53 protein-coding genes (1 of these 53 cut by a window edge) are annotated in these 57,671 nt (G+C 38.5%); 34 read left to right on the forward strand and 19 right to left on the reverse strand.

The features are described from left to right. The first annotated feature begins 249 nt into the window (after nt 1-249). The 11 genes from QWY86_RS06040 to QWY86_RS06090 all read left to right on the forward strand — a co-directional run bounded on the left by QWY86_RS06040 (nt 250) and on the right by QWY86_RS06090 (nt 9,435). Nucleotides 250-993, forward strand: coding sequence for a glycosyltransferase family 2 protein (locus QWY86_RS06040; RefSeq protein ID WP_290239804.1), 744 nt, complete (start codon nt 250-252; stop codon nt 991-993). Between the two features lie 49 nt (nt 994-1,042). Beyond that, nucleotides 1,043-1,354 carry a nucleotidyltransferase family protein gene (locus tag QWY86_RS06045; RefSeq protein ID WP_290239805.1) on the forward strand — a complete coding sequence of 104 codons (312 nt, stop codon included), beginning with the start codon at nt 1,043-1,045 and terminating at the stop codon, nt 1,352-1,354. Further along, entirely contained in the window at nt 1,341-1,676 is a 336-nt protein-coding gene (locus tag QWY86_RS06050; RefSeq protein WP_290239807.1) for a HepT-like ribonuclease domain-containing protein, read from the forward strand. Before QWY86_RS06045 ends, QWY86_RS06050 begins: the two co-directional genes overlap by 14 nt. Nucleotides 1,677-1,839: 163 nt before the next feature. Beyond that, nucleotides 1,840-2,949: an MraY family glycosyltransferase gene (locus tag QWY86_RS06055; protein ID WP_290239809.1), complete on the forward strand. Its 1,110-nt coding sequence runs from the start codon at nt 1,840-1,842 to the stop codon at nt 2,947-2,949. Nucleotides 2,950-3,036: 87 nt separating this feature from the next. After that, nucleotides 3,037-4,038, forward strand: a complete 1,002-nt coding sequence (gene gap / locus QWY86_RS06060) for a type I glyceraldehyde-3-phosphate dehydrogenase (protein WP_290239811.1) — start codon at nt 3,037-3,039, stop codon at nt 4,036-4,038. 103 nt (nt 4,039-4,141) lie between these two features. Continuing rightward, a complete protein-coding gene (locus QWY86_RS06065) occupies nt 4,142-4,582 on the forward strand; it encodes a GNAT family N-acetyltransferase (protein WP_290239813.1) in 441 nt (146 codons plus the stop codon). Nucleotides 4,583-4,585: 3 nt separating this feature from the next. After that, nucleotides 4,586-5,779 carry a phosphoglycerate kinase gene (locus tag QWY86_RS06070; RefSeq protein WP_290239814.1) on the forward strand — a complete coding sequence of 398 codons (1,194 nt, stop codon included), beginning with the start codon at nt 4,586-4,588 and terminating at the stop codon, nt 5,777-5,779. 707 nt (nt 5,780-6,486) lie between these two features. Then, nucleotides 6,487-7,056, forward strand: a complete 570-nt coding sequence (locus QWY86_RS06075) for a Crp/Fnr family transcriptional regulator (RefSeq protein WP_290239817.1) — start codon at nt 6,487-6,489, stop codon at nt 7,054-7,056. Nucleotides 7,057-7,133: 77 nt separating this feature from the next. Then, on the forward strand, nt 7,134-8,063 hold the full coding sequence (locus tag QWY86_RS06080; RefSeq protein ID WP_290239819.1) for an alpha/beta fold hydrolase: 930 nt from the start codon (nt 7,134-7,136) through the stop codon (nt 8,061-8,063). Nucleotides 8,064-8,071: 8 nt separating this feature from the next. Continuing rightward, the gene (locus tag QWY86_RS06085; RefSeq protein ID WP_290239822.1) at nt 8,072-8,968 is read left to right on the forward strand and encodes an SDR family NAD(P)-dependent oxidoreductase; all 897 of its coding nucleotides are present in this window, start codon (nt 8,072-8,074) and stop codon (nt 8,966-8,968) included. Nucleotides 8,969-9,279: 311 nt separating this feature from the next. Then, on the forward strand, nt 9,280-9,435 hold the full coding sequence (locus QWY86_RS06090) for a lmo0937 family membrane protein (protein ID WP_290239823.1): 156 nt from the start codon (nt 9,280-9,282) through the stop codon (nt 9,433-9,435). A 427-nt stretch (nt 9,436-9,862) separates the two neighbouring features. Here the strand turns inward: QWY86_RS06090 and QWY86_RS06095 are convergent, their stop codons facing one another. Further along, complete coding sequence (locus QWY86_RS06095; protein ID WP_290239825.1) at nt 9,863-10,312, reverse strand: GNAT family N-acetyltransferase; 450 nt, start codon at nt 10,310-10,312, stop codon at nt 9,863-9,865. A 360-nt stretch (nt 10,313-10,672) separates the two neighbouring features. Between QWY86_RS06095 and QWY86_RS06100 the strand changes: the two genes are divergently transcribed. Beyond that, nucleotides 10,673-11,845: a glycosyltransferase gene (locus QWY86_RS06100; RefSeq protein WP_290239828.1), complete on the forward strand. Its 1,173-nt coding sequence runs from the start codon at nt 10,673-10,675 to the stop codon at nt 11,843-11,845. 1 nt (nt 11,846) lies between these two features. Then, nucleotides 11,847-12,665 (forward strand): glycosyltransferase family 2 protein, encoded by an 819-nt coding sequence (locus tag QWY86_RS06105; protein WP_290239830.1) that lies wholly within the window; start codon nt 11,847-11,849, stop codon nt 12,663-12,665. Here the strand turns inward: QWY86_RS06105 and QWY86_RS06110 are convergent. From QWY86_RS06110 to QWY86_RS06135, 6 genes are all read right to left on the reverse strand, one after another. After that, nucleotides 12,662-13,711 (reverse strand): glycosyltransferase, encoded by a 1,050-nt coding sequence (locus tag QWY86_RS06110; protein ID WP_290239831.1) that lies wholly within the window; start codon nt 13,709-13,711, stop codon nt 12,662-12,664. The two genes, QWY86_RS06105 and QWY86_RS06110, sit on opposite strands and share 4 nt — an antisense overlap. 4 nt (nt 13,712-13,715) lie before the next feature. After that, on the reverse strand, nt 13,716-15,053 hold the full coding sequence (locus QWY86_RS06115; protein WP_290239833.1) for a bifunctional PIG-L family deacetylase/class I SAM-dependent methyltransferase: 1,338 nt from the start codon (nt 15,051-15,053) through the stop codon (nt 13,716-13,718). Next, nucleotides 15,028-16,176: an acyl-CoA dehydrogenase family protein gene (locus QWY86_RS06120; RefSeq protein ID WP_290239834.1), complete on the reverse strand. Its 1,149-nt coding sequence runs from the start codon at nt 16,174-16,176 to the stop codon at nt 15,028-15,030. The genes QWY86_RS06115 and QWY86_RS06120 overlap by 26 nt, the downstream gene beginning before the upstream one ends. Further along, the gene (locus QWY86_RS06125) at nt 16,176-17,270 is read right to left on the reverse strand and encodes a glycosyltransferase (RefSeq protein WP_290239835.1); all 1,095 of its coding nucleotides are present in this window, start codon (nt 17,268-17,270) and stop codon (nt 16,176-16,178) included. The genes QWY86_RS06120 and QWY86_RS06125 overlap by 1 nt, the downstream gene beginning before the upstream one ends. A gap of 102 nt (nt 17,271-17,372) precedes the next feature. After that, nucleotides 17,373-18,344, reverse strand: coding sequence for a beta-propeller domain-containing protein (locus QWY86_RS06130; protein WP_290239836.1), 972 nt, complete (start codon nt 18,342-18,344; stop codon nt 17,373-17,375). 1 nt (nt 18,345) lies between these two features. Beyond that, nucleotides 18,346-19,506: a PQQ-dependent sugar dehydrogenase gene (locus QWY86_RS06135; RefSeq protein ID WP_290239837.1), complete on the reverse strand. Its 1,161-nt coding sequence runs from the start codon at nt 19,504-19,506 to the stop codon at nt 18,346-18,348. Nucleotides 19,507-19,758: 252 nt separating this feature from the next. On the opposite strand from QWY86_RS06135, the gene QWY86_RS06140 reads away from it, so the two are divergent. Then, the gene (locus QWY86_RS06140; protein WP_290239838.1) at nt 19,759-20,427 is read left to right on the forward strand and encodes a DUF2490 domain-containing protein; all 669 of its coding nucleotides are present in this window, start codon (nt 19,759-19,761) and stop codon (nt 20,425-20,427) included. Nucleotides 20,428-21,556: 1,129 nt separating this feature from the next. Here QWY86_RS06140 and QWY86_RS06145 read toward each other — a convergent pair. The 3 genes from QWY86_RS06145 to QWY86_RS06150 all read right to left on the reverse strand — a co-directional run bounded on the left by QWY86_RS06145 (nt 21,557) and on the right by QWY86_RS06150 (nt 24,037). Next, on the reverse strand, nt 21,557-22,732 hold the full coding sequence (locus tag QWY86_RS06145) for a helix-turn-helix domain-containing protein (protein WP_290239839.1): 1,176 nt from the start codon (nt 22,730-22,732) through the stop codon (nt 21,557-21,559). Nucleotides 22,733-22,922: 190 nt separating this feature from the next. Next, nucleotides 22,923-23,090 (reverse strand): DoxX family protein, encoded by a 168-nt coding sequence (locus QWY86_RS20210; RefSeq protein WP_494338193.1) that lies wholly within the window; start codon nt 23,088-23,090, stop codon nt 22,923-22,925. A 713-nt stretch (nt 23,091-23,803) separates the two neighbouring features. Continuing rightward, the gene (locus QWY86_RS06150; RefSeq protein WP_290239840.1) at nt 23,804-24,037 is read right to left on the reverse strand and encodes a hypothetical protein; all 234 of its coding nucleotides are present in this window, start codon (nt 24,035-24,037) and stop codon (nt 23,804-23,806) included. A gap of 317 nt (nt 24,038-24,354) precedes the next feature. Here QWY86_RS06150 and QWY86_RS20105 point away from each other — a divergent pair, with 317 nt between their 5' ends. The 4 genes from QWY86_RS20105 to QWY86_RS06160 all read left to right on the forward strand — a co-directional run bounded on the left by QWY86_RS20105 (nt 24,355) and on the right by QWY86_RS06160 (nt 26,058). Further along, nucleotides 24,355-24,525, forward strand: a complete 171-nt coding sequence (locus QWY86_RS20105) for a DUF421 domain-containing protein (RefSeq protein ID WP_353958905.1) — start codon at nt 24,355-24,357, stop codon at nt 24,523-24,525. A 443-nt stretch (nt 24,526-24,968) separates the two neighbouring features. Further along, complete coding sequence (locus tag QWY86_RS06155) at nt 24,969-25,361, forward strand: LytR/AlgR family response regulator transcription factor (RefSeq protein WP_290239841.1); 393 nt, start codon at nt 24,969-24,971, stop codon at nt 25,359-25,361. 39 nt (nt 25,362-25,400) lie between these two features. Then, complete coding sequence (locus QWY86_RS20110; RefSeq protein ID WP_353958906.1) at nt 25,401-25,502, forward strand: DUF72 domain-containing protein; 102 nt, start codon at nt 25,401-25,403, stop codon at nt 25,500-25,502. A gap of 265 nt (nt 25,503-25,767) precedes the next feature. Next, nucleotides 25,768-26,058, forward strand: a complete 291-nt coding sequence (locus tag QWY86_RS06160) for a DUF72 domain-containing protein (protein ID WP_353958907.1) — start codon at nt 25,768-25,770, stop codon at nt 26,056-26,058. 26 nt (nt 26,059-26,084) lie between these two features. Here QWY86_RS06160 and QWY86_RS06165 read toward each other — a convergent pair whose 3' ends face one another. From QWY86_RS06165 to QWY86_RS06190, 6 genes are all read right to left on the reverse strand, one after another. Next, nucleotides 26,085-27,152 (reverse strand): DUF6588 family protein, encoded by a 1,068-nt coding sequence (locus QWY86_RS06165; protein WP_290239842.1) that lies wholly within the window; start codon nt 27,150-27,152, stop codon nt 26,085-26,087. Nucleotides 27,153-27,366: 214 nt separating this feature from the next. Next, nucleotides 27,367-28,440, reverse strand: a complete 1,074-nt coding sequence (locus QWY86_RS06170; RefSeq protein WP_290239844.1) for an AI-2E family transporter — start codon at nt 28,438-28,440, stop codon at nt 27,367-27,369. Between the two features lie 42 nt (nt 28,441-28,482). Beyond that, nucleotides 28,483-29,337, reverse strand: a complete 855-nt coding sequence (locus QWY86_RS06175) for an SDR family oxidoreductase (protein WP_290239846.1) — start codon at nt 29,335-29,337, stop codon at nt 28,483-28,485. A 74-nt stretch (nt 29,338-29,411) separates the two neighbouring features. Next, nucleotides 29,412-31,748 (reverse strand): mechanosensitive ion channel family protein, encoded by a 2,337-nt coding sequence (locus tag QWY86_RS06180; RefSeq protein ID WP_290239848.1) that lies wholly within the window; start codon nt 31,746-31,748, stop codon nt 29,412-29,414. Next, complete coding sequence (locus QWY86_RS06185) at nt 31,748-33,178, reverse strand: YihY/virulence factor BrkB family protein (RefSeq protein ID WP_290239849.1); 1,431 nt, start codon at nt 33,176-33,178, stop codon at nt 31,748-31,750. Before QWY86_RS06185 ends, QWY86_RS06180 begins: the two co-directional genes overlap by 1 nt. Beyond that, on the reverse strand, nt 33,159-33,524 hold the full coding sequence (locus tag QWY86_RS06190) for a hypothetical protein (RefSeq protein ID WP_290239851.1): 366 nt from the start codon (nt 33,522-33,524) through the stop codon (nt 33,159-33,161). Before QWY86_RS06190 ends, QWY86_RS06185 begins: the two co-directional genes overlap by 20 nt. A gap of 249 nt (nt 33,525-33,773) precedes the next feature. On the opposite strand from QWY86_RS06190, the gene QWY86_RS06195 reads away from it, so the two are divergent. From QWY86_RS06195 to QWY86_RS06205, 3 genes are all read left to right on the forward strand, one after another. Further along, a complete protein-coding gene (locus tag QWY86_RS06195) occupies nt 33,774-34,250 on the forward strand; it encodes a hypothetical protein (RefSeq protein ID WP_290239853.1) in 477 nt (158 codons plus the stop codon). 513 nt (nt 34,251-34,763) lie between these two features. Then, nucleotides 34,764-35,633 carry a hypothetical protein gene (locus tag QWY86_RS06200; RefSeq protein WP_290239854.1) on the forward strand — a complete coding sequence of 290 codons (870 nt, stop codon included), beginning with the start codon at nt 34,764-34,766 and terminating at the stop codon, nt 35,631-35,633. Continuing rightward, on the forward strand, nt 35,634-38,387 hold the full coding sequence (locus QWY86_RS06205; RefSeq protein WP_290239856.1) for a CHAT domain-containing protein: 2,754 nt from the start codon (nt 35,634-35,636) through the stop codon (nt 38,385-38,387). 13 nt (nt 38,388-38,400) lie between these two features. On the opposite strand, the gene QWY86_RS06210 is transcribed toward QWY86_RS06205, so the two are convergent. The 3 genes from QWY86_RS06210 to QWY86_RS06220 are packed head-to-tail and all read right to left on the reverse strand — an operon-like array spanning nt 38,401 to nt 40,540. Next, nucleotides 38,401-39,165, reverse strand: coding sequence for a hypothetical protein (locus QWY86_RS06210; protein WP_290239858.1), 765 nt, complete (start codon nt 39,163-39,165; stop codon nt 38,401-38,403). 60 nt (nt 39,166-39,225) lie between these two features. Then, complete coding sequence (locus QWY86_RS06215; protein WP_290239860.1) at nt 39,226-39,981, reverse strand: hypothetical protein; 756 nt, start codon at nt 39,979-39,981, stop codon at nt 39,226-39,228. Further along, nucleotides 39,974-40,540 carry an RNA polymerase sigma factor gene (locus QWY86_RS06220; protein WP_290239862.1) on the reverse strand — a complete coding sequence of 189 codons (567 nt, stop codon included), beginning with the start codon at nt 40,538-40,540 and terminating at the stop codon, nt 39,974-39,976. The genes QWY86_RS06215 and QWY86_RS06220 overlap by 8 nt, the downstream gene beginning before the upstream one ends. A gap of 1,193 nt (nt 40,541-41,733) precedes the next feature. On the opposite strand from QWY86_RS06220, the gene mraZ reads away from it, so the two are divergent. The 13 genes from mraZ to ftsZ all read left to right on the forward strand — a co-directional run. Continuing rightward, the gene (gene mraZ / locus QWY86_RS06225; protein WP_290239863.1) at nt 41,734-42,201 is read left to right on the forward strand and encodes a division/cell wall cluster transcriptional repressor MraZ; all 468 of its coding nucleotides are present in this window, start codon (nt 41,734-41,736) and stop codon (nt 42,199-42,201) included. Further along, complete coding sequence (gene rsmH, locus QWY86_RS06230) at nt 42,191-43,096, forward strand: 16S rRNA (cytosine(1402)-N(4))-methyltransferase RsmH (RefSeq protein ID WP_290239865.1); 906 nt, start codon at nt 42,191-42,193, stop codon at nt 43,094-43,096. The genes mraZ and rsmH overlap by 11 nt, the downstream gene beginning before the upstream one ends. Further along, the gene (locus QWY86_RS06235) at nt 43,093-43,530 is read left to right on the forward strand and encodes an FtsL-like putative cell division protein (RefSeq protein ID WP_290239867.1); all 438 of its coding nucleotides are present in this window, start codon (nt 43,093-43,095) and stop codon (nt 43,528-43,530) included. Before rsmH ends, QWY86_RS06235 begins: the two co-directional genes overlap by 4 nt. After that, a complete protein-coding gene (locus tag QWY86_RS06240) occupies nt 43,520-45,616 on the forward strand; it encodes a penicillin-binding protein (RefSeq protein WP_290239869.1) in 2,097 nt (698 codons plus the stop codon). Before QWY86_RS06235 ends, QWY86_RS06240 begins: the two co-directional genes overlap by 11 nt. Before the next feature lie 101 nt (nt 45,617-45,717). After that, nucleotides 45,718-47,175, forward strand: coding sequence for a UDP-N-acetylmuramoyl-L-alanyl-D-glutamate--2,6-diaminopimelate ligase (locus tag QWY86_RS06245; protein WP_290239871.1), 1,458 nt, complete (start codon nt 45,718-45,720; stop codon nt 47,173-47,175). Next, nucleotides 47,175-48,422: a phospho-N-acetylmuramoyl-pentapeptide-transferase gene (gene mraY, locus QWY86_RS06250; protein WP_290239873.1), complete on the forward strand. Its 1,248-nt coding sequence runs from the start codon at nt 47,175-47,177 to the stop codon at nt 48,420-48,422. The genes QWY86_RS06245 and mraY overlap by 1 nt, the downstream gene beginning before the upstream one ends. A 121-nt stretch (nt 48,423-48,543) precedes the next feature. Further along, nucleotides 48,544-49,932, forward strand: a complete 1,389-nt coding sequence (murD, locus tag QWY86_RS06255) for a UDP-N-acetylmuramoyl-L-alanine--D-glutamate ligase (RefSeq protein ID WP_290239875.1) — start codon at nt 48,544-48,546, stop codon at nt 49,930-49,932. A gap of 15 nt (nt 49,933-49,947) precedes the next feature. Further along, nucleotides 49,948-51,141: an FtsW/RodA/SpoVE family cell cycle protein gene (locus tag QWY86_RS06260; RefSeq protein WP_290239878.1), complete on the forward strand. Its 1,194-nt coding sequence runs from the start codon at nt 49,948-49,950 to the stop codon at nt 51,139-51,141. Nucleotides 51,142-51,243: 102 nt separating this feature from the next. Next, complete coding sequence (gene murG, locus QWY86_RS06265; RefSeq protein WP_290239880.1) at nt 51,244-52,347, forward strand: undecaprenyldiphospho-muramoylpentapeptide beta-N-acetylglucosaminyltransferase; 1,104 nt, start codon at nt 51,244-51,246, stop codon at nt 52,345-52,347. Between the two features lie 97 nt (nt 52,348-52,444). After that, nucleotides 52,445-53,800 carry a UDP-N-acetylmuramate--L-alanine ligase gene (gene murC, locus QWY86_RS06270; protein WP_290239882.1) on the forward strand — a complete coding sequence of 452 codons (1,356 nt, stop codon included), beginning with the start codon at nt 52,445-52,447 and terminating at the stop codon, nt 53,798-53,800. Beyond that, complete coding sequence (locus QWY86_RS06275; protein ID WP_290239884.1) at nt 53,793-54,920, forward strand: cell division protein FtsQ/DivIB; 1,128 nt, start codon at nt 53,793-53,795, stop codon at nt 54,918-54,920. The genes murC and QWY86_RS06275 overlap by 8 nt, the downstream gene beginning before the upstream one ends. 45 nt (nt 54,921-54,965) lie before the next feature. Next, nucleotides 54,966-56,324, forward strand: a complete 1,359-nt coding sequence (gene ftsA / locus QWY86_RS06280; protein ID WP_290239886.1) for a cell division protein FtsA — start codon at nt 54,966-54,968, stop codon at nt 56,322-56,324. Between the two features lie 128 nt (nt 56,325-56,452). Next, on the forward strand, nt 56,453-57,671 hold the 5' portion of the coding sequence (gene ftsZ, locus QWY86_RS06285; protein ID WP_290239888.1) for a cell division protein FtsZ. It continues 407 nt past the right edge of the window; the window shows 1,219 of its 1,626 coding nt (coding positions 1-1,219); it begins with the start codon at nt 56,453-56,455; its stop codon lies off the right edge, out of view.

Genomic DNA, 57,671 nt, shown 5'->3' on the forward strand with positions numbered 1-57,671 from the left:
GTATATTGCAATGAATTATCTTTGATTGGCCAACTGATCATTGATACCGAAATATGTAATAATTGCATGGTTCATTAAAGATACCGATTTACATTCAACTTCAATTACTCGACCTCAATCTAAACTGTGAATTATGGATGTTGAGCTGTTATTATTACTATCTCCCTATTGGTGATTGATATGCCTGTATTTTTTATCTTTACGGCAAATTTTGTAAGCAGAGAAAAAATTAAACAAATATAAGTTTAAATGAAGATATCTATCATAACTGTTGTATTTAATGGCGAAGCGTTTTTAGATAAATGCATAGAATCAGTAATAAATCAAAGTTATGCTGATATAGAATATATACTGATTGACGGTGCTTCTACCGATACTACAATTAGTATAATAAATAAATATAGAAAGAAAATCAGTAAATTGATTTCAGAACCCGACAACGGTCTATATCACGCCGTTAATAAAGGAATAAATTTAGCTTCTGGCGAAATCATTGGTTTGTTAAATGCTGATGATATGCTTGCAGATAATACCGTAATCACTCAAATTGTAAACTTATTTAAAGAAGATTCAGAACTAGAAGCGGCTTATGGTGATTTAAATTACATTCATCCAAATACTTTAAAAATTATAAGAAAATGGAAATCTAAACAGGCTGATAAAAGAGATTTAATAAATGGTTGGATGCCTGCCCATCCAACATTATATGTAAAAAAAAGCATCTTTAAAAAGTATGGAAACTATGCTTTAGATTTAGGCACAGCAGCCGATTACGATTTAATGCTTAGGTTATTATATGTACATAGTATAAAAGCTCAATACCTGCCAATACTTATGGTAAATATGCGCATTGGTGGATTGAGCAATGGAAGTTTGAAAGGAATTTTAATGGCGGCTAAGAATGATTTAACTGCGCTTAAAAGAAATAATCTGCCTTTTCCATTGCTGGCATTATTAAAAAAGAAATTTGCAAAAATTACCCAGTTTCTGTAAGTCTGCTTTTCTTGTTGTTACAGTTAAAATAATAAGGTAAATTTGTTTTATGACAAATATGGTTTCCAATAAACAAGCCCTTTTTTCTACTCTATTAGTCAACCGCAAAATGATTAAATCTTTTGGTGTGTCTAAACTTGGTGTTTTTGGCTCTTTCATAACTGGAAATCTAAAAACGAATAGTGATGTAGATTTTCTTGTCGAATTTCTTCCAGAAGAAAAGAGTTACGATAATTACTTGAATCTTTCATACTATCTTGAGGGACTACTCGGAAGAAAGGTGGAACTAGTTACACCGCAATCCCTAAGTAAACATATTGGGCCCTATATTTTAAATCAAACAGAATATGTTGCTATCTAATATTGAATTACTAAATCATATAATAGACGAAATATCATTTATCGAAGAAGCAACTAAAAATAAAGTTAAGAATGAGGTTATCTATGATCCTATATTGTCTCGTGCAATTATAAGAAGCCTGGAAATTATTGGCGAAGCATGCAGGAAGGTAGATCCTGATTTTAAGATTATTCATCCAAATATTGAATGGAGAAAAATGTCCGATACGAGGAATCGGCTAATTCATGATTATTTTGGAGTGGATTATGACATTGTATGGGATATTATAACTCAAAAATTGCCGGATTTAAATTTTGCTATTAGAGAGATAAACCGGATATAAAATTCCCTAGTTTTATATTTCTTTTGCTTAAAAGGAATTGAACAACTTTGAACCTTTTTTCTTTTAGAAAAGAGCTTAAATTTTTTGATATTTATCATGCTGGGCAGAAATGCTCACGACGATGATGATGCTTTTCCTATATTTGTAAAAACAAACAATCATTTTGTTAAAGATACTGCTGGAATCCAATCCCGAACTCTTCTACATCTCTATTGCTATTTTAGCAGCCTGTATGGTCATTTTCAGCATACCCTCGGTGATATATTCTTCCATTAAGTATAGTCTTTTCGATACCAATGATATGCATCGAAAAAACCACAATCGAAATATATCCAGGCTAGGTGGACTCGCTATCTTTGGAAGTTTTACAATTAGCGTTTTATTGTTTTCTGCAATTGTACAGTTTAAAGAAGCTAACTTCTTGATTACGTCCTGCATTATACTTGCTGCTCTGGGTTTAAAAGATGATGTCTATGGCAGCAATACCAGCACTAAATTTTTATTGCAATTAATTGTTGCAGTTATCCTGGTTTTCTTTGGAGGTTTCAGGTTAAGTAGTTTATATGGAGTATTGGGTATTGCGGATATGAATATGCTTCGGGGTGGGGTGTTTTCAGTTATCTTGATTATTTTTTTAAATAATGCATTTAACCTGATTGATGGTATAGATGGACTTGCAGGGTCGATAGGCATAATCGCGAATTTATTTTTCGGTGTGTTCTTTGCCTTAATGAATCAAGTGCCTTATGCTTTTATTGCCTTCGCGCTTGCTGGGGCTATAGCAGGTTTTATTAAATACAACTGGTATCCTGCAAAAATTTTCATGGGTGATACAGGAGCACTCATCATTGGCCTGGTAACAGCAGCATTGTCGATAAAATTTATTGAACTCAGTAAGTTTACCGGTGATTCAACACCTTTTGTTTTTTCAGCTCCAGCGATTGCAGTTTCCATTCTGATTGTGCCAATATATGATTCACTTAGAATTTTTTCGGTACGAACCATTAAAGGAAAATCACCTTTTACTGGAGACAGAAATCATATTCATCATCGGCTCGAAAGACTAGGATATAAACCTCCCCAAATTATTCTATTGACAGCAGGACTAAATATTTCGGTAATCACAATGGCCCTTCTCATGCAAGACTTGGGGAATTTCTTTTTGATTTTCTTTATAATCGGTCTTTGTATGATTTTTGATTTTGTGCTCTTTTACCGCCTGCGTAAAATGGATAATGCAAACCGCCGTAAAGAGTTATCGGAGAATTCGTAGTCTGTCAAATAATGCTAGTAGAATCGGGCATATTTATTCCTGTACAATCTGAAAATAAACATTAATTTTGCGCTCTAATTTGAGGTAATGAGAATAGCAATAAATGGCTTTGGTAGAATTGGCAGGACCTTTTTACGTTTAGCTTTGGAAGAAGGATTTGAAGTGGTGGCGATTAATGATTTATCCGAGCCGAAAACCATGGCACATCTTTTTAAATATGACTCTGTACATGGCTTATTTAAGGGAAACGTTGAAGCTCAAACAGATGCAATAGCAATTAACGGAATTTCCATTCCATTTTTTTCAATGAAGCACTGCATTCAGCTTCCCTGGGCAGCACTTAAAGTCGACATCGTAGTGGATTGTACAGGAAAAAACCTGACAAAGGAAGATGCGGAAGGTCATATTCATTCAGGGGCTAAGCAGGTCATTATCTCCGCTCCAGCGGCTGATGATATTCCAATGGTTGTACTTGGAGTAAATGATAAAAATATTGACTTGATGAGTCCGGTTTTATCTAATGCAAGTTGTACTACTAATAATATCGCTCCAATGATAAAAATCTTAAATGATAATTGGGGAGTGGAGGAAGGTTATATTACAACCGTTCATTCTATGACGGGCGATCAAAATCTGCATGATAGTAACCATAAAGATTTGCGTAGAGCCAGGGCAGCCTCTTCTTCGATTATACCAACAACCACAGGGGCGGCGAAAGCCATCACCCACATTTTTCCAGAACTGGAAGGAAGGTTAGGCGGTGCAGGTATACGCGTACCAGTCTTGAACGGCTCATTAACCGATTTCACCTGTATATTGAAGCAAAAAACAACAGTCGAAGAGATTAATAATGCTTTTAAAATGGCAGCTAGCAATGAATTATCAAACTTACTAGAATACACAGAAGATCCTATTGTGTCTGTTGATGTTATCGATAATCCGCATTCCTGTGTTTTTGATGCCCAGCTGACTTCAATTGTTGGAGACCTGGTTAAGGTGGTAGGCTGGTACGATAATGAATTTGGGTACAGCAGCCGGATTGTCGATTTGATAAAGAAAATCGAAGTTTTAAAAGCGACAGAAGGCTAACAATTTTGCTACTTGAAACAAACCAGAGTGAGAAAAAATTCATCTAAGGCAAAATTAACGGGAACGATTGCATAAATTTGAAAAGCTCTGAAATTAATAATTTATGGTAAAATTCATATCAGCCCAAGAAGTACTTCCGCTTCGAAGCATGATGCTTAGAAATGGAAAATCATTTGAGCATTGCATTTTTGATGGTGATGAAGCTTATGATACTTTTCACCTTGGCTATGAGCTTGATGGAGAAATCAGGTCTATTGCTAGCTTTATGCGTAACGATTTTTTTGAAAACCAGGGTGAGGGTTATCAGTTGAGAGGTATGGCTACGCATAGTGATTATAGCGGGAAAGGTTATGGCAAGGCACTGATTGATTTCGCAATCGAATACTTGAAAGAATACAAAACCAATTATCTGTGGTGCAATGCACGTTCGACGGCTGCACCGTTCTACGAAAAAATTGGTTTCACAAACGAATCACCAGAATTTGATATACCGGGAATTGGTTTCCATTATGAAATGAAATTAAACTTAAATCAAAATATATAAAACATGAGAACAATAGACCAGTTTAACTTTAAAGATAAAAAAGCATTGATAAGGGTAGACTTTAACGTGCCTTTGGATGATAACTTTAAAATTACTGATGATAAAAGAATGCGTGCTGCGCTTCCAACTATTCAAAAAATATTAAAAGATGGCGGATCAATAATCTTAATGTCGCATTTGGGTCGCCCTAAAGATGGCCCGACAGATAAATATTCTTTAAAGCACATCTTGGACGATTTATCTTCAATGCTGGATTTAGAAGTGAAATTTGCTGATGATTGTATTGGCGAAAGTGCCGTAAACCAGGCTCAAGATTTAGCTGCTGGTGAAGTATTGTTATTAGAAAACCTTCGTTTTTACAAAGAAGAAGAGAAGGGTGATAAAGCTTTTGCAGAAAAACTTGCTGCTTTAGGCGATGTTTATGTAAATGATGCTTTTGGTACTGCACACCGTGCACATGCTTCAACTGCAATTGTTGCTGAGTTTTTTCCAGATGCCAAATACTTTGGTTACTTGATGGCCTCTGAATTAGAAAATGTGGAGAAAGTGTTAAATCATCCCGAAAGACCATTCACTGCAATTATGGGCGGCGCTAAAGTATCTGATAAAATTCTTTTAATTGAAAAATTACTGGATAAAGTAGACAACCTGATTATTGGCGGTGGTATGGCTTATACTTTCGCAAAAGCGCAGGGTGGTGAAATCGGAACATCTCTACTTGAAGCGGATAAACAGGAACTCTCTTTAGAGTTAATTGAAAAAGCTAAAGCAAAGGGTGTGAATTTAATACTTCCCCTTGATACAGTGATTGCGGATAAGTTTGCAAATGACGCCGATAAAAAAGATGTAGATTCTGGCCAGATTCCTGCAGATTGGATGGGACTTGATATTGGTCCAAAATCCGTAACCTTATTCCAAGACGTAATTAAAAACTCTAAAACTTTGCTTTGGAACGGTCCGATGGGTGTTTTTGAGATGGAAAGCTTTCAGGTTGGTACTAAAGCTGTAGCAGATGCAGTGGTTTCGGCAACCAACGATAATGGAGCATTTTCATTGATTGGCGGTGGGGATTCTGCGGCGGCAATCGCTAAATTTGGCTTGGAAGATGAAGTAAGCTACGTTTCAACAGGTGGCGGTGCATTGCTTGAATATATGGAAGGCAAGGAATTGCCAGGCGTAAAAGCAATTAATGAATAAAAAATCAGAACTGTATAAATGGAAGGCTCGAATTAATTTCGGGCCTTTTATTTTCCAAAAAAGGTATATCACATCGGATATCCATTAAGGGTCCCGTTTTCGCCATTGGATTTATGTATATCTTTTAGCACAACTGCAAAGCTTAAAACAAGCATTATAAAAATAATCATTAACCAGTCAATCACCTTCAATTTTTTCATATTATCCAATCAATTAGGTTTATGAGTTGAGAATTTTGTAACCTCACTCAATAAGCAGGCCAGTCATTCGACCGTAAGTGTGTTTTTGATAAATAGAAATTAGCAACTATTGATTTTGGAAATTCCGTCAAATTTGCTGTGGCCGAAGACACGACCGGAGATTATAATACCAGTTCCGAATGAACAGACGGGTATAACTTTTGCACGCTTCCAACAAATAAAACTTCCTCAGCGGAGAGTGCCCCGATTAGGTGAAGTTCCAGCATACTACTTTTTATAAATTCTTTCAGCTCCATTGGTTGTATTAAGCCCTTATTTTTTGCCTTCATGTTAAAACCGCTATCTTTTCAAAGATTCCCCAACAGATTGGCTGCTTCTAGGATACTAAAGCCTTCAGATAGTACTAGCTTTTGAATGCATTTATGTTCTTTCGAACGGATAGCTTGTTTTTATTTAATTAAATTTGTGCGGCTCGGTATTGATTATACAGCGGAAAAAAAGATATAAATGGGAATTGAACAGTTCGTGAGATTTGTTAAGGGTATAGTGTCCATCGATGATTTGGACTTGCAATTGGTTCAATCAAAGTGCAGGCAAAAATTGATTCCAAAGGGTAAGCTATTATTAAAATGCGGTCAGGTTGCAAATCAGTATTACTTTATCGTATCTGGCGGACTGCGGTTTTACGATGCATCGGGTGAGCAGGAAAATACAACTTGGGTTTGTTTTAAAGATGAGTTTTTTACTGAAATATCCAGCCTTCACCCTCAAAAACCTACCCGTTTCAATATCGAGGCCATAGAGGAGACTGAGTTAATTGTTATTGATAAAAAAGATATGGATTTTCTTTATGCGCACTTAAGCAGTTGGGAAGAATTCGGGCGCAAAATCTGGGAGGCTACAACTGCCAGAATGGTTGATCAATTATTGAATTTCCAGACGTTGAATGCAGAAGAGCGTTATCTGCAATTTCTTAAAAGCGGTGAGCTGGTAAGGAAAATTCCGGTAAAACAACTTGCCGCTATATTGGGTATTACACCCAATGCATTGAGCCGAATCAGGAAAAATATCAAGTGATTCATTTTCTACCTTTTGGTAGTTTTACATGAGGTTCATTGCTGTAGATTTGATTGTATCAATTAAAAACAAATCAAATGACAACATCCATTGGAACAGCGCAACAAAAATTTTCAGACAACGAGCTTATTCAGGATTTCCTGGGATTTAGCAATCATTATGTCCAGGTTAATGGCGTCCGTTTACATTACATAGATGGAGGTTTTGGTGAAGTCATAATCTGCCTGCCGGGATGGCCACAGACCTGGTATTCTTACCGAAATATTGCAATTGAATTTTCGAAAACGCATCGCGTTATTGTTGTAGATATTAGGGGAATGGGCACTTCTGGTAAACCCGAAAGAGGTTATGATAAAAAGACGATGGCAGAAGACATCAACCAATTAATACGTTTGCTAGATTTAAAAAAAGTAACCATAATTGGTCACGATATTGGCGGAATGGTCGCGATGAGCCTGGCTTTCAATCACCCTGAAGTTGTTGGAAAATTGATTATAGCCGACGGGTTGCATCCTACCGAGGGCATATTGCAGATGCCGCTATTACCTGCACCAGGAAGTTTTGGTGAAAAAATGGATGCCAATATGCCATATGCTTGGTGGATGGGATTTAATCAAGTGAAAGGTTTACCTGAAAAAATTCTTGAAGGTCGCTTCCGGTTTCTGATAGATTACGTTTTTGATTATGTAATGATTGATGAAACCAAGATGAGTGAAAAGGAGCGCATGATCTATGCGGAAGCTTATGATGAGGCTGAGAGTATCAGAGCTTCCAATGCCTGGTATCAGGCATTTGGCCAGGATATAGAGGATTCTAAAAACTATCCGCAACTTCAAATGCCTGTTTTAGGAATCGGCAGCAATGTAAGCTCGCGGTTTATGGAGATGGCGATGCCTTATGTTTGCCAAAACAGCTATTTAGTCGCGCTTGCTAACGGCGGTCATTATATGTTTGAAGAAACCCCGGAGCAGGTGGTCGATGCCATTTATAATTTTTTAAAATCATAAATAAAACAATGAAGAAAAATATTTTGGTAGCAGGCGCTACTGGTCATCTGGGATCAATGATTTGTAAAGCTTTGATTGGTCAGGGCGCTAACGTGGTTGCCCTGGTAAGAAAAGAAAGTGATGCAGGGAGAATAGAATCGCTTGCTCAGAATGGTGCCACGGTGATTAAAGTAGATTTTAATAAGAATTCTGAAATCGCAAAAGCCTGTGAGGGAATAGACTGCGCGGTTTCTGCACTCGCAGGACTTGCCGAGGTGATAATTGATACTCAAAAGGCATTTTTGGATGGCGCCATAGCCGCTGGAGTTAAAAGATTTATTCCCTCTGATTTTTGTACGGATTATCGGCCATTAATACCGGGAGAGAACAGAAACTTTGATCTTCGGAGAAATTTTAAAGATTGTATCGATGAAAAGGACATCCAGGTCACTTCCATTTTTAACGGCGCCTTTGCTGATATTCTAAAATACAACACTCCGATTTTAAACCTTAAAAATAGAACGATAGCTTATTGGGGTGATAAAGCGGAGTGGAGACTTGATTTCACAACAATGGAAAACACCGCAGCCTTTACTGCTGCTGTAGCCCTAAAGGATGAAAGTCCAAGAGATTTGCACATAGCCAGTTTTCAAATCAGTCCGAAAATGTTGAAAGATAGTGTTAAGGCGATAAGTGGACAGGATTTTAACTTGCAAAAGCTGTCGGACTTGAATGAATTTTCAGGAAACATAAAAAAACAGCGGTCAGAAAATCCATCCGGTGAGCAGGAGTTATATGCCAAATGGCAGCAAGCACAATACATGTACTCGATGTTCACTACGCAACATCCAAAGCTAGATAATCAAAATTATGGTGAGATAAAATGGACTTCTGAGCTTGAATATTTAAATTCGTTTCTATTCTAAATAATCTGGAACCAGATTTATTTATGATTTTATTGTTTTGGTTTCGAAAACACTTTCTTTAACGGCCGAAAGTGTTTTTCCAGTATTTAGAAAATAAGTAGAAACTTTTAATTTTATTTGGTTGCTGAAAGAATCAATGTATTGTTCCTGATAGCATTGATTTTGAATATCGTTAGGTATAATGCGAAATGGATTAGTTGCTAGATTGCTCCCTTTACGATAACGGTTAACCCGAGTAAGATGGATAATTTAGCTAGGTGGCAATCCAAACAATTTGTTAAATGCATGGTTTGTGTAATAAAACTTATATCATGGGAAATATACTTTATTTAATTGCAGTTGTTTTGGTTGTAATCTGGCTAATTAGTTTTCTGGGAGGCTTTTATACCGGAGGAATTATTCATGCACTTTTGGTACTTGCAGTGATTGCAGTACTCTGGAGATTAATTGCCGGTCGCCGTGTTTAAAAGCTTATGTCTTTAAGGGCTTGTGCTGGTAATTAAAAAAATTAATTAATCGAAAAAAAGGCGATGCATCGCCTTTTTAAATCATAAACTACTTAACTTACGATCTAAGGCTATCAAAGGTGCCAGCTAAGCTGCCACTAATGTTATTACTTAATCAGAGCGAGGCACTGCCAGACTCATTTCCATGGAGCCTAGTATTGGAGAATGATAAAAGATTGCCATTATTCAGCGCACCGTTCAAACCACCAGAACTTGCGGAAGTGTTGCTGCTTAAGATACCACAACCTTTACATTTCGTTTAAATTCAATTCTTGCATTTTCATAATATTCAAGTTTTGTTTTGCCTATTCTGTTATAGATTTCCAGCTCATTCTGTTTCCGGGGTTTCCAGTCGTTTAGATAATCAACGTGGCGTTTACTGCAAATATTAATCGCGTTCACAATGCTGGCGAAGTTGCTTAGGGCCCTGCGGGAAGATGAATGCTGTTTTCTGTTTTTTCCAGCCCAGGCTCTGATAAAACTTGTCTGCCCCTGGCGCAGCACTAAGGGTTACAAAATGATATCCTGCTAATTGAGCATTGAGCTCGTTCACCAACCTTTTTCCGATGCCTCGACCTTGGTAAGCTGGGCAGACCACAATGTCTGCAAGCAATGCATAATACCTTCCATCAGAAATGGTTCTTCCAAATCCTATGAGGATTTCATCTTCATACACAAATAAGGTATTGCTGCTTAAACTAAACGCTTCACGTATTTCATGTGGTAGCCTAATTCTCCAATTGATTTGCTCGAATAGGATGACCACCCTTTGCCAATCAATTCCACTTAAATCAGGATTAAGGCTGAAGCGATACGGTAAATCATTATTAACATTCATATTTAATTTGTTTAACTGTTTTAGCTAATTGATATGGTGCCTCGAGATAAGCTACTCGACCGCTCGTGGGTATTTTGCACTCACAAATACAAATCCCATCTCACAAAGTTTTAAAAAAAGGTTTGAGAAAGATTTTAGAGGATAAATACCCAAAGCTTAGGTATAAATCGCTTTGTCTATCCTGAGGGCACTTAAGAGAAAATGCTATCATCGCCGGAAAGCACAGCTTCGCCCAACAGGCCGTTGCAAATTAGAAAAAGAAATCAAAACTATTGCCAATTCTCAGAGTTCTCTATAGGTTGCAGGCAATCATGATAATAGGCCAGCTTTACGAATTAATTAACTTTAGCATATTTTCAAATGTCTTTAACTCCAGAAACGAGTTATCTTTTTACTCAGGATATTCATTCAGCACTTAAGGCCAGTGTTATTGTTCCTGTAAGGAATGAATCTGAGGCCATTTACCGAACCTTGCTTGCACTGTATAACCAGTTTAATGATGAAGGCTGCCGGATGAATCAAAATTCCTATGAGGTGCTCGTACTTATCAATAATTGCACAGATAATACCCTGCTGGTCTGCGAATCCTTTAAGCAAAACCATCCTGAATTCAACTTATTTATCGAGTGTATCGACTTTCCCACCGAGCAAGCTCATGTGGGTTCAGCCAGAAGATTGCTTATGGATGCCGCCTGCAGGCGGCTGATGGCTGTAAGAGGAGAGAAGGGGATTATTATTTCTACCGATGGGGATAGTGAAGTAGACTCACTTTGGCTTTATCATACTTTACGCGAAGTTGAAAGCGGAGCGGACGTTGTGGGCGGCAGGATCCTTTCCTTTGATGTTCCACAAGGGGCGAGGCTCCATCATCTCAGAAACGTTGCCTACCGATACCTCAAAGCACGTCTTGAATCGGAAATTGACCCCTGTACAGAAAATCCATGGCCTCGTCACTTCCAATGTTACGGGCCAAGTCTGGCGGTTACCTGCAGAATGTATGAAATTGCTGGAAGAATTCCTGCTATTCCTTATCTGGAAGATGAAGAATTTCGTAAGGCTTTGAAACGGGTTGACGCTAAAATACGTAATTCGCCTAATGTAAAGGTGCAGACTTCTTCCCGTTTGGATGGAAGAGTAGCTTTCGGCTTTTCAGTGCAGTTACAACGCTGGGGAGAAATGGATAAATGGGATGAGGAGCAGGTGGAATCCTTAATGACATTAATTTACAAATACCAGCTCAAACACCGTTTAAGAGCCTGTTGGCAAAGACAACCCAAAGTTTTGCCTGGGATAATATTTACTCAATCTAATCTGGATGAGCAGGTATTGAGCAATCTCTGGGAAAAACACACTTATTTTGAATCTTTTTGGGAATCCCTTGAAGCTTGGCTAGATGAGGGTGGAGGTGAACTTATTAATATGCAGCCCATATCTGAGGCCATATTTTCGTTAAGAAATTACTTCTGTGATCGCCAAAAGTCCGTATTAAAGGCAGTTTCTGAGCCGTCAGTATCAAAAATTATTGCCGTTTGATATGACTAAAATATCTGTACTTACCCTGGTTAGCGGAAGAACGACAGCGCTGCTAAATCTTTTAAAGGGATTGAACATTAGTACCCTCGCGCCAGATGAGCTTATTGTAGTTTTCATGAACGAGCAGCCTAAGCCCCTTCCTGAAATGGCTTTTCCGGTGTTTTGTTTTGAAATAAATGCGGACGGACATCTCCCGCTGTCAGGTGCAAGAAATCTGGCCTGTTTAAAAGCTAGCGGAGATTTACTTATCTTCTTAGATGTGGACTGCATACCATCCAATGATCTCATTGCGAATTATCGAGCTGCCTGTTCAGCGGATTGCCTTTTGAGTGGTAAAGTCAGGTATTTAAAAAATATGAATGGGCAGCCTTTGCCATCATTAAATGATTTAATTGCTTTTAGTAAAGTAGATCCCATCCGAAAGCACTTAAAAGAAATAAGCTATGAATTATTCTGGTCATTGAACTTTGCCTGTTTAAAAACAACCTATCAGAACATCGGCGGATTTGATGAACTTTTCGAAGGCTATGGAGGGGAAGACACAGACTTCGCGTTCTCGGCAAAAGAAAAACAAATCCCTATAAAGCTAGTTGAGGCCCTTGCCTTCCACCAACATCACCAGAGCTACTCCCCACCCCTAAATCATCTTGATGATATCATTAGAAATGCGCAGTATTTTTTTAAAAAGTGGGGCAGCTGGCCAATGAGCGGCTGGCTGGAAAAATTCCAGCAGGCTGGTCTTATCTCTATAAAAGAAGGAAATATCAATAAACTTCGAAGTCCGTCCTTGGAGGAATTGAAAATGGCCAGAAAACCTTAAGCAATACCTAGCTCCTGCGCAGTATCAGAAATCGCAGCAGCGAACTTTTCTACCGCGTCTTCTGTAATTACCTCATCCCAGTCCACCGCTGTTTGGCATAAATTTGATAAAATCTGCGGCCAATTGACCTGGTAAATTTTTGAGGGATGAATGATTTCAACGCCACTGCGTAATTCTATCGAAGCCGCTTTCTCTTCCTGTTCAAAAAAAGGCCTGGGTTCTGGAATACCAACGAAGTTTTTGTTCAGGCTTGCAACTTCCATGACCGTATTATGTCCGGTATTGCCAATAACGATTGCGGCCTGGGAGAGTTCTTCGAAAGGATCGCTACAGTGTTGAAGGTAGCGAACATTTGAGCAATGTTCCCCTGAGGTAATCTGACCTAGGATATGAAAATCAAAACTTTTACACTGGCTTGCCAGGTAGCTAATAAATTCGGGGTTTATGGAACTGCCACCACTACCAATTAATATCACTATTCTGTTTTTTACAACAGCAGCGTTGGATTTTCGGCCGTCAAATCTTGAAAATCCACCTGTGAAAATTGTTTTTTCAAAAATCCAGTCCTCTTTTCCGACGTGAAGCGACTTTGAAAAAGGTGCTATCAGTCTTTGAGCACTTTCATAACCCATCAAATGCGCATCATCCGTCCTTTGACCATGTTGTCTGACAACGATGGTCGGTATGCCGCTTAACCGGGCAAGCAGGGTGACCTCAACAGATACATCCACCACTAAAATAATCGGGTAAAATTTTTTAAACGCTGCGGTCAAAATGGCAACACGTTCGGTGATGCCTGAGATAAGCAAGGGCGCGTAGTGTAGCATGCTTAAAGCTCGCTGATCCACCAAGGATGGTTGAGTTTGAACGGCAACATCCAATGGTAAATGCACCACCTCGACATTTGCAGGCAGGTTAGCCACTGCGTTAAGCCCACTGCCAAAGAGAATAACCTTATTATTCTTTAAGTGTTTTAAGATTTGCAGGGTCCTCATTAAATGACCCGAGCCGTGATGATGAATATAAAAAGCAATATTAACAGCCATAAGATTATCTTTTTTGGTAAACATCTAGTCGGTAATCTTGTGTTCTATCTGCCTTCAGGCTGATATAATTCAGCTGCTTAAAACAATCATGAACATCATCCCCGGTTAATGGGTAATCGACCACAAAATGCGTCCAGTGTACAAGAACTAAAACCCCACCGCTAAGCAAAGCATCATCAATTTTTTCAATTGCTTTTAACAAATCTTTTTTTAGTAAATAATAGCCAACTTCGCTTAAGATGATAAGGTCGTATTGGCCAGCCGGAAATTCTTGTGGTATTGCAGCCCTATAAAAGTCAACGTGCTTTTGATGCGCCATATTTCCCTTTGCTATCTTTAGAGCATTTTCGCTTAGGTCGATAGCGGTTAGATGTTTACATATTTTAGCAAGCTGCGCGGTAAAAACGCCAATTGAACAACCTATTTCAAGCGCCCGCTCATAAATCCTATCAGGTATAGAGGATAGTGTATGATCGTATTTGTCCTTTTCATAATTACTCGTGGTAAAGCTCCACGGATCATCACTGCTCAGATATAACGCGTCGAAATAATCCGCCGATAGTGACTGCTCAGGGTTAAGCTTTTGTCTTTCTAAAAAGAATTCATCCTCGATTGTAAAATTAGAAATCATTTCCTCACTCAGTCTAAATCCCATAGGGTCATCATCAATGAGCGCTGTAGTTTGAGAAGCATGTGCGTATATGCAGGCTTTTTTTAATTCAAGATACCTGCTGATGTTCACCAACTTCAGCTCTCCAGGATTTATTTTAGGAATATCTTCCGGGCTCGCATTCTGGTATAACCAAATGGGATATTCCCATATTCTTGGCCGATTGATCTTTGCTTTCTCAAGCGCCGCCATCAATAGCTGCCAGCTGGCTCTGTGGTCCCTGTGAGGATCGAGCTCATAGGGTACTAGGATCAAGTCAGGATTAAATGATAAAAGATCTGCTGTTAGTTTTTCTGCCAGCTCGCTAAAACCATTTTCACCCCTTGAGGGCATAGCAGAATCTTTAGCCCTATAACTCAAGAGATCAGCGTTATCGAATCCCAAAATATTCAGTGCATTTAAAAGCTCATCATGACGAACCTGTGTAAGGCGCGCTTGGGGAAATTTTACTGAATGAGTATGAGATTGACTTCCATCAGTTGTCAGGATAAACTTAAAAACTACGCCTTTAGCCTTTAGTATCGATACCAAGCCTGCACAGGCTAAAGATTCATCATCGGGATGAGGAATGATGAGCATACATTTATTCACCTGATTGAATACTTCATCAGTGGCTGGTATGGCCTGAGACCAAAATGCAGGTTTATTAAATCCCGAATCGCTCAAATTCATCTTCATTATTTATAAAAAAATCACTAATGTTTAACCGCGTCAGATCAGGAGCTGGCTGGCGAAGATAAAATGTCAAATCACGGTGTAATCTTTCCAGGCTACCAGGCCGCATCAGTCCCCTTGCGCCGACACATTTATTACTATCCTGAATGATTAGCAGGCAAATTTCTTCCACCATAACCCTGGCCATATTAGCCAGTGTCACTAAGGCGGCCCCATGCTCGGATTGGCCGTGCAATTTGTCAAATTCTTCCCCAGCACGGCTTATCCATAGTCTTCCGGAGATTAATTGAGTGCTTATCGATGATAACCGAAGGCGTTGTATGGGGTCTGCTGTTCTGGATAAGTTTTTTAAGAAGGAAAGGGTGTCGGCAGCAATCGCTTCTGCTCCTCCGAGTTGTACTGCAGCAAAGCGAATGGCGCCAGCGCTAAAATAAGGTTGTTTGAGGTAAATGCCTGGAGAGGAAAGCAAATCTTCGGCAGACACCGGGTATGCTGAAAAGTCAACTTTGTAACTACAGGAGGCTTTCATTCCAAGTGGCTGCCAGCTATTTTTATCTATTTTATGCTGATTCAAATTCGCCATCGGTAGCACCGCCATCTGCCAGCCATTTCGCTCTTGGGTATCAATGTTCCCCGTTACAATAGCCCTATTGACCACACCCGCGCCAGAACAAAAACTCTTTGAACCACGAAGCTCAAAACCCTGCCCGGTAGGGATGAAATGGATTCCGTCAGATTCCTGCGTATTCCAGACGGCAAATAAAAAGTTTTTTGTTCTAACCTCTTCAAACCAAATTCTTTTCTGATCCTGGTTTGCATAAAGGTGAATCAAATGAAGTGCATTGATATGGCCTTCAAATATTCTGCCTACAGAAAGGTTTGCCTTTCCAACATCCTTTAATATTTGTAATAGTGCTTTGGTATTGCCCAAATTAAAATCAAGCGGGGCGCCAGGCAACACAATGCTTAATAGACCGGCCTTAGCCAGTGTTTTAATGCTTTCTCTGATTTCTTCAGGGTGCGCTTCGCAAATCTCAGCTTGCTTAGCAATTTCATTGAGCGCCTGTTGATGTAGTTCATCTTGGTTAAATTTAGAGGATGGTTTATAAATTTCTTTCATTAAATAGTAAATATTTTAGTGCGGGACTTATCAGCCACAACATTAAGTAAATGTTCATAATGGGTTATCATTGTCTCAATATCAAACTGTTCGCTGGCGTACCTGCCTATTGTTTCCCGGTTAAGTTGTTGAGCCTCGAGGATTGCTTTAGCTAAGGCATCCGTGTCTGCAAAGTCAACCAAAATCCCGCAAGAGGGATTAATCAGCTCAGAGAGTGCTCCCATTCTAAACCCTGCTACTGGTGTACCTGTAGCCATGGCCTCTGCAATTACCAGTCCGAACGGCTCCTGCCAGGTTGGGGTCACAACACATACCTGAGCGTTAGCAATCAATTTCTGAAGTGCCTTTCGCTCGAGCAACCCTAGTAGTTCAATTTTTTCGTGCAATAAAGGTTCAATTTCATTTTTAAAGTATTTCTGATCTGCAATCCCGCCGGCAATTTTTAGTTTTATACCTGCTTTTTTGCAGGCATTGATGGCATATTGAAGTCCCTTATCTGGATGGATTCTTCCAAACCATACCGCATAGGGCTCCTGATGAGTTGAATGGGGTATTGCTGACCACTCACTTAAATCGATTCCGTTTGGTATCACCTCGCAATCCTGAATGAGCGCTGACCAATTTTTTGCATTAAACTGTGAAACAGTGGCATAGTTTACAACGGGATTTACGCGTTCAGCTTTTATAGCAAGTGAAAGTTCATAAAATGGGGGCGTATGCAAAACAGTCAGCATCGGCGTATCAATTAACGAAGCCATTGTTATGGGAATGTAATGTAGCGAATTATTAAATACCACGTCCAGCCCGTAGCTGTCGAGTTTCATCATCAATTCGAAATAAGCATGGTGTTCTGCTATATATTCAGAAGGAAGGTCCTTCCTTTTAATTCTCAAGCCCGAACTTTTATCATAATAGTCATCACTTAGTATCGGGTCAAGTGGTAAATTACTGTCGGAGGATGAACTGGCGAAGAGGGTAACTTGATGACCCCTTGAGCCTAGCAGTGAAGTTATCTGGTGAGTAAATACTTCAAGCCCCCCTGCAAACGGCGCAATGATAGGATGTTTGAGGTGGGCGATAATTCCAATTTTCATAAGTAAGTTATATTAGCATAGACATTGAAAAGCGCTATTAAGTTTTATAAAAAAAGAACAACTATTTTTCGATAGTTGCTCTTTTGATATTAGTAGTGTAGATTACTTAACAGGTTTATAAACTGCTTTCTGTATGGCAAAAGTTTTCACCGGGACCTGATTGCTATCGATTAACTGGTTGAACTGAGCGTTCATTATCCAAATGTCCTTTCCGTTTTGTGTTGCTGTGGATGGATAAGTAAAACGATCGGTTGAAAGTGTGGATGCGCTGACCTTGGCAGTTTTCCAATTATCAGTCGTAGTAAGTTGATAGATTTTGTCGCTGCCACCATTTACGACCATGTTCAGTGTGTTGTTATCGCTTAGTAAAAGTCCGTCTGCACCCATAAAAAATTGTTCTATGTCAATTTTTGTTATACTTTTAGGATTCTTAATGTCTATTTTAAAAAGCTGGCCTTTAGAGCTGTTGTCGACAATGAGAAACCCATCGGGATGAAAAACAATTCCATTCAGACCAACGCCTTCCGTTTTAAAAACATCATCTTTTGCAAACACAGTTGGCTTACCAGCGGCTGTAACCTTATATATCGCGCCAGCGAAGCTGTCAGTGATGTAGGCGTTGTTCTGTCCGTCAAAGGCGATATCATTTGCGAAATGTTTCCCCGGAATCAGGCCAGAGAGATCAATGTCCGAAAGCTTCTTGCCCGAAGAGAGGTCAATAGAGATGATTCTTGCCATTTTCATCCTGGTAACAGGACTTGTAAATTTACTGTAATTCGCATCCGCCACGCAGGCAAATAACCTTTTGCCATCTGGATGAATTTTGATGCCGTAAGTTGATTTTAATGTGGTGTCGCCATGAAGAATGCTATAGGCACCCTGTGGAGTTACTTTTCCAATATTGCCCAGTCTCGCTGAAGAAACATAGTAAAGGTTTGCTGCTTTGTCATAAGCAATCCCTTCAGGATAACTTTCCAGGGCATCAAAATTAATTCGTGGTGTTGGTTCGGCTTTCATTGCAGCAATACCCGCCAGGCTGGCAATGCTTATCGCGATGTATATTATCTTTTTCATCTTATTTCGTTCTTTTTACAAGGTAAATATTTCCTGAGGCATCATCTGATATGTAAATCATACCATCTTTGGTGACTGTTATCCCGGCCGGTCTTCCGAATCTGGAATCTCCCTGAAGGAAGCCGCTTAAGAAATCCTCTGCTTTAACCGCTTTGCCATTTTCGAAATGAATTCGTTGAACTTTAAAGCCAACGGGTTTTTCTGCATTCCATGATCCATGCCAAGCAACCAGTCCATCGCCAGCCCATTCCTTGGGAATATTTAATGCGCCCCTGAAGAAGCTAAACCCTATTGGCGCCATATGTGCTGTAAGCTCCATTACCGATGGCTCAGTTCCCTTAACCACTGCTTCTTTTGTATTTCCAGCGGGATCTTCCCGGCTCTTGTCTACTTCTCTTTTCCCATAAGCATATGGGAAGCCATAATCAGCGCCTTGTTTAATTTGATTGACTTCCTCAGGTGGCCATTCACTTCCCTTTGCATCACCTCCATTATCTATTCCCCACATTTCCTTAGTTTGGGGATGCCAGTCGAAGCCTATGGTGTTCCGCAGACCGCTGGCATAAAGCTTTCTGGTCCAATTTTTCGGGTCAACCTGAAGCATAACTGCAGTTTCCTTGTCACTTTCCTTACAGTCGTTACACAAAGAACCAACGGAGATGTATAGCATTCCATCAGGACCGAAGTCCATCGTGCGGTTTGGATGCTGCCCGCCATCGGGCAAGTCTTTAATTAAGGTTTCTTTCCCATATGTATTTAGGGTTCCGTCTGGTTTGACCGGGTATCTGCGAACTTCATTGCTGTTGCACAAGTACATCCAATTGTCCTTCATGGTAATTCCATGCACCCCTTTAAAGTCAGAGACGGCTGTAATTAAGTTGTCGAATTTTCCATCTTTGTTTTTATCCTCAAGCAAAAGCACATCGCCTCCATCTCTCCTGGTTACATATACATTTCCTTGAGGACTTGTATAAAGCATGCGTGGTTTTCCAAGACCTGACGCAGCAAGACTGACTTGCCAGCCCTCGGGAACTTTTAGCAAGCTGACCATTTCTGGTTTGAACTCTAGCACCTGAGCGTATTTAGTCACTGATAAAGATTTGGTCACCTCTTGAGGTGGGAGACCGCGTTGGGCATGCGCAGCCAGGGTAGCAGACATCATTAAGCCCAAAGCTGTTAAGCGTAAATTTTTGTTTTTCATATTCCGGTGTTTTCTTTTTTAACACTTTTTTTTCCGCGATAGTTTTGGTTATAATTTATAATTGAAATTGTGCTCATGAACAAGATCCTGGTTATCTATAGCTTAGATACACATTCACAACCCTAAACTACATTGCAATGCAATTAATTCAATAGTATATGAAACTTTTTCAACCAACACGTTGTTGGCCTTGAGCGTATGAAGTTTAAGAGCATGTTATTGATTTTTATTGGGTTTTGCGTTCAGCAGCAAGATTTGTTCGCTCAGCAAAGCCAATTCTGGCTTTTCTGGACCCATACTCAAAAGTTAAGCGAAAAGATTAATTTACTCATAGATGCACAAGGGCGGGCGAGCGTTAACTTAAGGGAGGTAAATACGTTGTTGCTTCGTGGAGCGCTGGCCTATAAACTTTCTGAGCAAAGCAGTATAGCTCTTGGTTATGCTCATAAAGCAGATTTTGAAGGCAAAAAAAATAGCGGCTATGAAAATCGCCTGTACCAGCAGTATGCCTATAATTTTAAGATAAACAAAATAGAGGTTGAAATTAGAGGCCGATTCGAGGAGCGATTTTTGAGTGACTCGGTTACCAATTTTGCCTTAAGGGCTAGGGGCTTTGTATCCGCCCAGATTCCAATAATTGCAGATAAGGACTTTTCATCGGGCCTATTTGCTGGCCTACAAAATGAACTTTTTGTAAATGTGCTAAATAAGCAATACGTTAACAATTATTTTTTTGATCAAAATAGACCATATCTTTCGCTGGGTTACCGGTTCAATAAAAAAGTGGAAACATCCATTGATTATGGTTTGATGAGCGATCAGGGTAAAGTGCATAGGTCAGTTATTTCTGTTTTTCGTTTATCGCTTACCACAGACTTTTAGTAAAGGTAAGCTTTAAATGTATCGACTTGGTTGTAGGGGCACAAGTAGGTTAGGTATCCTTTCAAAATGTGTTATACCTAAGACCGGCCGTATTCCTTGTGAAAAATTTAATTCATTTTATCTCAATATATTCAGATTAAATCTGCCTTGGCTGATTAAATTGATAAAAATTTAGTTTGATTAATGAGCAATCACCTTATCGAGATATGGCCAATGTTAATAAAGACAGTCTACGTAATTAATATGAAAATTACTGTAAGTTGTCCTTTGTGTTAATCAAGGTTTTAATTTTACTTTAAAAAGTCAGCGTGGCTGCTATTTGCAGCGGCTAAAGGAATCATGCAAAAATAGCCAGCTTATTTTCATTGATTCTACCAAGTATTGCCAACCATCTCGGCGTGGTTTTTTTTAATATTACAGGTATCCGTTCCAAGCCATGGCGAGTGCTTAATCATCAAATACATTCGCGCCTGACAAACCTAGCACAGACCAGTCGTATATAGTCACCTTTATTGCATCTCCATCATATCAAAAGGATGCTTGTAGATATCTCCATATGTTCATGAAGATCAGCAAACAAGACTATTCATAACACCTGAGTTAGGCTAGATGCTTTCGTTGCTGATTAGTTGATGTGCAGCTGTGCCAAAGCAGTTTGGAGTTCTTGTAAGTAAACAAGCTGGTGAGAGATTAGCAGTTTGGCTTTTTGACAGCGTGAGGTAGATAGGGGTACTAGCCCTATCATCACCCCTTATTAAGCTGGCAGTGTTAGCTGCATTTTAGAGCGCTTATTATGAAGCATTTTCGAATTCCTCGAACATTGCCTCCAGGGAGCTGTTGTCCTGAAAAACCGCACCGCTAAAAACGTTATTAGCTGTGGAAAGAATAGTCAAGGACTTCTTGTCACAATCAACAAATGTGCTAAGTTCTAAAAATTTTTCTGGTCTGATTTTAAAAACCATTAAGGATTTGCTCTTTGAATAAGGCATTGACGTTTGTTAGTTTAGTTTTCCATACACATCCGCCTTACTTATCAGTGGGGCAGTAGTGCTACAAAAATCTGCCTAATATTTATAAATTAGTAAATCTTTCCTTTTGATTATGTAATGATATTCAAAATCAATACAAATTAACCATTTTTGAGCGCTGAAAGGTAGGTTGAAGGACTCATACCCATAACTTTTTTGAAGGCGACAAAGAAGGTATTTCTTGAAGAAAATCCAGCCTCTAGGGCAATTGCTTCCAGCTTAAATTGTTTCCAATCACCCATATCGAGTCTTTGCTTTATGTATTGGATGCGTAGATTGTTGATGTAGGTATTAAAGTTTGATTCGTAGTAATTATTGAATAATTCTGATAGCTTATGATTTGGAACATCTATTTGGGAAGCAAGTACACTTAATGTTAAGCCAACTTGTTTGAAAGCTTGATTTTCGACAATATGCTGTTCTACTTGTTTTCTGAGTTTGTCATCAACCGGTTTATTTTTTCGCTTCTCAGCTTGGCTTACTCCTTGTTGAAAGGACACCACTGGCCTAGGCTCGCTGAGTTCATCAGGTTTAATTGAAATGCCAAAAATGAGTTCAGGATTCAGAAAGAAAGATAGGCTAAGTAGTAGTAAGGTAAGAGACAAAGCTAAAATGAGCGGACTTTTGTGCAGCATAAAATATGCGCTGTTAGCATTTTGAAGTATCGCCAAATTTAGTAGTAACATACCAATGAAGATTATAGTCAGCAAGCCCGAGAATAAGTAAGCCCACCTTATTATACTAACTTTCTTTCTATGCCTGGAGAAAATATAGGTAAATCGAAGTTGAAGGACCGAATATATAAGTCCTGAGAGCGGAAAGGTGAACCAGTGCCATGGTTCTACAATATATTTGTCTCCTGAAAAGGTGTAATGAAGGTCTACAGCGACCCGATTTACAACAGCCTGCTGTTGCGCTAGATTTAATAGATTATATGGCGCTACAGATATAAAGGCCGGTATTGTAATTAAAAAGTGTAGCAAATGACTTTTTTTAAACTTCGCAAATTTCGGATTTAACGCGCCCCTGAGGTATAAATAAAAGCATGGCCCGATGAAGTAATAAAGGGGCAAGCCTTTATTAAAAAGCATCGGGTAATACTTGATTTGACCAGAATTAGTCAACAAAAATATCAACGCATACCAAGCAGTACTGATGATGGCGACAGCGAGCAGGGCGTTGAGATATCTCTTTTCTCGTCCGTAAATCCATAGGAGGATAACCACGAGAGACAAAATAAAAATTGCGCCGATGACGGTCAGAAAAAAGGGATGCAAGCGAATATTTTAGTTAAAGGAGTTCAAAAATAATAATCTAATGTTTATAGAAAATTAATATTCCTATTTGCTCTTATTTTTTAATATTGCAGCTTTTTAATCACCAGTATATAAGCAATGGCTGAAAAGATAAACGGAACAACCTTTTACCGTCTGTATCCAAACCGGGAGCACCACGCTTATTTACGTATTATGTAATATTGCCAAGGAAAATGGCTACAAACATCAAGGCTGTAATAATGCCCAACCGTTTTTCGTATTGCTTTGGTATTAAGATTAGCGCATTACCTATGGCTATCTCTTCAATTCCTGAATAAATTACGGTATCGTCTATTTTGAGCGGTATCCAATCTGGCACTCGCGCCTGAAAAGCCTCTCTTACAAAAATTATGTGTCTAATCCGGCAAATACTAGCGCCGTCTCCAACAAAATCTTTGCAGCATATCTTAAGTTTACTTTCATAGTGGTATAATTATTTAATTATAAAATAGATAAGCTAGATATGTTCGGTCGGTTTACAAAGGCTATCTAAAGTTTTTATTATAAAATCTGAGCGAGCTTTATTCAAGAATGCCAAAGATCTTATTAGTTGCCGAAATAGAAATTTTCTGAGTTTGCTAATGATTTTGATAATAAATGTATTTATTTGTTAGACATCTTTTCTGTCTTAATTTTGTAGTGCTCGGCTTGTAAATTTCAACTCCGGATAAATAGCAAACTGCAAATCAGATCGGTTTCTTCTGATAATGAAATTGTGATTATCTCATTTCCAGCTGCCCGTTCTTGGAGCGTACAGCTGTACTACTTTATTAGTGTCTCTTTTACTTCTAGTGCGATAGCTCCGTTGAAAATAAAGTTGATTTCTTGACCAGCTTTCCTTTGGTAGTTTCGCAAGCTTTACCGCATTTTTTCTTTAAAGCAAAGGCATTTTCGAAGACCTGCCCGGTAGATAATAGTGCTGTAGAAAGGAGATTAACTATTCCTGTGTTGAAAAAATAGAATTTAGCTTATTACCCGATTGAGCCCGGAAATTTATCAAGGAAATTTGTGCGGTGAAGCAACCAAAGCTGATCATTGTAATAAATCAAAAGACTTAAGCACCTCCTCTTTATCATTAATAAAGTTGATGCGAACCAAGGTGTAGGGTTCAGCCATACCAAGGATATGTTGGGTGGTTTTGGTATATATCCAATCCAAATCCTCTAAGCTAAATATCATGATGTTAATTTCAGTTTTTGAATATTGAAACAAGTCCTTGACTTCTGTCCCCAATAAACTTTTTAATCCGTTGACTATCGCTTTCATGACCACTGATTTATAGTCATTCAACCCGCAAAATCTCGTATGGTTTTAATGAATTCAAAGCATGAGGGAATAAAATGCGGTCATGCTCACCTCAAGCAATGACGACTAGTGATTTAACAGCTAATAGTGCTTCAGGTTGTAAGAATTCAAAAACTGACCGGCTTAATCAGGGTTCTATAAAGGCACCAGGTTAAGCGTCAAAGTGCAGATTTCATTTTAGCAGGCAGTATGCTAAGTCAACTGCCTGCATATTTATCTCTACCACAGACACTTGATAAAAAAAACTTTTCTTCAAAGATGGGCAAGGTCTACTGAATATCGTACTATGTGCGATTATTGGTTATATCACCTTGTTTATATTTATTCGGATTTCTGGAAAACCTACATTGACTAAACTAAATGCTTATGATTTTGTCGTGACCGTTACACTTGGTTCTACCGTGTCTTCCATGATCCTGGGAGATGTAACACTTCGTCATCCTGCATGATGATGCTGATGTGCATGAAATCGTAAAAAAGGTTAATGAAATAGATTTACAGTTCTGGCGGACCAATGCCCTAATTAGATTAACTACGTTTATAAGGATGGACGTGGTTGCGGTTTTGGGTTAATCCGCAACTGAAAAAAGATATTTCGACGTTTATGCGCCATAAGTTGGCAGAGGCTTCGCTGCAGTTCTTGCTATATAATAGGACAGTATCGCTACCCAATGCTATATTACAATTGTTAATACCGAACTAAAAATATCATCAAACACCTTTTTAGGATGGGGTGTTAGGCGGGCATTTAAAATATCTCTTGTCAGGTAACCCGGCTGTCAACCCTCAGGATCGTTTACAGGTTATTATCTGCCATTTTGTTCATTATGCCTAGCTGGTAGGTTGCATATTGCGTAAATGTTATGTTTGTTGAAAGCTTAAGGAACCGCTCATGCAAAACCAAAATCTCCCAAAGTATACCTGCGTCATACTCGATGACGATATTCAGAGTGTTGAAATTTTAAAGCATTATATTGATGAAACCGGCAAGCTTTCCTTGTATTCATCTTTCACCGAACCTGTAGAAGCGGCTGCTGCATTTGTGGATTATGAAATGGTTGACTTTCTTTTTCTGGATATCGGGATGGAAGTTTCCGGATTGGATATGGCGAGGATGTTAAGGAATAAGGTTAGATTCATCGTATTTGTGACCGCTTATACCAGTTTTGCGCTCGAAGCCTTTGAGCATGGCGATGCATACCTGGTTAAACCAGTTGCTTACGACGTTTTTCTGAGGGCGATAAATCATGTTATTTCTAAGGCCTGCAAAAAGTTAAGTATTTGAGCTAATCTATCCAGAGGCTTTCCGGCAAAAATCGAGACGCTGCTTTATGCTTCTCTCACGAATAGCATTGAGGTTAACGGTTCGTTTTATAAAATCCCGCAGGGTTCAACATTAGAGGTATGGGGTGAAGAATTACCTTAGGATTTCTGGTTTACTTTAACTTTTTTAAGGGGATTAGCCATGCGCCTGGGCTAGGATTCAGCAATGAGGAGCTTGCCAGTTTTTGATGCTGTAAATCTCGTTAACGTTGCAAAGGTTGCATTCTTGTTAAATTGCCACCGAGCATCACATCTGCAGATAGCTCCTCTGTTGTACCGCTTATGGAATGTCTTGAAAAGCATAAGTCTGAATGTAACTGGTTTATCACCTTCAAATTCAGACATTCTTCATTATATATACAGAGGCGATATATGAACCGTTGATGGCGTATAAATTTGTAAGGATTATTCATGATAAAGCGATGGTGCCTAGCGCTTTTGACGTTATTCAGAGCGATTTCAGATACCTCAGATTTCATGGCCCCGATGATAATTATCGGGGTATTTACAGTGATGATGTATTATCGGAATTTGTCGGTGATACTGAATGGCTCCATAAAAATAACCAGGTTTTTGTAAATTTCAACAATACCATGGTCAATGCTTATTGCAATCTGAATACCCTAGAACTATATTTATGGAATATCATCCATTCTTAATATGCATACGTAAGGATGTAGATAAATTAAAAACCAATACCGAGTCCGCCGCTCAACATACCATAACCGCCCGAGAAACCATACGCAGCGTAAACCCTTAATATTGGAAATTTTAACTGCAACCCAACATCTCCCCGAAAAGTTTTCAGATATGTTCTTTTAAGTTCAAAGGGATTAGTGTAGGTAATGTAGGCGAGCTGGTTATCACGAATACTGTTGACTATCGGGAAATTTCCTTTCAAACCGAGCTTAGCCCCTGATATGCTATAACCGGCAGATACAAATGGGGTGAAGAAAGAAATTTGTTTGGAGAGTGTAGCTTGCAATATATAATTATCAAATGAAGCATAAATTTCCTGACCCGAAAAGTCCTTTGCCTGGTCTGGCGTTTCCGGTATCATGCCATTTAATGGCTGCAAATCCAAGGCCATGCTGTATTGCAGCCTTGTAAAGCCTGCTAAAATAGAGAAATCAAATGGAGTTTTCACTACTTCATTACCAACGAAATCCCGGGCGATGTTATGCTTTGCCCCCAGGCCCAAAAGGGAAACCGAACCAAAGTATTCACCGAGTCGTACTTTCGGGGCAGCACGAACCATAATCTCGGTATTGCCAAAAAAACCGGCAGTCAATTGAAGTTGTGGGGTGGGTACGATGTCACCGATAACAGCGGCGGGGAGCTCGAAAGAAACCAGTTTGTTATTATTACCATCAAAAAGATCAACCATGGGCCCCCTCATTCTGGTGTCCCCTGTAAAAGTTGGGGAGACCGTTTTTAAAGGATCACTTGGACGCAGGTTGTTTGAGAGCCCGATTCCGGTTATATCAAAGGATTGTCTTGATGAAGGCACCAATGATCCTGTACCGACCACACGCAGATCAAAATGCAAAGGGCCGAGCGTTTGTGCTGTATTTGTCCAGCCACTGTTCATGCCAAGGCCAAATCCATAAAAAAGTGGCCGGGTGTAAGCGTCAACTAGTTTTTCAGCATCCTGAGGCCCCGATTGGATCAACTGTTCAAAATTAAATTGTGCCGAAGCGGTGTGTATAAGTAAGGAAATTGCAGAAAGGAAAAGAATAATCGTTTTTTTCATATCATAGATAGTACCAACAGCAAATGTTACTAAAGCCAACCCTCAGCCCCATGCTAATGTTTTTAATCCTTTAAATTACATCCAAATTTTACATATTGCCCATTTTGGCAAAGATTAAGGTTTCTTGAATAGTTTTCTTACTCAAATTATGCTTTTACCAATCATACAATAATTAATACAGCTGATTTGATATGACCAGCTACCTGGAGTTTAGTTACTTTTTCTGCTTAAAGAGTTTTGAGAACCAGTTTTCTGAATTGGTTTTAGGATTTGCGGGGCCAATCAAAAAACCAAAGGGCTTTAATTCTGGTATCCTGTCACAAATAATCTTTATGATGCCCAAAATTGGAATTGCCAGAATCATCCCCGCAACACCCCATATAAATTCCCCTAACACAATTGACAGAATTGTAAACAGTGGATTGATGTTTACCTGTTCACCTACAATCAGCGGTTCTAAAATATAAGTTTGCAGGAACTGGACTAATCCATACACAATCAGTACGCCTAGCAACATCTTTGAATCTCCTCCTTGCGCCATTACTGCCAGCAAAGTTAAACACGTGCCAGTAAGATTTCCAACGAAAGGGACAATTTCCAGAAGACCGCAGAGCACGGCAAAAAATATGGCACTTTCTACTCCTAGAATACTAAAGCCGATACCATACAATATCCATAATACCCCAATCATTGCCCCAAGCCCACTCAGATAATGCTGTGCAACCTTCCCAGACTCATGAACGATAACTGATGCTTTGTGTTCCTCACGGTCAGGAACAAGTTTCAAAATGAAATTTTTAATATGGGTACGATAATAAAGCGATAAATACATATATACCAAAACCAGTATAGTATTTACGGCTATACCCATTAGACCACTTGCAAAACTTGCCAGCAGATTACCCGTATTGCTGCTCCCAGCCTTAATCAAATCTTCCTGCTGTTTACTGTCAATATTGAGTTTTTGGTTGATCCAGTTCCTGAAACTTGAGACCATCGAAGTTAATCTCGATTTCATTTCTTCCAGATTTTCGGTAAGGTTGCCCAATTGCCAGTACAAAAGGGAAATGATCAGAGATACTGCCAGGACAAACACAAGTATGCAAACCAAACTTGCCCAGCCTCGCTGAAGGCCTTTACGTTCCAGCCAGTTACATAAGCGGATGAATACCATCGAAAAAATGCCTGCAAGCGTCAGTGGAATCAGGAAAGGTGCTGCAAAATATAGTCCTGAAAAAATCAGACTGATGAAAAGCATTGCATATACGCCTCGTTGAAGTTTTGCCATTTTTTTATTGAATCGGGAAATATTGTTTTAAAGGATTGTAAATTAGCCATTAACCACCTCACCGCCATTGACATGTATTACTTGCCCGGTGATAAAAGATGAATCTTCCGATGCAAGAAATACATAAGCAGGAGCCAGTTCTGAGGGTTGCCCTGCCCTTTCCATGGCTGTTTCTGAACCAAACGACTTTATTTTTTTAGAATCAAAAGTAGATACGATTAGGGGTGTCCATACTGGTCCAGGTGCTACCGCATTTACCCGGATACCGCTTTTTGCAAGGTTGGTGGCAAGCGAGCGTGTGAAAGAAGTAATGGCGCCTTTCGTGGAAGAATAATCTATCAAATGAGGTGAAGATCGGTATGCTGTTACAGAAGTCGTATTGATGATAACATCACCACTTTTGAAGTATTTTAGTACTTCGTGGGCAAAGTAGAAATAAGCAAAGATGTTTGTTCTAAAAGTATCTTCGAGCTGTTTATTATCAATATTTTCCGGGTCTTGCTGTGGTACTTGCATGCCTGCGTTATTGACCAGAATGTTAATTGTGCCAAATTGTTTCAGGACCTTTTCTACTGTCTCGGCACAAAATGCTGGTTTTTTCACGTCACCTTTTATTAACAGGCAATTTTGCCCTTCATCTTCCACCATTGCTTTGGTTTCTTTTGCGTCACCATCTTCGCTTAAGTAAACTATGGCAACGTTCGCGCCTTCCCTTGCGAAATGAACAGCAATGGCTCGTCCAATGCCACTATCCCCACCGGTAATCAGCGCTATCTTACCTTCAAGCTTCCCGGAAGATTTATAATTTTTTTTGATGACTTGCGGACGGGGATTCATTTTAGATTCAATTCCGGGGGTATTACGTTGTTTCGAGGGTGTTTTGCTACTCTTGGCCATGGTTATCATTTAAGGTAAAACAATTTTTTAAGAAATATGGTTTGGTTTTAATAGGACAACTAAAACCAAGAAAATTAAGCTATTTTTATTCCTTCATCCTGCATTTTCGCAAGGAGTTGTTGCAGGAATACACTTTTAAATTCAGCTTCTGCATAAATACTGTTGATCCATGCGAGTATTTTGATTTCCATACTTTCAGCCGCTACCGAATTGAGCAACACTTCTGGAGTCAGTTTCTTTACCGCTGCATCATTTTGCGACAAAACCTCTTCAACAAGTTTTTTTAGCACTTGCAAATCAGCATCCGCAGAAACCTTAAATATTAATTCGGTTTTTATGTAATCATTGCTCAGTGTCCAATTAACCAGCCGCCCCGAAAGTAAATCGCCATTTGGGATGATCACTTCGGACCCTTGTGGGGTTAGCAGTTTACTCGACCTAATCCCTATGTCCCTGACCTTTCCTTTTTTATCTGCTAACTCTACATAATCCCCAATCCTGAAGGGTTTTTCAAAAATCAGGATAATACCCGAAACAAAATTGTTTACGATATTCTGCATACCGAGTCCGATTCCAACGCCAAAGGCACCCAAAACTACCGTAAGTTTGTCCATTGGTAAACCTGAAGCGGTAACGGCAAGAAGAACCCCTATAATGATGATGATGAGACGGACCAATGCTACTTTTGAACTCTTATGTCCGCTGGATTCATCAAAGGTAATTTTTTCTTCTCCAAAAAGCAGTGGTACAGATTTTTGAAGTTTCGCCGCGCCATATACGATGGCTATAAAAAATAAAATGTTGCCAAAAGTGAAGTGAATACTTCCGAATGTCCTTTGTTTTGACAAGATGATCGATGACCAATCCCATAGGTTCCCAAAGATGCTCATATTGATGAACAGCACGATTATCCACAAAGCCAAACACAAAAAAGAAAAGAGTTTTTTGATTTTAGCTTTTGATTTCTCGGGATTAACCCTTGAGAAAAGGCCTTTGTTGCAAGCACTTATCTTCATTTGTAAGTCAAAAGCATCAAGGATAATCTGCAGAAAAACAGCTAAGCCAATGAGTTGGATAAGCCCAATGACGCCAGTAACACTCATAACCTTGGCCATATCAACCCTTCCAAAAACATTTGCAAGCAGGGAGAATGAATTCAGGACAATTAACGTCCACAATGCAAACCGTACATGTCTCTTTGAAAATTCACGGAAACGAACTGTTTTTTTCAAACGTAATCCAATCCATATAAAAAATACATTGATCGCTACCATGACCAGCCGAAGTGGCCATGCTCCATCAACAGCGGCATTACCTAAGATGAGCATCATATAAGTTGCAATGATGAGTAGCCATAATCTTAACTGCTTTTTTTCGAGCGTTCGCCAAAGGTGAACCGTGATGGATAACAAAAGTAGCAAAGAGATCAACTCCATGTATAGAGAGGGTGATTCAGGTTCAAATAAGGGTGTAATGCTCAACAGCACAATTAAAGTGGAAAGGATAGGGTATGGCCGAAGATAATCGTAATGTAATTCACCAATTTGTCGTTTTATTGCAGCCCGTTTGGAACTGCGGAAATTGCGGTGCACCCAGATAAAAAAGCTTAATGCGATTAATATTGCCAAAAACCTGTTATCCCAGGTGCTGTTGATGAAATATTTTAATATCTGCTGCTGACCCTGATAAGCAGCGACAATGAGATTTCCGGTGGGTGCAGTTTGCGGGTTAAACAATGGGGCTTCCCAGAGATAAAGTTCCTGTTTGCTCCAGGCCATTTTGCCAGATTGTTTAAGGCTTTCATCTGCCTGATTGCGAAGATCATTTACCACGATGCCAAGGGCAGAACTGGCAGCGAGCATCCTGTTTACTGAATCAAGATTGCGTCCGGTAAGCTTGCCGGATTCCTGAAGTCGCTTACGGATGTCGGCAATCTGGCTGGAATAAAGTGATTTATTCGCTTGGTCACCACTATCTGATTTTAAAAGTGAATCCTGACTTAAACGCAGTATCTGGTCAGACATTCCCTGCAATTCATTACTGTTTTTAACCAAAGTTGCACTTATGGCCTTCAACCTGATGTCTGCATCTTTCAGGATTAGGTCATAACTCATCAGGCTTTTAGTATCGATCTGTTCACCTTTTATACCAAAAGCTTTTTTAAGTGGCGTTATATCCTCTGTTATCGAATTGATTCTGCGCTGAAAACTTTGAAGGCTGTAGCCTTTTTTGTTGGCTGCATTAATTTCGGTTATGGCGGATTGAGCAGATTGAATCCGAAACAGGAGGGTGTCGGGTATAGCTTTTACCGAATCTGTCCTAACATTTGTTACTGTGGGTTCCTGTGCCTGAATCTGAAATGAAATTGTAGCTCCAAAGATAATCAGCTGTATTATTATTTTGAATCGCATTAACTTTCCTCCTTTGAAAAATCATGGTCTTGTTTTTGAATAGCTTGCAGTGATTCGTTTCCTCGCTCAACTTCGACTTCCTTTATTGATACGGCATGACTATCAGGATGGATTTCCGCACCGTAGGCGAGAGCATAAGCCCGGGTAAATTCAGCACCAAAGTAGAGAATAATCGAAGAATAATAGGTCCATAGTAAAAGTACAACTAGTGAACCAGTAGCACCGAAAGTGCCACCAACATCTGTTTTGGAAATGTATATTGAAATGCCGACTTTGCCCAGCATAAATAATATGGCGGTAACCAATGCGCCCCAGGCAACATCACGCCAACGGATATCTGCATCAGGCAGAACTTTAAAAATGACACCAAAAATTGCTGAGATCACTACAAGATTGAGGGCCAGGTTCAGGATGTAGAAAATAATAACAGACACTTCAGAAAAACGCAGTTGTAACCTTGTGCTGAAAGCATCCAATAGGGAGGAAATACCCAAAGAGACCAATAATAGAAAACCTAAACTGATGATGACTGAAAAAGAAAGAAATCTATTCTTCAGTAATTTGAGCCAGCCACGTTTGGGTTTTGGCTTTATTCCCCAGATGGAATTGATTGAATCTTGTATATCAGCGAAAACTGAGGTGGCGCCCAAGAGTAAGGTAATCACACCGATTACAAATGCAATGGTTCCTTTCCCTGAAATAGCAGCATTTTTGATTAGATCCTGTATTTGTTTAGCCGGCACTGCGCCCAGAAAGTCTTTTAGTTGAAGGTAAATCTGTCCTTCCGCTGCCTCACGGCTTAGAAAAATACTCATGAGTGCAATGACTACAATCATCAATGGTGCCATTGAAAAAACAGTATAGTAAGCAAGTGAGCCGCTAAGTTTGGTTACCTTATGATCTGAAAATCCTGAGAATGCATTTTTAAGTACTGCGAATATTCCGGAAAAATTTAACTTCTTCACCTCCTTGGTTGCAGTTTCTGCCAACTCCAAAGTTGTTTCCATATCGCCAACCCATTGTTCCCGGGTATCTGAAGGGGTGGGCGTTGAAATGATTCGAGATCCATCCAACCCAGTATTTTTCAAGTTTGATTTTGATTTTAGCCATTTGGCCAAGGTAAAGTCTGAAGCTTTGGTCAATAGGAAACGATTCAAGAATCCTGCTTTTTTAAAGATGGTTTTACCTAGTATCTCAGAAAATATTTTTGGTAAAAATCGGCCCCTCAAATCCATAGTTGCCTCGAGTTTGCTTTCGAAAGACGTTTTGGTTAATCTGCCAATAAATTCTGCTGGCAGGCCAATTAGTAGTAATTTTGCCTCCACACTTATTTTCTGATTGCTTTGATTAATTTCATTATCTAGGGCAATAATCTCGGCTTCCAATGCATTAACATCCCTAATCGTTTTTTTACTTTTCAGGGCTTCCATTGTATTTCATTAAAATTTTGCGGATGGTAAAATTAACTAATTGAGGCTCGATGAATGTCCCTTTTAGCCCAGTAACCAGCACCGCTACTAAAATGTAAAAGGCGGTTAAGCTACCAAAGCCAATTGCATAACTAGAAGTTTGTTCGGAAACAAAAAATCCGAGTGTGAGGGATGCAAAGAAAAAGGCAAGGCAAAGACAAATTAACATAAATGTATTGGTGATTAAGTCGGCACCAATTCTGGCCAGCTTGTCTAAAACCTGAAGTTCTAAGCGTGCCCGCCTGAGCTCGAAATTACTTTTCAGGTTATTTAAAAATCGGTTAAGTAGAGTAGGATTTTCTTTCATATCAATTGATTTCGCTAAACGGAAAGTAGGATTTCGGACAGTGGTAACACCTGATGCCCTGATAAATGAACTCGTTTGCTTTGATATTGTTTGTTTTTTTTAAAAAGTAGTAGCAGCAAGGACGCACGTTTTTAATAAATATTGCCAGATTCAATCCCTTTTATTTTGGGAGAATTGTTGATAACCTGTGTAAAGAAATTCTTTTGAATTTTGTGTCTGCATGACTATTTTCGCAACCCAATTCAAATTATGATCTCTTTCCAATATCGATTTAAAGACATTTCCGGCACCTACCGCACCTATCAGTTATCGCAAGAATCACCAGAATCACTGTGGTGTATTCACGAAGAAAATTTGCTGTTGGCGAGGTTTTCCCAAATTCAACAAAGCTGGAAACAATTATCTGGTGATGCGCTTCCTAAGGAGTTTATCAGAGGTGCAGGTGCGCACATACAGCGTTATTACTATGAATCTGCAGCCCTTAAAATACAGGACAGATGGCCAGGCATTATTTCAAGGACAGAAAAAAGGTCGGATAGCGAGGTGTTCATCATTTGTAAACCTCAGGTCAATCTGAATGTCTTTCGTCCGATTTTTTGTAAGCACGTTAGCAGGCTTTTTAATCAGGATATTTTACTAAATCTTGAAGTTAGCACTTATAATGGTTCAGAGAAGTTTAGCTTTAAACTGAATCCACCACAAAGCACCAAGCAACCCGTGGCTTAAGGCATTATGTGTGTCTATGGGCAAAATAGCTATTGAAGAAAGTAATCATCTATGCTCAATGTGCCTTTGAGGTTTTAACTTTATTGAGTTTTTGTATAATCAACCATTGTTCAAATTCAATTGATGATTTCTTCAGGCAGTTTAGCACCTGAAGTTTGTTGCCAAAAACCATCTAAAAACTCAATCTCACCAATCAAAGAATCCCCATGATTAATGCAAAGGGCTTATTTCTTCAAGTCAGACAAACTGATAATTATACTCATCCTTCTGAAATGTTTGCGTTTTCATCTGTTCGCTTTTTGTCATTAGGTGGATAAACCAGAGTGTATTGACCTCTTGTCACCGGAAATAAATTTGCCATAAAGTTCTGCTCATCTATATTTTAGAGAAGTAGCTAAGATGGGTCTAATAAATTGGTTTATCCAGTTAGGTTACCTTTTAAACTTCAGGATCTACTAATCATTAAAAAGACGAGGTATGTGCTTGAAAAATATTAACCCTTTTTGCTTAATTTTGAAGGGAAAAAAATCAATATTAATTTTACTTTGGAAAGCTAATATGTTGGGCAGGAATTATAAGATAGCGGTATACACTTTATTGCTAGTGTTTTTATTCGGGGCTTGTAAGAAACCGGGAGGTGAGGCAGGAATACCTTCAGCTAAAAGTCAGAAGATTTATTCAGATTCCGTTTTATACATCCAGGCCTCGGATGTAACGGCAAAACCTGTTATTACCCTGAACGGAAGTTATACATCTTTACCAGAAGGTTTAAAAATTGATAAAAAAACGGGTTATATCGATGTAAACCAAAGTGAAACTGGTCTGAAGTACCTGGTTTTGTTTACGCCAGCTGGTTCCTCAGAAACCATAAAAAGCTACGTAACCATTTCAGGTATTAATTACCCTGATAAAATCTTTAATCTTGCGCAGGGCGATTCTATTGCCGAACCGATATATAATGCAAATCCAAAGCTCCTTTTTCCAAATCCCGGAAAGAATAACTTGTTTGATGAAAACGGTGGCTGTAAGAAAGCCGGAATTGTTATCAACGCTGAGAATGCCCGAATAAACCTTGCTCAGTCGATAAGGAATCAAGCCATAGACACTGGTGCCACAGAGCAGGTTAAACTTGCCTACAGGATAAATGATGGCAGTAACAGGACTGTAAATGGATTAAATGTTAAAATCTATTTTTACCGGAATGCGAAGGAAATTCCAAAATATTTAACTGAACTTTTGGCTGTGAGGAAAACAACAGTACTTGCAGCTGGTACGGATAATCAAACCATCACAACAAGTACGCAAAACCTACTGGATTTAGCTTCGAAATCTGTAAGTTTAGCAAGGCCAAGACCGCCGTGCATTATTGTTGTTGGAAATTAAATGGTAAAAAAATTAAGTATAATATTTATACTGCTAATCCATTCATTAATTGGCAGGGCGCAGGATGCAATAGCTTATAAAAAGCATTTTGACCTGGCTGAACACTATGCAAATGCTCTAAAGCCATCTGAAGTCACTGATGCCCTTGCTCTTAAACACTATTTAGATGTAATTCATACCTTGTCATCTGGCAATCAGGATAATAAATTTTTGCTCAGGGCATACATCACTACCGGGGCTTTTATGCAGGTACTTGACCGGCAGCAGGAGGCCATATCGCTTTTCAGAAAATCCTTTGATTTGAAAAAAAATGTAGCAGGTTTGTCTGATTCTGTTCTCTTTGCGCCGTATGTTTATTGCGGTAACAGTTATTTCAGGCAAGATAAACCTGATTCTGCCAATATTTTTTACCTCAAGGCAAAGGAAATTGCAGACAGGTTTCCTGATGTGGATCAACAAGAACGCTTGTTTAATACCCTTGGCGTTATGGCCTATTCAACCGGAAACTACAATAAAAGTATCCCTTACTACGAGAAGGCAATTTCGGTACTAAGGAAGAAGGGCAACCCGGATAAGAGTTTGCATTTAACTTATCAGAACAACCTGGCATCTGCATTCAGAAAGTTAAAGCGTTATCAGGAATCCCTTGATATTTACAGAAGCCTTTTAAGCTATAAACTGGAAACCGAAAATATAAACCACAATATCGGTTCGGTTTATCTGGCAATGGGAAAAGCGGATAGCGCTATTTTATACTTTAACCGGGTGAACTTCAAAAGTACAAAACTACTCAATGACCTAGCCAAGGCATACTTGCGGAAAAAAGATGCGGATAAAGCCCTTTTTTACCTTAATCCAGCCAGGGCGCTGTCAAAAAAGGCAAATGCGAATAGTATATATGGGAATGCCTTAAAGTTAACCGGTGATGCCTGGGTTTTGAAGAGGCAGTATAAAAAAGGCGCATCTTACTACCAATACGCAATCAGTAGTTTTTCGCCGGATTTTGACCCGAATTTACTGAACCAAAACCCGGTTAAATTTACCCAGGTGTTTAATACGATAGATCTGCTGGAAGCACTCATTGCCAAAGCGAATGCTCAAAAGCTTTTATGCCATCAGAATAATCAAATCCGTTACCTTGAGGGCTGCCTTAATACTTTTAGGTCATTTTATAAACTTGCCGATCACATCAGTCGTTTTTATGATAATGATGAAGCCAGGTTGCTGATTGGAGAGCTGAAATATACCGTACATAATGATGTAATTGATGTTTGCCTGCAGCTTTTTAAATTAACAAAGGAATCACGGTACATGCAGGATGCCTTTTATCTGGATGAAGAAAACAAGGCATCGAATTTAAGCATATCCAGGGATGAGCTTACCTTAAGGATAAAATCAGTGGCTCCGAAACAACTTCTATCACAAGAAAAACAGTTAAAGAATAGTATCACCCGGATTTCCCTAATGGCTTCTGCAGAGGTAGATCATCAAAAACTTAAGGGTTATAAACAACTTTTGAATGATGATATCATCAAACTCGGCAACGTGCTGCAAAAAATCAAGGAAGCAGACGAGAAAGGATTGAACTACTCGGATTCGAAAAAAATCAACCTTTCCGATTTCCAGCGCCAGATACCCGCTGCTGCGGCTGTGTTGTCTTATCATGTGGGTACGGATAAAATCTTGTGTTTTGTAATAACCAGATCGGGATTCGATTTTTTTACCAGTCCAATTGATCAGGGTTTTAATACAAAACTGATCAAGCTGGATAAACTAATCCGTTTAAAAGACGGGAATAATAACAAGGCTGTTGATAACTTGAGTGGGCAGATTTATAATCATTTGCTAAGCCCGGCAATGTCCTTTATCTCTGGTAAAAAACAATTATACATAATTCCGGATGATAAGCTTAGTACAGTTCCTTTTGAAGTATTAGGCGATAGGGTGGATGGTGTCATAATTAACAGGTTTGCGGTTACTTATAACTACTCCTGTAAAATACTTCAAAACACAAAATCTGAAGTTTCAACCAGTCACTTAAAAACACTTGGTTTTGCACCCTTTACTACCCCAAATAGCACTAAATGGGCTGTGCTAAGTGCATCAGCAAAAGAATTTGACCATGCGGGTGGTGCTAGATTATTGGATGAGAAAGCGAAAAAGGATCAATTTTTAAAGCTTTCGGACAAATACAGTCTGCTTCATCTGGCTACCCACGCATTTGCAGACAATGAAAACCCCGCAAAGTCATTTATTGCATTTTATCCGCAAGCGGCTGATTCTGGTTTAAAGACAAGGCTCTATTTACCGGAAATTTATAACCTGAATCTTCAGACGGCCAAATTGGTTATTTTAAGTGCTTGTGAGAGTGGTAACGGGACTTTGATAAACGGAGAAGGTTTGATGAGCCTGGCCCGCGCTTTTTCTTATGCGGGTTGCAATAATATCATTACTTCAATGTGGAATGCTGACGATGCTTCAACGGCTGCAATCTTAGATTTGTTTCATCAGAATATTAACCAAGGGATTTCTTTTACAAATGCACTGAATAAAGCAAAACAGGATTATCTTCAGGAAAGCCAAATATCACCTGCAAAAAAAAGAGCAGCATATTGGGCACACATAAGGTTTATAGGAGGATTTGAGCAAGAGCCTAAAGCCAGAGCCATATGGATTTATGCGATTATGATTCCAATATGTGTTATCCTAGCCTTAATCTCCCGGAAAATTTTTTCAAAGTTCCGGAAGAAGTAAGATTCGATCGGTACTATCCGTGTCCGGGACCATCTTCTGCTTTACCGCTTTTATGTTTGCTTTCTAATTTAGCGGCGGCAATATTTTGTAGGTTAAGCTTAATTTTGTTAAATAAAATTGCATTTGAAGTACTGCTAATTAGAATTTTTCCGGAAGCTTTGGTGGCTGTGCTTAAATCCGATAGACTTAACCCTTGCAGGATTTTATTTAAACCAAGAACGAATGTGGCATTAAGATCAGTTGATGCATCAATTTTAACATTGTTTATTTCGACCTTTATCAATAAATCCTCGTTCACATTAATTTCTATAGGTGTTAATGTACCATCTGCAGCAGTAAAATTTCCCTTAAGGGTTAATGGAATAGCAGTGCTTGTTGTTTTGCTTAAGATGAGTTTAAGCTCTATTTCCCTGTAGCTACCTGTGTCGATTACAGATTTAACAACCGCCGGGTCAATGGCGAAAAGGTTAATATTTGTTAATCCCTTAACTTCAATCTCTTTCTTAACGTTGCCTTTTTTTGCCTCAAATTCGAATTTGGTCACATTGGCAATTCCTTCTGTCCAGGTTATGGCAGGCGTAACGGATGTAGTGGTACTTGCTGCACTAACGCTGTTACCAGTATTGCTGCTTGCCGTCAAATCTGCCTTTACACTAAATGCGATCTGTGCGTCTTGATCCAGGCTTAGGTTATCATCCTTTTTGCAGCCGTTCAAGATTAATAATGCCGAAGATAATACGGCGTATCCAATTCTGATCTGTTGTTTTAAAATTTTCATAATGTCTGTATTTTATTGATTGGTAACTACAGGCAAATGAAATGTAATCAGGATTTGAAATTATTTTTTCAAATTCAGTATTTTCAGGTCCAGTAGCACTGCAAACGAAACTTTTTCGTTGTAGATGTGGCTTTTGTCCTTATGTATTCTTTCAAATAGGTTAAGCGCTTCAGCAAAATTATGGTTTTTAATATAGGCCAAACCGAGATAATATTCTGCATCATCATGCAGGTTACCGTTTTCTCCTTCAGTTTTTAGGATGTCATTAAAAATATCTATTGCATTTTTTACCATGTTTAGCTGGAGGTAGGCCATTCCAGCAATAAACCTTTCATTACTTGTATGTTTACCTGTTTTTTTAAATAATGTAATTAGCTGATTGTAGTCTTGTTTTTGATAAGCGTTTTCGATTGCTGAGGTTGCTGCACTTCCCCTATCAGTGCTGATGGTGAAAGCAAGATATTGTTGATGGTAGGTACTTTCTGCACTTACAGAAATAAATTTATATAAAAGTCCAAGGAACACCACAATGCCAATTGAGGCGGCTATCTTTAACAGGGCAGGTAGAAGGGTATTTCTGCTGAATTTAAACGCTGGCATTTTTTGCTCATTCATTATTTCTTGATGGATTAGGGCTACATCAGTTTTTAGTCCATAATGTTTTAAGGCTAATTCGGCTAATTTAACCTCTTCCAATTTTTCCTCCAATGAAGGATTATTTTGCAACTCTGTCTCGAATGCAAGGCGCTCACTTTCACTTAATTCGCCATCAATATATTTTATGAGTAAAAAACTATTTTCTTCAGGATTATTCATAGGTTAATGCTGCTTTAAACTTTTTTGCTAATAAGGGATCCTTAGATAGGAGCTGTTGCAAACTTTTCATGCATTTGTATTTTTTATTTCTCAGCACCTGCTCGCTTTCAAAATTTACCAAATGGAGTATGCTTTTCATCGATTGGTTTTCATAGTAATAAGCAACCAGAATCTTTTTGCAAACTTCTCCCAGTGAGCTGATGGTATTGCCGATTAAAGCCCGGTCTTCTCTATTTGTGATGTACCGGCTAACTTCGGGTTCGATATTATCTATTTCCATACTGTACTTATCTTCTCTCAGCATTGTTTTATTTCTTTTTCTTAATTCATTAAGCCATGTAAAGCGGTTTAAAGCATATAAAAAAGTTTTAATACTTGACTCGCCGCGGAATTTACCAGCTCGAACAATTTCGATAAAATTTACAATCACCTCCTGAAAAATATCTTCTGCGTCCTGCCCAGACCCTTGGTTCTGAATAATGTAAGCCTTTAAGGTTGCAAAGTTCTCTAGATATAAAGCACGAACTGCATCACTATCGATATTTTGCCTAGCAAGCATTGTTATTATTTCGGAATCTGAGTGCTTTGAGGATGATTTCACCATCTTATATAACTAGGTAAATGCAAAGAGTAATTTTGTAACCAAGGTAGCTTAAAAGAATTTTTCGTGCAAAATAAAAACCAATATAAAATGGATTAGTTGAGTATGGGATGATCTAGTAGGTTCGACCTCTTTTGTGAATTATAAAGGTCCCATCGAGTGTTTGGTGATTAATTGAGTGTAAGTTTTAACTTTTGGAAAACGTGGTCAATGAAACTTGGCTTACGCACATTAAATTAAATTCTCGAGGCAAGAAAAAACCACCATTCATCTTCCAGGTCTCAGGTTATATTGGCTTCAAAGGGTATACTTTAAGTCGACTTCAGGCTCGAAATGATACGAAAAAACTAATACAGTTCGATTTCAGCCAGTCTTGAATTAATCTTCACGAAGGAAATGTTGCTTATTTTAAGTTAAAAACCGCAGTAATAAAATGAGGGTAACCAAATACTTAGTTCCAGTATGGATGAACCAGAGGTTGTTGACTCCGTTTCACCGGAAATGATTTGCTGTAAAGTTTGCTTGTCTGCATTTTAGCGAACGGGTGTAAAGGGGTCAAATCAATTCGTTTATTCAGGTGACACTGCTATTCAAAATCTTTTTGCCTTTATAATCAGATGGATTAGCTGATGAAAGAGCAGGGATAGATTTACTTACATCGCTTAAGCTTATAATCCCCATATACAACTAGCCTTTCAAGTCCACAGGAGTCAACCTTTGTTGATTGCCTATTAGTTTGTGAACAATATTTGCATTTTGAATGTCCATATTCAAATTTTACAGATATTTAAATGTAGTTGGTCATTAATCACAAATTTTATTGTTTGCGAGCTATCTACCCAAAGTAATGGACAGTTGAATTTTAAATTAGCTCATATTTGATTCCTTTCTAGCTATATTTGACTCCTTTTTCAGTTAATCAGTGGATTAGTTCCCACCGGTTGTAAATTTATTATTAGAAAATGGGGTGAAGCTAACATGCTTTTTATCAATGCTTAAGCTGCTTTAGCAAAGCTGTGGTGATTTTTGAGGTATTCATATTAACACTCCGGTGGGAGAAAAATGATGTGGAAAACTTTTTTGTGGTAAAAAGTGGTAAAAAGTGGTAGAACTCTTTACTTTTACACTACATAAAAAGTGTAAATACCATTATGCCCCAACTTTTAGGAGAATTTGATTGTAAACTTGACGCAAAGGGACGCCTTATGGTACCTGCTGCGCTTAAGAAACAATTGCCTGAAAGTGAAAAGGAAGGTTTTATTATTAACCGTGGTTTTGAAAAAAACCTGGTTATCTATCCAAAATCTGTTTGGAATGATGTTGTGGCTGAAGTAAGTAAATTAAACCCTTACGATGCTGAAAACAGGTTGTTTGTTCGAGCCCTTACCCGTGGTGCGACTGAAATTACCCTTGATGCTGCTGGCCGAGTATTAATTCCGAAATCTCTTGCAGAATATGCTGGTTTAGGTAATGATATCGTTCTGGCTTGTCAACTTGACAAAGTTGAGGTTTGGGATAAAAAATCTTACGAAGATAGTTTTGATAATATTCCTGAAAATTTTGCTGCATTAGCGCAAAAAGTGATGGTTCCAAAGACAGGAGGTGCTGATGGAGCATAATTACCATGTGCCTGTTATGTTGCAGCCTTGTATCGATGGTTTAAATATCAAGCCCGATGGCGTTTATGTAGATGTTACTTTTGGTGGAGGTGGTCACTCTAAAGAAATTTTAAAACATCTGGGTAAAAATGGAAGACTGATTGCTTTTGATCAAGATGTTGATGCTCAGGCAAATATTCCTGCCGATGATCGTTTAATTTTTATCGACCAAAATTTTGGCTTCCTTAAAAATAACCTTCGCTTAAAAGGTTTTAAACAGGTTGATGGTATTCTGGCTGATTTGGGGGTTTCTTCTCATCAGTTTGATATTCCTGAACGTGGTTTTTCTATCCGCTTTAATGCTGATTTAGACATGCGTATGGATAAACATGGGCAGTTAACAGCGGCTGAAGTTTTAAATACCTATTCTGAAGATAAGCTACATAAGATTTTCGGAATATATGGCGAGGTAAAAAATGCAAAGTCGCTGGCTAGAGCAATTGTAACTTCCCGCTTAGATGCGCCTTTTACAGATATTGATAGTTTTAAATCTGCAATTTCCGCTTACATCCCCAAGGGAAAAGAAAATAAATATTTAGCGCAGGTATTCCAGGCTTTAAGAATTGAAGTAAACGCCGAAATCCAGGTGCTTGAAAGCTTCCTTCAACAAGCTGCAGAAGTTTTAAAACCAGGCGGTCATTTGGTGGTGATGTCTTATCATTCGCTTGAAGACAGGCCGGTTAAAAATTTTATGGCAAAAGGTAAATTTCAGGGCGAGGTAGAAAAGGATTTTTTCGGTAACCAGCAGAAGCCTTTTAATGTAATTACAAGAAAAGCAATCGTTGCAACTGACGAAGAAATTGCCTTAAATAATCGGGCAAGAAGTGCAAAGTTAAGAATAGCAGAAAAAATATGAACAGGTTCAGGGAAGATTTAGAAGACGAAGAATTAGGACCTGTACCCGAATTAAAACTTAAATCGGAAAAGGTTAAATCTGAAAGGGTAAAATCTGAGGATGAGAAAAAGTTTGCAGATACCTTTATCGGTAAGTTTTTTATAGAGGGTGTAATATCAAAAGAAGCGGCTACAGATGCATTGCCGTTTCTGTGTTTTCTGGCATTTTTAGGGATGGTATATATCGCTAACAGCCATTTTGCGGTAAATAACGTTCGAAAAATAGATAAGTTAAATAAAGAAGTAAAAGAATTGAGATGGGAGTATAAATCGATGAAAGCCGAGTTAATGTTTAAAAGCAAACTAACTGAAGTGGCCAAAAAGGTTGATACGCTTGGGATAAAAGAATTAATAGAACCTCCAAAAAAAATAATTGTTAAAAGCGATGAATATTAGAGCAAACATACTGCTTCGTGTATATCTGGCATTTGGCTTAATTGTGCTTTTTGCTTTGGCGGTAGTTTTACGCCTTGGTCAGGTGCAATTTGTACAGGGGCATAAGTGGAAAGCTATGGCAGATAGCCTTTCTACAAAATATTTACCCGTTGAGGCTACTCGTGGTAACATCTATTCTAACGATGGCAGTTTATTGGCCACTTCGGTTCCAGAATACGAATTGCGCATGGATATGTTTGCTGGTGGTATTGCTGATGACAAAATTTTTAATGAGAAGGTTGATTCTTTAGGGATGAAACTTGCTGGAATTTTTCAGGACAAAACACCAAAGGAGTATTCAAGAATACTTCGCAAGGGCCGTGCTGACAGTGCCCGTTATTTGCTTATCCATCGTAAAGTTGGTTATTCAGATTTAAAAATGATAAGAACATTTCCACTTTATAACATTGGAAAATTTAGTGGTGGTTTAATTGCTGTACAACAGAACAAGCGCATTTTACCTTTCAAAGCACTTGCTGCTCGTACAATTGGTTATAAAAATGCAAATGTTAAAAATGGTGTCGGTTTAGAAGGTGCGTATAATCAATATATTAACGGAGAAACCGGTAGAAGATTAATGCAGAGAATTGCTGGTGGGGTTTATGTACCAGTGAACGATGAGGAAGAAGTTGCGCCTAAAGATGGTGCAGATATCATTTCTACCATCGACATTAACATGCAGGATTTGGCGCAAAGTGCTTTAGAAAAACAATTGATTAAAAGTAAAGCAGACCACGGAGCGGTAATTGTTATGGAGGTTGAAACCGGAGAAATCAGGGCTGTAGCAAATTTTTCTAAAGTTGAAGAAGGTGTTTACAAAGAGAAATTTAATTACGCAATTGCAGGTAATCAAGATCCTGGTTCAACTTTTAAGTTAGCCTCTTATATGGCTTTGCTTGAAGATGAAAAGGTTGACACCAATACGATGGTTGCAACTGGTAATTACCAAATTCCCGGTCACATGATAAAGGATTCGCATGGAAGTATTGGTGTGGTTACGGTTAAGAAAGCTTTTGAACAATCTTCAAATGCTGCAATTGCATCGATGGTGAACAATGCATATCGGGAAAATCCTAAGAAATTTACCGATCATTTATATGATTGGCATTTGAATGAGATGTTGCAACTTCAAATTCCAGGTGAAGCAAAGCCGGTGGTTAAAAACCCATCAAACAAAAGTTGGGGAAAAATGACTTTGCCACAAATGGCTTACGGTTATGAAATGCAACTTACGCCATTAAAGATGCTCACATTCTACAATGCGGTAGCGAACAACGGTAAATATATTGCGCCAATTTTTGTAAAGGAGATTAGAAGATTAGGAAATCCAGTTGAGCAATTTAAAGCCCGGGTTATTAACGAGAAAATTTGTTCTGATGTTACCTTAAGTAAAATGAGAAAAATGCTTGAAGGTGTAGTAACTGAAGGTAGCGGAAAGCAAATCGTTTACAACCCACTTTATAAAATTGCAGGTAAAACGGGTACTGCACAGGTTGCTGATGCAAACAAAGGTTATAAGGCAAACAGACAATATCAAGCTTCATTTGTAGGTTATTTTCCCGCTGATAAACCGAAATATTCTATGATTGTAGTAATTAATGATCCAAAAGGTGCTTACTATGGTGCATTGGTTTCAGGTCCGGTTTTCAGAGAAATTGCTGACAGAATTTATGCAAGCGATATGCAGATGTATAATGATGTGCCTACCACTTTAGTGGGCAATACTGGCAATCCGCCAACAAAATCCGGACAAAGTAAAGCCACACAGAAAGTTTACAAAGCATTTGGATTCAAACCACTTTTTGCTTCCAAATCTGAATATTACAATACGATTGATACCAGCGCAGGAACGATTTTTCAGGAAAATAATGAACGAAAAGGTGTAATGCCGAATGTATCAGGGATGGGCTTAAAAGATGCCCTTTATCTTTTAGGCAATGCTGGATTGAAAACAAGAGTATCAGGTTCTGGAAAAGTTATCAGACAATCTGTTCAGGCCGGAGTTAAGGTAGGTAAAGGTTTATTGGTAGATATACAGTTAGATTGAAAATAGATTAGAGAATGGCTGAATTATATAATTAGAGAGTGATTTGGCGACTAGTAAACATTCTCTGAATCAAAATTCACGCATTCAAAATTAAAAAATATATGCAATTACAGGATTTATTGTATGGTGTAACGATTAAAGAATTGGTTGGTAAAACCGATAGGGAAATCAATGCACTTAATTTTGATTCGCGTAAAGTAAGTAAAGACGACGTGTTTTTTGCAGTTGTAGGGACAGCAGCAGATGGTCATTTATATATAAACCAAACGGTAGAACAAGGTGCTGCTGTAATTATTTGCGAAAACTTACCAGAAATCGAAGATTATAATGTAACCTATATTAAGGTTGATAATACATCAGTTGCATTGGGTATCATGGCCGGCAATTTTTATGGTAATCCATCAAAAGAACTTAAGCTTGTTGGTATTACCGGAACGAATGGTAAAACAACTATTGCCACCATCTTATATAAACTTTTTAAAGATTTAGGTTATAAAACCGGATTGATATCTACCGTAGAAAATTTTGTAAACGATACCGCTATAGCTGCGACGCACACTACACCAAATCCGATTGCATTAAATGCGTTGCTTAAGGATATGGTAGTTGCAGGCTGCGATTACTGTTTTATGGAAGTAAGTTCGCATGCCGTTTCTCAACACAGAATTGAAGGCTTAACTTTTTCAGGTGGTGTGTTTTCTAACCTTACACACGATCATTTAGATTTTCATAAAACATTCGATGCTTATTTAAAAGCGAAGAAAACATTCTTTGACTTACTGCCGAAATCGGCTTTTGCATTAACCAACACCGATGATAAAAACGGCATGGTGATGTTGCAAAATACAAAGGCCTACAAGAAAACCTATGCCTTAAAGCAACTTGCAGATTTCAAGGCGAAAATTATAGAGAACGGCTTCGCGGGTTTGCATTTAGATATCGATAATGAGGATGTTTATTTCAAATTAATTGGCTCTTTTAACGCCTATAATCTGCTGGCCGTTTATGGAACGGCAATTTTGCTAGAGCAGGATAAATTGAAGGTACTTACTTTATTAAGCCGTTTAACAGGTGCTGAAGGTCGTTTTGATTACATCGTTTCTGATGATAAGATTATTGGCATTGTAGATTATGCCCATACACCAGATGCAGTACAAAATGTATTGAACACGATTGCCGATATCCGAAAAGGAAATGAGCAAGTGATTACCGTTTTAGGTTGTGGTGGCGATAGAGATAAAACCAAGCGCCCGATAATGGCTCAGGTTGCTTGCGATTGGAGCGATAAGGTTATTCTTACCTCTGATAATCCACGCACCGAAAACCCGCAAAGCATTATTGATGATATGGAAGCTGGTGTTTCGCCAAGCAATAAACGTAAAACTTTATCCATCTTGGATAGAAGAGAAGCCATAAAAACAGCTTGCCACTTGGCCGGGAGGGGAGATATTATCTTAATCGCTGGAAAAGGACACGAAAAGTATCAGGAAATAAATGGTGTACGCAACCATTTTGATGATAAGGAAATTTTACTTGAACAATTAAACCCTCGCAGCTAATGTTATATTTATTATTCGAATACCTGCATAAGCATTACGACATACCTGGATTAAGGTTGTTCCAGTACATCACTTTCCGTGCATCTGTTTCTATCATTTTATCTCTAATCATCACAACAGTTTACGGACGTAGATTAATTGATTACCTGCATAAAAAACAAGTTGGCGAAACTGTTAGGAATTTAGGATTAGAAGGACAAATGCAAAAACAAGGTACGCCGACAATGGGTGGTATCATCATTTTGCTTGGTATTTTAATTCCGACACTTTTGTTTGCAAACATCGCTAACGTATATGTAATCCTAATGATTATCACCACCGTTTGGATGGGCGCAATTGGCTTTTTAGACGATTATATCAAGGTTTTTAAAAAGAATAAAGAAGGTTTAGCGGGAAGATTTAAAGTTGTTGGACAAGTAGGTCTAGGTATTATAGTGGGTTGTACCATGTATTTTCACCCAAATATTGTAGTTCGCCAAACAGTTAAAGATGATGTAAAAAATACTTCATCGGTCCCAATGGTTTTACGTCAAAAAGGAGAAACTTTCTATTATACACAGGATGTTAAATCAACCAAAACCAATATTCCATTTTACAAAAATAATGAATTTGATTACGCAAAAGTACTTAAGTTTTTAGGTACTGGTTATGAAAAATATGCGTTTTTGGTATTTCTTGTCTTTACGGTATTCATTATTACGGCCGTTTCAAATGGCGCAAATATCACGGATGGTATTGATGGGCTTGCAACGGGAACATCAGCGGTAATTGGGACAACACTTGGCATTTTGGCTTATGTTTCTGGTAATACGGGCTTTGCGGATTATCTGAACATCATGTACATCCCGAATTCTGGTGAATTGATGATTTTTGCCGGTGCTTTTGTAGGTGCCTGTGTAGGTTTTCTGTGGTATAATTCCTATCCGGCGCAGGTTTTTATGGGCGATACCGGAAGTTTAGCCATCGGTGGAATTATTGCTTCGTTCGCCATTATGATTCGTAAAGAATTATTGATTCCGATTTTATGCGGTGTGTTTTTGATTGAATTGGTATCGGTGATTATGCAGGTTTCCTATTTCAAATACACCAAAAAGAAATTTGGCGAAGGGCGAAGGATTTTCCTGATGTCGCCACTGCATCATCACTACCAAAAGAAAGGTTATCACGAAGCCAAAATTGTTACCCGATTTTGGATTATAGGAATTATGCTCGCCATTATGACGATTGTAACCTTGAAATTAAGATAGATAGAATAAGGATAAGCAACAAAGCGTAAAGATTCTTAAAAGCTAAAGTATTATTGGTTAATAGGTTAGCAAAAGAACAATAAACGCAGAAAGAACAACGATAATCGAATAAAGAAACAAAATGAATACAAATCAAAATACAACTTCCAATAGTCAGTCAGAAATGGCAGGGCAGGGCCGTGTTGTAATTTTGGGTGCAGGCGAGAGTGGTGTTGGCGCAGCAAAATTGGCGCAGCAAAAAGGTTTTGATGTTTTTGTTTCCGATTTCGGTGTGATTGCTGATAAATATAAATTGGCGCTGGAAAAGCTGTCTGTAGCGTTTGAATCTGAAAAACACACAGAAGAACTTATCTTAAATGCAACTGAAGTAATTAAAAGCCCAGGTATTCCATCAACAGCGCCTATTATTAAAAAATTGGTTGAATTGGGTATTCCTGTAATTTCTGAAATTGAATTTGCTAAACGCTATACAAGTGCTAAAACGGTTTGTATTACTGGTTCGAATGGGAAATCAACAACCAGTTTACTCACCTTTCATATTTTAAAAAAGGCCGGATTAAACGTTGGTCTTGCAGGTAACATCGGTCAGAGTTTTGCTGCGCAAGTGGCTGATGAAAACTTCGATTGGTTCGTTCTGGAGATATCAAGCTTTATGCTTGATGATATGTTTGCTTTCAAAGCAGATGTGGCAGTTCTACTAAACATCACACCAGACCATTTAGATAGATACGATTATAAGCTTGAAAACTATGCTGCATCAAAAATGCGCATCATTCAGAATCAAACCGTTAACGATACATTTATCTATTGTGCGGATGATGAAGAAAGCTTGAAAGCATTGCAAAATATAAAGCCACAGGCAAAAACATATCCCTTCTCAATAGTTAGAAAAGTAGAAGAGGGAGCAGATTTAGAGAACGATACAATACACATACACATTGAACCAAATAACGAACTTATCATGTCTATTACAGAATTAGCCTTACAAGGCAAGCACAACATTTACAACTCTATGGCTTCGGGCATTGTTGCTAAAGTTTTAGAGTTAAGAAATGATTCTATTCGTGAGAGTATGGGTAATTTCAAAAATATTGAACATAGGCTCGAGCATGTAGCCAAAATTTCTGGAATTGATTTTATCAACGATAGTAAAGCGACCAATGTGAATTCAACATGGTATGCTTTAGAAAGCATGACTACTGATGTGGTTTTAATAATGGGTGGTGTTGATAAAGGCAATGATTATGGCATGCTTAAGGATTTGGTTAAAAGCAAGGTTAAAGCAATTGTGTGTTTAGGGAAAGATAACAAACGTATTCATGATGCTTTTGAAGATGATGTAGAAGTAATTGTAAATACTTTTTCTGCTGAAGAAGCAACACAAATTGCTTTTCATTTAGCAAAACGTGGCGATGCAGTTTTGCTATCGCCTGCTTGTGCAAGTTTCGATTTGTTTAAAAATTATGAAGACCGCGGAAATCAGTTTAAAGCGGCAGTAAAAGAATTATAGAAGGAGGTTAACAAAATGTTGCAAACTCTACTTAATAAAACAAAAGGAGATAGATGGATTTGGTTAATCATCATCTTGCTATCGCTTATATCGGTAATGGCTGTTTACAGCGCTACCGGAACTTTGGCCTATAAAAGAGGTGAGGCAGTGGAAAAACTGTTCCTATTTAAGCACTTTATTTTTGTAATGATGGGTATCGGGATGATTTACATTTCCCACTTGCTTGATTACAGGTATTATGCAGGAATATCTAAAATTTTAATGATTGTTACCATACCATTATTGCTTTATACTCTAATATTTGGAACAAACTTAAATGATGCATCCCGCTGGGTTAAAATCCCGGTAATTGGTTTAACCTTTCAAACATCCGATTTGGCTAAACTGGCGTTGATAACTTTTTTGGCGAGGATGTTAACCAAGAAGCAGGAAAATATTAAAGATTTGAGAGAATCCTTTATCCCGATTATGGCTTCTGTTTGTTCGGTGTTTGTATTAATTGCATTGGCAAATATGTCTACGGCTTTGATGCTGTTTGGCGTAAGTATTTTGCTGTTGATTATTGGAAGAATTAGCATTAAACAAATTTCAATTGTTTGTGCAGGCGGTTTAGTATTGCTGCTATTGGTAGGGTTTTTAGGCCCGAGAAGTGAAACCTATAAATCACGTATCAGAACCTTTTTGCACCCTGAACTTGTACATTCTGATAAAAGTTTTCAAGCCGACCAGGCAAAGATTGCCTTGGCAACCGGCGGCGTTTTTGGTAAAGGACCAGGTAATAGCACACAGCGTAATTTCCTTCCACACCCTTATTCCGATTTTATTTTTGCCATTATTATTGAAGAATGGGGAACGTTAGGGGGAATTGTGATTATGATGCTTTACCTGGTGCTTTTGTACCGGTGTATAAAAATTGTAACCCGGGCGCCCAAGGCATTTGGTGCATTGCTGGCCGCAGGGCTGAGTTTTAGTTTAACCATTCAGGCTTTTGCAAATATGGCGGTTGCAGTTGGCTTAGGTCCGGTGACCGGAGTTCCGCTTCCATTGGTTAGCATGGGTGGTACATCGATGATATTTACCAGTGTGGCTTTTGGAATTATTTTAAGTGTGAGTCGTGATGTTGAGGAAAATGTAGCCGGCAAAACTACCGGCGAAAAAGCAAAAGTGAGTAATAAGGTTATTGTTGGAGAGATACCTGCGATGGCTTAAAGGAATTAGCTGATGTGAGGATGAGCTAATTAGATAATGAATCAGAATATAACAACATGCATTAGCCAATTAGCTAATGAATAAATTATCAAATTAATTAAGATGAATAATTCCCCAAAAATTATCATATCAGGAGGTGGCACAGGCGGGCATATTTTTCCCGCCGTCGCCATTGCCAATGCACTAAAACGCATTATGCCTGCTTGTGAAATTTTATTTGTGGGTGCAATCGGTCGGATGGAAATGGAAAAAGTTCCTGCTGCCGGATATAAAATTATTGGCTTAAACATCAGTGGTATTCAACGCGGTTCAATTGTAAAAAACCTTGCATTACCATTTAAAGTGATGGGAAGTGTTCGCAAAGCGATGCAATTGATTAACGATTTTAAGCCAGATGCGGTAGTAGGTGTTGGAGGTTACGCATCCGGACCTTTATTATATGCCGCATCATTAAAGGGCATTCCTTATTTGATACAAGAGCAAAACTCGTACGCAGGCATAACAAACAAATGGCTGGGAAAAAAAGCTTCAAAGATTTGTGTGGCTTTTGATGATATGGACGCTTTCTTCCCGGCTAACAGAATTTTGAAAACCGGTAATCCGGTAAGGGGAGAAGTTGTTGATATTAAAGGGAAACATTTCTCAGGTGCAGAGCTTTTAAAGCTTGATCCTCAGAAAAAAACAATACTAGTAACCGGCGGAAGTTTGGGTGCCGGAACATTAAATAAGGCAATAGAAAAACATCTGCCAGAAATCTTAAAGCAGGATGTTCAAATTATCTGGCAAACAGGTAAATTTTATTATAAAGGCATTATCGAACGTTTAGGGATAGATTACCATCCGAACGTGAGAATATTAGAATTTTTAAATAAAATGGATTTGGCTTACGCTGCCGCTGATGTAATTATTAGCAGGGCAGGTGCAGGCACAATTGCAGAGCTTTGTATGATAAGAAAACCAGTTATTCTGGTGCCTTCTCCTAATGTGGCAGAAGATCATCAAACTAAAAATGCTTTAGCGCTAGTTAAAAATAATGCAGCAATGCTCATTAACGATCGCGCTGCTGAAGACATTTTAGTAACAGAAGCGTTAAAGTTGCTTGATGATAAATCGCACAGCGAAACGCTTGCAGAAAATATAGGTAAAATGGCGCTTCCAATGGCAGATGAAATTATTGCTAATGAGGTGTTGAAATTGATTAGATAAGAATAAGCATAAAGGAGCAAAGAACAAGGATTAAGGAGTAAAAATTTAAAGGGAATAGCAGATCGTAAATCGTAATTCTAAAATCGTAAATCAAAATATGGAACTAAGTAAAATAACTAGGGTTTATTTCGTGGGTATCGGTGGTATCGGTATGAGTGCGCTTGCCCGCTATTTTGCTAAACGTGGCTTGGTGGTTTGCGGTTACGATAAAACCAGAACCAAGCTTACCGAAACACTAGAGCGAGAAGGTATTCTGATTTCTTATTTGGATGAGGCATCGGCTTTGCCTTGTGTATTTCTGGATAAGCACGATGATAGCTTAGTGGTTTACACACCAGCAATTCCTAAAAGCTCCAAAATTTTAAACCATTTTATTGATAAGGGTTTTAGTCTGAAAAAACGTTCAGAAGTATTAGGCATTATCAGCAAAGGCATGTTTTGTATTGCCGTTGCGGGCACGCATGGCAAAACCACTACCTCATCAATAGTTGCACATATTTTAAAAGATACTGGTTACGATTGTACAGCCTTCTTAGGCGGCATCACTAGTAATTACAATAGTAATGTATTGTTCGGCGAAAACAATGTGGTTGTTGTGGAGGCTGATGAATACGATAGATCTTTTCTTACGTTGCATCCTGATGTTGCGGTTATTACTTCCATGGATGCCGACCACTTAGATATTTATGGCGATAAAAGTCATTTAGAAGAGTCCTTCCATTTATTTGCAGGGCAGCTTAAAGAAAACGGCGTTTTATTTGCCCATGAGGGTCTGCCTTTAGAAAAAAGCATCAGCTATGCGGTAAGTAATACAGCTTCAGCGAAAGCTGAAAATTTAAGGGTGGAAGGTTCAAAATTTGTTTTTAATTATTCGGACGATTCTTGCAGCATTAAAGATTTGAGCTTAATGCTTCCTGGAAAGCACAATGTTGCCAACACAACTGTTGCCATTGCTATTGCGTTAAAGCTTGGTATAGATGCTGAAAAGATTAAAGCAGCTGTTGCAAACTTTAAGGGCGTGAAACGTCGTTTTGAATATATCGTAAATGATGGTAATCAGATTTATATTGATGATTACGCACACCATCCGGAAGAATTAAAAGCTTGTTTTGATGCGGTTAGACAATTATATCCTGAGAAAAAACTTACCGTTATTTTTCAGCCACACTTATTTACAAGAACAAGAGATTTTGCTAATGAATTTGCAGAAGTTTTGGGCACAGCCGATGAACTTTTATTGCTGGATATTTATCCGGCAAGAGAATTACCGATCGAAGGCATTAATTCAAACTTTTTGTTGGATAAAATAAACCTAGGCAACAAAAAGATAATTAACAAGGAATTAGTTGTTGAATATATTAAAAAATCAAAGCCAGAGATGATTTTAACTGTTGGCGCAGGAGATATTGATACCCTAATTGAACCATTAAGAAATACTTTAACCAATGTTTAAAAGAATAAACTGGAGCGCAATTTTTACTGGGTTTGCCTGGCTTGTTAGTCTGGCAGGTGTGGTTGTGCTTTTAAGTTTTATCAACGTTAAAAAGCAATCGGTTAAGTGTACAAATGTTAAAATTTTAATTCCCGGTGCAGATAATTTTATAGAAAGGGAAGAAGTTGACCAAATTTTGAGAGAAGACCAAGGCGTGTTGGTTGGCCGGAATTTGGAACAGATAAATATCCATCAAATAGAAAAGAAACTTCAGGCTAATCCTTATATCGGCTTTGCCAAGGTTTTTGTAGATATGGATGGTGTACTGAATATAGAGATAAAACAGCGTCAGCCAATCTTGAGGATTTTAAATTCTAGCGGGCAAGATTTTTATATTGATAATGATGGGTTAAAAATGCCAATTTCTCCAAACTTTACAGCCAATGTGCTTGTTGCTACAGGCAATATCCAGGAAGTATTTGGAACAAGAGTTGATACTTTGAGAACCCAAATGGCGAGAGATTTGTACAAAACTGCTCAATATTTTAAAAGAGATACACTTTGGGATAATCAAATTGAACAAATTACGGTTGATTCTAAAAATGATATTGAGTTAATTCCAAGAGTTGGTAACCAACGAATAATACTTGGAAATGCAGATTCGCTTGATAAAAAAATGAAGAACCTATTGGTTTTTTACAAAAAGGCAATGCCACAGGTGGGTTGGGAAACTTACCGCACCATTAATATAAAATATACGAATCAAATTGTATGCGAGAAGCGAGATTCGTCATTAATTGCAAAACAACCTAAAAAGCTAACAGCTGTAGATAGTTTAAGCTTAAGTAGAAAGGTAACGGATTCTTTAGTGAGAGTGGCAATTGGTAAATCACTGGCAGGTGAAGCTGACGAACGGACCGATGATCAGAAACAAACTGTGAACGCCTCGAAGCCGAAAGTTGCAAAACCTGAGCCGGCAAAAACGGTAGCCAAAAAAGAGCCTGAAAAAGAGAAGCCAAAAGCTGTTACTAAGCCCGAGGTGAAAAAAGCAGAACCTAAAAAGCCTGCAGATGCAAAAGCAATTACGAGCACAAAACCAAAAACTGATGCAAATCAGAAAAAAGATAAAAAGAACAAATAGATCCCTAAGAAGAACATTATATATAACTCAACAAAATTAACGAATATGGACAAGGCAAAACTTACTAGTCAGTCTCCAATTGTAGTTGGCCTGGATATCGGTACTACAAAAATTTGTGTTATTGTAGGCCGCAGAACACAGCATGGTAAAATTGAAGTATTAGGAATCGGCAAGGCCGAATCAGCAGGTGTAACAAGGGGTGTGGTTTCTAATATTCAGAAAACCGTGCAGGGTATTATGCAGGCAGTTGAAATCGCCAGCGGGCAATCGAATGTAGAAATTCAGGTTGTAAACGTTGGTATTGCAGGGCAGCACATTAAAAGTTTGCAGCACCGTGGTATCTTAACCAGAAGGGAATTAAATAACGAAATCGGTAAAAAAGATATCGACAAGTTAATTGATGACATGTTTAAGCTGGTTATGCCTCCGGGCGAAGAAATTATTCATGTTTTACCACAAGAATTTACAATTGATAATGAGCCTGGGATTAAAGACCCGATCGGGATGGCCGGAGTACGCCTCGAGGCTAACTTCCACATTATTTCGGGTCAGGTAACGGCGGTTAAAAACATTATAAAATGTGTAAATAATGCAGCCTTGCAAACTCAGGATTTAATTCTTGAGCCATTGGCTTCTTCAGAATCGGTGTTGAGCGATGAAGAAAAGGAAGCTGGAATTGCACTTGTAGATATTGGTGGTGGTACAACAGATATTGCGATTTTTCACGAGGGGATTATTCGTCATACTGCTGTTATACCTTTCGGAGGTAATAGCGTTACAGAAGATATTAGAGAAGGATGTTCAGTAATGCGTAACCAGGCTGAGCTTTTAAAAACTCGCTTTGGATCTGCATTGGCAGAAGAAAACAAGGAAAACGAAATTATTTGCGTTCCGGGTTTAAGAGGTAGAGAGCCAAAAGAAATTTCTGTTAAAAACCTTGCTTATGTAATTCAGGCTAGGATGGAAGAAATCATCGAGCACGTTTATTACGAAATCAAATCATCAGGCTATGAGAAAAAATTAATTGGTGGTATTGTAATTACTGGTGGTGGGGCTTTGCTTAAGCATTTATCTCAGGCTGTAGAATATGTTACCGGTTTAGATTGCCGCATTGGTTATCCTAACGAGCATTTATCTAAATACGAAGATATGCCGAAAACCATTTATGATGATTTAAAAAGCCCGATGTATGCAACCAGTGTTGGTTTATTGATAAAAGGTATTCAAAGAGCGGAAGAGCAAGAGATAGAAATCAGAAAAGGTACTGTTATCGTAGATAAATCAAAACCTGTTAAAGAAAAAGAAAAGCGTGGACCAGGTTTATTTGATAAGTTACTTGCAAAAACTAAAATTTTCATCCAGGATGATATGGATGTTAGCGATGAAGATTACTTGAAAGGTTAATCTTTTCAACAAATAAAGAGTTTTCCACATTATGAACAGTTGTGGAAAACGTCTGTTGAAAAAGTGTTAATATTACATGGAGTAATGAACAGAATTTAAAAAATTTTAAACAACTGATTCATAATATTATGCAGTTCGAAATGTTAAAAGATAAGTCGTCAATCATCAAAGTAATTGGTGTTGGTGGCGGTGGCGGCAACGCAGTAAACCATATGTACCTGTCGGGAATAACAGGTGTAGACTTTATTATTTGTAATACGGATGCCCAGGCTTTGGAGTCTAGCCCTATACCTAACAAGGTACAATTAGGTGCTAGCTTAACCGAAGGGATGGGTGCAGGATCAATTCCTGAAGTTGGTAAAAACTCAGCAATTGAGAATATTGATGATATTAAGGCTATGCTTGGCAGCACAACCAAAATGTTGTTTATAACAGCAGGAATGGGCGGTGGTACAGGTACTGGTGCAAGTCCGATAATTGCGAAAGCAGCAAAAGAACTTGATATTTTAACAGTTGCTATAATTACTACTCCATTTTCTTTCGAAGGCAAACGTAGAAGATTACAGGCTGATGAAGGTTTGGAAGAACTTAAAAAGTACGTTGATTCTTACCTTGTAATTTCGAATGACAGGTTACGTGAAATTTTCGGAAACCTTACCTTAGGTTCAGCCTTTGGTCAGGCAGATGATATCTTAACAACTGCCGCTAAAGGTATTGCTGAGATTATTACTGTTCCGGGTTATATAAACGTCGATTTTAAAGATGTGCGTACCGTTATGAAAGAAAGCGGTGTAGCAATCATGGGTAGCCATGCATCAGAAGGGGAAGACAGAGCTTTACAAGCTGTTGAAGGTGCTTTAGCATCACCTCTTTTAAAAGATAATGAAATTGAAGGTGCCCGATATATTTTATTGAATATCAGTTCTGGTGCACGTGAGGTAACAATGGATGAAGTTTCAATAATTACAGATTACATTCAGGAAAAAGCTGGTTTATCAGCAGATTTAATTTGGGGTAATTGTACCGATGAAACTTTAGAAGAAAAGTTATCGGTAACGATTATAGCTACAGGTTTCCAAACATCAGAGGAGCGTGTTTATGAAGAGAAGAACAAAAAGAAAATCTCTTTATTAACACCGGAAGAAGCGCCATTGGTTCGTCCTGTTGAACCGGTTAATTCATTTATTCAGCCTAAAGCTGCCCCGGTAGCTGAGCCTGTAATGAAATTAAAAGAAGAAGCTCCACAAGCTGATTTGTTTGGGGGAATGTTTAATAAAGCTGAGGTACCGAAATATCAGGAGCCTGAAAACGAAATTGTTCGTCATACTTTAATTGAAGAAGAACCAC

The organism is Pedobacter aquatilis (assembly GCF_030409415.1).
GTDB classification, from domain to species: Bacteria; Bacteroidota; Bacteroidia; order Sphingobacteriales; family Sphingobacteriaceae; genus Pedobacter; species Pedobacter aquatilis.

Bases quoted from the DNA above. Each gene is read 5' to 3' on its own strand.
- QWY86_RS06040 (WP_290239804.1), top strand. From the start codon at position 250: ATGAAGATATCTATCATAACTGTTGTATTTAATGGCGAAGCGTTTTTA.
- QWY86_RS06045 (WP_290239805.1), top strand. From the start codon at position 1,043: ATGACAAATATGGTTTCCAATAAACAAGCCCTTTTTTCTACTCTATTA.
- QWY86_RS06050 (WP_290239807.1), top strand. From the start codon at position 1,341: ATGTTGCTATCTAATATTGAATTACTAAATCATATAATAGACGAAATA.
- gap (WP_290239811.1), top strand. From the start codon at position 3,037: ATGAGAATAGCAATAAATGGCTTTGGTAGAATTGGCAGGACCTTTTTA.
- QWY86_RS06065 (WP_290239813.1), top strand. From the start codon at position 4,142: ATGGTAAAATTCATATCAGCCCAAGAAGTACTTCCGCTTCGAAGCATG.
- QWY86_RS06070 (WP_290239814.1), top strand. From the start codon at position 4,586: ATGAGAACAATAGACCAGTTTAACTTTAAAGATAAAAAAGCATTGATA.
- QWY86_RS06075 (WP_290239817.1), top strand. From the start codon at position 6,487: ATGGGAATTGAACAGTTCGTGAGATTTGTTAAGGGTATAGTGTCCATC.
- QWY86_RS06080 (WP_290239819.1), top strand. From the start codon at position 7,134: ATGACAACATCCATTGGAACAGCGCAACAAAAATTTTCAGACAACGAG.
- QWY86_RS06085 (WP_290239822.1), top strand. From the start codon at position 8,072: ATGAAGAAAAATATTTTGGTAGCAGGCGCTACTGGTCATCTGGGATCA.
- QWY86_RS06090 (WP_290239823.1), top strand. From the start codon at position 9,280: ATGGGAAATATACTTTATTTAATTGCAGTTGTTTTGGTTGTAATCTGG.
- QWY86_RS06095 (WP_290239825.1), bottom strand. From the start codon at position 10,312: ATGAATGTTAATAATGATTTACCGTATCGCTTCAGCCTTAATCCTGAT.
- QWY86_RS06100 (WP_290239828.1), top strand. From the start codon at position 10,673: ATGTCTTTAACTCCAGAAACGAGTTATCTTTTTACTCAGGATATTCAT.
- QWY86_RS06105 (WP_290239830.1), top strand. From the start codon at position 11,847: ATGACTAAAATATCTGTACTTACCCTGGTTAGCGGAAGAACGACAGCG.
- QWY86_RS06110 (WP_290239831.1), bottom strand. From the start codon at position 13,711: ATGGCTGTTAATATTGCTTTTTATATTCATCATCACGGCTCGGGTCAT.
- QWY86_RS06115 (WP_290239833.1), bottom strand. From the start codon at position 15,053: ATGAATTTGAGCGATTCGGGATTTAATAAACCTGCATTTTGGTCTCAG.
- QWY86_RS06120 (WP_290239834.1), bottom strand. From the start codon at position 16,176: ATGAAAGAAATTTATAAACCATCCTCTAAATTTAACCAAGATGAACTA.
- QWY86_RS06125 (WP_290239835.1), bottom strand. From the start codon at position 17,270: ATGAAAATTGGAATTATCGCCCACCTCAAACATCCTATCATTGCGCCG.
- QWY86_RS06130 (WP_290239836.1), bottom strand. From the start codon at position 18,344: ATGAAAAAGATAATATACATCGCGATAAGCATTGCCAGCCTGGCGGGT.
- QWY86_RS06135 (WP_290239837.1), bottom strand. From the start codon at position 19,506: ATGATGTCTGCTACCCTGGCTGCGCATGCCCAACGCGGTCTCCCACCT.
- QWY86_RS06140 (WP_290239838.1), top strand. From the start codon at position 19,759: ATGTTATTGATTTTTATTGGGTTTTGCGTTCAGCAGCAAGATTTGTTC.
- QWY86_RS06150 (WP_290239840.1), bottom strand. From the start codon at position 24,037: ATGAAAGCGATAGTCAACGGATTAAAAAGTTTATTGGGGACAGAAGTC.
- QWY86_RS06155 (WP_290239841.1), top strand. From the start codon at position 24,969: ATGCAAAACCAAAATCTCCCAAAGTATACCTGCGTCATACTCGATGAC.
- QWY86_RS06165 (WP_290239842.1), bottom strand. From the start codon at position 27,152: ATGAAAAAAACGATTATTCTTTTCCTTTCTGCAATTTCCTTACTTATA.
- QWY86_RS06170 (WP_290239844.1), bottom strand. From the start codon at position 28,440: ATGGCAAAACTTCAACGAGGCGTATATGCAATGCTTTTCATCAGTCTG.
- QWY86_RS06175 (WP_290239846.1), bottom strand. From the start codon at position 29,337: ATGGCCAAGAGTAGCAAAACACCCTCGAAACAACGTAATACCCCCGGA.
- QWY86_RS06180 (WP_290239848.1), bottom strand. From the start codon at position 31,748: ATGCGATTCAAAATAATAATACAGCTGATTATCTTTGGAGCTACAATT.
- QWY86_RS06185 (WP_290239849.1), bottom strand. From the start codon at position 33,178: ATGGAAGCCCTGAAAAGTAAAAAAACGATTAGGGATGTTAATGCATTG.
- QWY86_RS06190 (WP_290239851.1), bottom strand. From the start codon at position 33,524: ATGAAAGAAAATCCTACTCTACTTAACCGATTTTTAAATAACCTGAAA.
- QWY86_RS06195 (WP_290239853.1), top strand. From the start codon at position 33,774: ATGATCTCTTTCCAATATCGATTTAAAGACATTTCCGGCACCTACCGC.
- QWY86_RS06205 (WP_290239856.1), top strand. From the start codon at position 35,634: ATGGTAAAAAAATTAAGTATAATATTTATACTGCTAATCCATTCATTA.
- QWY86_RS06210 (WP_290239858.1), bottom strand. From the start codon at position 39,165: ATGAAAATTTTAAAACAACAGATCAGAATTGGATACGCCGTATTATCT.
- QWY86_RS06215 (WP_290239860.1), bottom strand. From the start codon at position 39,981: ATGAATAATCCTGAAGAAAATAGTTTTTTACTCATAAAATATATTGAT.
- QWY86_RS06220 (WP_290239862.1), bottom strand. From the start codon at position 40,540: ATGCTTGCTAGGCAAAATATCGATAGTGATGCAGTTCGTGCTTTATAT.
- mraZ (WP_290239863.1), top strand. From the start codon at position 41,734: ATGCCCCAACTTTTAGGAGAATTTGATTGTAAACTTGACGCAAAGGGA.
- rsmH (WP_290239865.1), top strand. From the start codon at position 42,191: ATGGAGCATAATTACCATGTGCCTGTTATGTTGCAGCCTTGTATCGAT.
- QWY86_RS06235 (WP_290239867.1), top strand. From the start codon at position 43,093: ATGAACAGGTTCAGGGAAGATTTAGAAGACGAAGAATTAGGACCTGTA.
- QWY86_RS06240 (WP_290239869.1), top strand. From the start codon at position 43,520: ATGAATATTAGAGCAAACATACTGCTTCGTGTATATCTGGCATTTGGC.
- QWY86_RS06245 (WP_290239871.1), top strand. From the start codon at position 45,718: ATGCAATTACAGGATTTATTGTATGGTGTAACGATTAAAGAATTGGTT.
- mraY (WP_290239873.1), top strand. From the start codon at position 47,175: ATGTTATATTTATTATTCGAATACCTGCATAAGCATTACGACATACCT.
- murD (WP_290239875.1), top strand. From the start codon at position 48,544: ATGAATACAAATCAAAATACAACTTCCAATAGTCAGTCAGAAATGGCA.
- QWY86_RS06260 (WP_290239878.1), top strand. From the start codon at position 49,948: ATGTTGCAAACTCTACTTAATAAAACAAAAGGAGATAGATGGATTTGG.
- murG (WP_290239880.1), top strand. From the start codon at position 51,244: ATGAATAATTCCCCAAAAATTATCATATCAGGAGGTGGCACAGGCGGG.
- murC (WP_290239882.1), top strand. From the start codon at position 52,445: ATGGAACTAAGTAAAATAACTAGGGTTTATTTCGTGGGTATCGGTGGT.
- QWY86_RS06275 (WP_290239884.1), top strand. From the start codon at position 53,793: ATGTTTAAAAGAATAAACTGGAGCGCAATTTTTACTGGGTTTGCCTGG.
- ftsA (WP_290239886.1), top strand. From the start codon at position 54,966: ATGGACAAGGCAAAACTTACTAGTCAGTCTCCAATTGTAGTTGGCCTG.